The organism is Methanothrix sp., assembly GCF_016706325.1.
Classification (GTDB): Archaea; Halobacteriota; Methanosarcinia; order Methanotrichales; family Methanotrichaceae; genus Methanothrix.
Genome location: NZ_JADJJX010000001.1, coordinates 1667271 through 1724941, shown reverse-complemented (window position 1 = coordinate 1724941; position 57671 = coordinate 1667271). Strand labels below are relative to the sequence as shown.

49 protein-coding genes, 1 tRNA gene and 2 pseudogenes (2 of these 52 cut by a window edge) are annotated in these 57671 nt (G+C 50.9%); 20 read left to right on the top strand and 32 right to left on the bottom strand.

What is annotated here, in order from left to right:
- Nucleotides 1-294, bottom strand: the beginning of a protein-coding gene (locus IPI63_RS08870; protein WP_292478005.1) for a proteasome-activating nucleotidase. The gene continues 942 nt to the left of window position 1, outside the view; the window shows 294 of its 1236 coding nt (coding positions 1-294); it begins with the start codon at nt 292-294; its stop codon lies beyond the left edge, outside the window.
- A 91-nt stretch (nt 295-385) separates the two neighbouring features.
- Here IPI63_RS08870 and IPI63_RS08865 point away from each other — a divergent pair, with 91 nt between their 5' ends.
- Nucleotides 386-1489, top strand: a complete 1104-nt coding sequence (locus IPI63_RS08865; protein WP_292478004.1) for a methionine adenosyltransferase — start codon at nt 386-388, stop codon at nt 1487-1489.
- 11 nt (nt 1490-1500) lie between these two features.
- Here IPI63_RS08865 and IPI63_RS08860 read toward each other — a convergent pair whose 3' ends face one another.
- The 7 genes from IPI63_RS08860 to IPI63_RS12945 all read right to left on the bottom strand — a co-directional run bounded on the left by IPI63_RS08860 (nt 1501) and on the right by IPI63_RS12945 (nt 15269).
- Nucleotides 1501-1812 carry a DUF5611 family protein gene (locus IPI63_RS08860; protein ID WP_292478003.1) on the bottom strand — a complete coding sequence of 104 codons (312 nt, stop codon included), beginning with the start codon at nt 1810-1812 and terminating at the stop codon, nt 1501-1503.
- Between the two features lie 99 nt (nt 1813-1911).
- On the bottom strand, nt 1912-3162 hold the full coding sequence (gene eno / locus IPI63_RS08855; protein WP_366850910.1) for a phosphopyruvate hydratase: 1251 nt from the start codon (nt 3160-3162) through the stop codon (nt 1912-1914).
- 157 nt (nt 3163-3319) lie between these two features.
- Nucleotides 3320-12229: a hypothetical protein gene (locus tag IPI63_RS08850; RefSeq protein ID WP_292478001.1), complete on the bottom strand. Its 8910-nt coding sequence runs from the start codon at nt 12227-12229 to the stop codon at nt 3320-3322.
- A 361-nt stretch (nt 12230-12590) separates the two neighbouring features.
- Complete coding sequence (locus IPI63_RS08845) at nt 12591-13049, bottom strand: hypothetical protein (RefSeq protein ID WP_292478000.1); 459 nt, start codon at nt 13047-13049, stop codon at nt 12591-12593.
- Between the two features lie 296 nt (nt 13050-13345).
- Nucleotides 13346-14530: an FtsX-like permease family protein gene (locus IPI63_RS08840; RefSeq protein ID WP_292477999.1), complete on the bottom strand. Its 1185-nt coding sequence runs from the start codon at nt 14528-14530 to the stop codon at nt 13346-13348.
- A 230-nt stretch (nt 14531-14760) separates the two neighbouring features.
- Nucleotides 14761-15021 carry a transporter suffix domain-containing protein gene (locus tag IPI63_RS08835; protein ID WP_214066084.1) on the bottom strand — a complete coding sequence of 87 codons (261 nt, stop codon included), beginning with the start codon at nt 15019-15021 and terminating at the stop codon, nt 14761-14763.
- Nucleotides 15018-15269, bottom strand: coding sequence for a sigma factor-like helix-turn-helix DNA-binding protein (locus IPI63_RS12945; RefSeq protein ID WP_366850908.1), 252 nt, complete (start codon nt 15267-15269; stop codon nt 15018-15020). Before IPI63_RS12945 ends, IPI63_RS08835 begins: the two co-directional genes overlap by 4 nt.
- Between IPI63_RS12945 and IPI63_RS08830 the strand changes: the two genes are divergently transcribed.
- The 3 genes from IPI63_RS08830 to IPI63_RS08820 all read left to right on the top strand — a co-directional run bounded on the left by IPI63_RS08830 (nt 15228) and on the right by IPI63_RS08820 (nt 17022).
- Nucleotides 15228-15362, top strand: coding sequence for a hypothetical protein (locus tag IPI63_RS08830; protein WP_292477998.1), 135 nt, complete (start codon nt 15228-15230; stop codon nt 15360-15362). The two genes, IPI63_RS12945 and IPI63_RS08830, sit on opposite strands and share 42 nt — an antisense overlap.
- 15 nt (nt 15363-15377) lie before the next feature.
- Nucleotides 15378-15587: a hypothetical protein gene (locus IPI63_RS08825; RefSeq protein WP_214066082.1), complete on the top strand. Its 210-nt coding sequence runs from the start codon at nt 15378-15380 to the stop codon at nt 15585-15587.
- A gap of 334 nt (nt 15588-15921) precedes the next feature.
- A complete protein-coding gene (locus IPI63_RS08820; RefSeq protein ID WP_214066081.1) occupies nt 15922-17022 on the top strand; it encodes a hypothetical protein in 1101 nt (366 codons plus the stop codon).
- 181 nt (nt 17023-17203) lie between these two features.
- Here the strand turns inward: IPI63_RS08820 and IPI63_RS08815 are convergent, their stop codons facing one another.
- Nucleotides 17204-18754: a tetratricopeptide repeat protein gene (locus IPI63_RS08815; protein ID WP_292477997.1), complete on the bottom strand. Its 1551-nt coding sequence runs from the start codon at nt 18752-18754 to the stop codon at nt 17204-17206.
- Between the two features lie 52 nt (nt 18755-18806).
- Here IPI63_RS08815 and IPI63_RS12940 point away from each other — a divergent pair, with 52 nt between their 5' ends.
- Complete coding sequence (locus IPI63_RS12940) at nt 18807-19142, top strand: tetratricopeptide repeat protein (protein ID WP_366850786.1); 336 nt, start codon at nt 18807-18809, stop codon at nt 19140-19142.
- A 252-nt stretch (nt 19143-19394) separates the two neighbouring features.
- The gene (locus IPI63_RS08810) at nt 19395-19730 is read left to right on the top strand and encodes a hypothetical protein (protein ID WP_214066078.1); all 336 of its coding nucleotides are present in this window, start codon (nt 19395-19397) and stop codon (nt 19728-19730) included.
- Between the two features lie 55 nt (nt 19731-19785).
- On the opposite strand, the gene IPI63_RS08805 is transcribed toward IPI63_RS08810, so the two are convergent.
- The 4 genes and pseudogenes from IPI63_RS08805 to IPI63_RS08790 all read right to left on the bottom strand — a co-directional run bounded on the left by IPI63_RS08805 (nt 19786) and on the right by IPI63_RS08790 (nt 23214).
- On the bottom strand, nt 19786-20571 hold the full coding sequence (locus tag IPI63_RS08805; protein WP_292477996.1) for a DUF6602 domain-containing protein: 786 nt from the start codon (nt 20569-20571) through the stop codon (nt 19786-19788).
- Nucleotides 20572-20613: 42 nt separating this feature from the next.
- Nucleotides 20614-20829 (bottom strand): hypothetical protein, encoded by a 216-nt coding sequence (locus IPI63_RS08800; protein ID WP_292477995.1) that lies wholly within the window; start codon nt 20827-20829, stop codon nt 20614-20616.
- Nucleotides 20830-21021: 192 nt separating this feature from the next.
- Nucleotides 21022-21660 carry a hypothetical protein gene (locus tag IPI63_RS08795; protein ID WP_292477994.1) on the bottom strand — a complete coding sequence of 213 codons (639 nt, stop codon included), beginning with the start codon at nt 21658-21660 and terminating at the stop codon, nt 21022-21024.
- Between the two features lie 319 nt (nt 21661-21979).
- A pseudogene (locus IPI63_RS08790) lies at nt 21980-23214 on the bottom strand (IS701 family transposase).
- A 233-nt stretch (nt 23215-23447) separates the two neighbouring features.
- Between IPI63_RS08790 and glpQ the strand changes: the two are divergent.
- On the top strand, nt 23448-24398 hold the full coding sequence (gene glpQ / locus IPI63_RS08785) for a glycerophosphodiester phosphodiesterase (RefSeq protein WP_292477993.1): 951 nt from the start codon (nt 23448-23450) through the stop codon (nt 24396-24398).
- A 468-nt stretch (nt 24399-24866) separates the two neighbouring features.
- Here the strand turns inward: glpQ and IPI63_RS08780 are convergent.
- Both IPI63_RS08780 and IPI63_RS08775 read right to left on the bottom strand, forming a co-directional pair.
- Nucleotides 24867-24951, bottom strand: a tRNA-Leu gene (locus IPI63_RS08780).
- Between the two features lie 146 nt (nt 24952-25097).
- Entirely contained in the window at nt 25098-25253 is a 156-nt protein-coding gene (locus IPI63_RS08775; protein WP_292477992.1) for a hypothetical protein, read from the bottom strand.
- Nucleotides 25254-25395: 142 nt separating this feature from the next.
- Between IPI63_RS08775 and IPI63_RS08770 the strand changes: the two genes are divergently transcribed.
- On the top strand, nt 25396-27294 hold the full coding sequence (locus tag IPI63_RS08770; protein WP_292477991.1) for a bifunctional acetyl-CoA hydrolase/transferase family protein/GNAT family N-acetyltransferase: 1899 nt from the start codon (nt 25396-25398) through the stop codon (nt 27292-27294).
- Here the strand turns inward: IPI63_RS08770 and IPI63_RS08765 are convergent.
- A complete protein-coding gene (locus IPI63_RS08765) occupies nt 27276-28400 on the bottom strand; it encodes an acetoin utilization protein AcuC (RefSeq protein ID WP_292477990.1) in 1125 nt (374 codons plus the stop codon). The genes IPI63_RS08770 and IPI63_RS08765 overlap by 19 nt on opposite strands.
- A 222-nt stretch (nt 28401-28622) precedes the next feature.
- Here IPI63_RS08765 and fdhF point away from each other — a divergent pair, with 222 nt between their 5' ends.
- Together fdhF and IPI63_RS08755 are read left to right on the top strand one after the other, a co-directional pair.
- Entirely contained in the window at nt 28623-31376 is a 2754-nt protein-coding gene (gene fdhF, locus IPI63_RS08760) for a formate dehydrogenase subunit alpha (RefSeq protein ID WP_292477989.1), read from the top strand.
- Between the two features lie 143 nt (nt 31377-31519).
- On the top strand, nt 31520-31975 hold the full coding sequence (locus tag IPI63_RS08755) for a restriction endonuclease (protein WP_366850906.1): 456 nt from the start codon (nt 31520-31522) through the stop codon (nt 31973-31975).
- A gap of 105 nt (nt 31976-32080) precedes the next feature.
- On the opposite strand, the gene IPI63_RS08750 is transcribed toward IPI63_RS08755, so the two are convergent.
- The 6 genes from IPI63_RS08750 to IPI63_RS08725 all read right to left on the bottom strand — a co-directional run bounded on the left by IPI63_RS08750 (nt 32081) and on the right by IPI63_RS08725 (nt 41075).
- Complete coding sequence (locus tag IPI63_RS08750; protein WP_292477988.1) at nt 32081-34714, bottom strand: PAS domain-containing hybrid sensor histidine kinase/response regulator; 2634 nt, start codon at nt 34712-34714, stop codon at nt 32081-32083.
- A gap of 260 nt (nt 34715-34974) precedes the next feature.
- The gene (locus IPI63_RS08745; protein WP_366850782.1) at nt 34975-35541 is read right to left on the bottom strand and encodes a flavin reductase family protein; all 567 of its coding nucleotides are present in this window, start codon (nt 35539-35541) and stop codon (nt 34975-34977) included.
- A gap of 7 nt (nt 35542-35548) precedes the next feature.
- Nucleotides 35549-36298, bottom strand: coding sequence for an AAA family ATPase (locus IPI63_RS08740; protein ID WP_214066321.1), 750 nt, complete (start codon nt 36296-36298; stop codon nt 35549-35551).
- 29 nt (nt 36299-36327) lie between these two features.
- Nucleotides 36328-37875, bottom strand: coding sequence for an ABC transporter substrate-binding protein (locus IPI63_RS08735; RefSeq protein ID WP_292477986.1), 1548 nt, complete (start codon nt 37873-37875; stop codon nt 36328-36330).
- Between the two features lie 381 nt (nt 37876-38256).
- The gene (locus tag IPI63_RS08730; RefSeq protein ID WP_292477984.1) at nt 38257-39978 is read right to left on the bottom strand and encodes a response regulator; all 1722 of its coding nucleotides are present in this window, start codon (nt 39976-39978) and stop codon (nt 38257-38259) included.
- Nucleotides 39975-41075, bottom strand: a complete 1101-nt coding sequence (locus IPI63_RS08725) for a hypothetical protein (protein ID WP_292477983.1) — start codon at nt 41073-41075, stop codon at nt 39975-39977. The genes IPI63_RS08730 and IPI63_RS08725 overlap by 4 nt, the downstream gene beginning before the upstream one ends.
- Nucleotides 41076-41334: 259 nt before the next feature.
- Here IPI63_RS08725 and IPI63_RS08720 point away from each other — a divergent pair, with 259 nt between their 5' ends.
- Nucleotides 41335-41895, top strand: a complete 561-nt coding sequence (locus tag IPI63_RS08720; RefSeq protein WP_292477982.1) for a hypothetical protein — start codon at nt 41335-41337, stop codon at nt 41893-41895.
- Nucleotides 41896-41969: 74 nt separating this feature from the next.
- On the opposite strand, the gene IPI63_RS08715 is transcribed toward IPI63_RS08720, so the two are convergent.
- Nucleotides 41970-42887: a ribonuclease Z gene (locus IPI63_RS08715; RefSeq protein WP_214066324.1), complete on the bottom strand. Its 918-nt coding sequence runs from the start codon at nt 42885-42887 to the stop codon at nt 41970-41972.
- 92 nt (nt 42888-42979) lie between these two features.
- On the opposite strand from IPI63_RS08715, the gene IPI63_RS08710 reads away from it, so the two are divergent.
- Nucleotides 42980-43135, top strand: coding sequence for a hypothetical protein (locus IPI63_RS08710; RefSeq protein WP_214066317.1), 156 nt, complete (start codon nt 42980-42982; stop codon nt 43133-43135).
- 69 nt (nt 43136-43204) lie between these two features.
- Here IPI63_RS08710 and IPI63_RS08705 read toward each other — a convergent pair whose 3' ends face one another.
- Nucleotides 43205-44143, bottom strand: a complete 939-nt coding sequence (locus IPI63_RS08705) for an EamA family transporter (protein WP_214080370.1) — start codon at nt 44141-44143, stop codon at nt 43205-43207.
- A 661-nt stretch (nt 44144-44804) separates the two neighbouring features.
- On the opposite strand from IPI63_RS08705, the pseudogene IPI63_RS08700 reads away from it, so the two are divergent.
- Nucleotides 44805-45896: pseudogene (locus IPI63_RS08700) on the top strand (IS1 family transposase).
- 699 nt (nt 45897-46595) lie between these two features.
- Here the strand turns inward: IPI63_RS08700 and IPI63_RS08695 are convergent.
- The gene (locus IPI63_RS08695; RefSeq protein ID WP_292477979.1) at nt 46596-46946 is read right to left on the bottom strand and encodes a hypothetical protein; all 351 of its coding nucleotides are present in this window, start codon (nt 46944-46946) and stop codon (nt 46596-46598) included.
- Entirely contained in the window at nt 46943-47251 is a 309-nt protein-coding gene (locus IPI63_RS08690) for a winged helix-turn-helix domain-containing protein (RefSeq protein WP_214064545.1), read from the bottom strand. Before IPI63_RS08690 ends, IPI63_RS08695 begins: the two co-directional genes overlap by 4 nt.
- A 623-nt stretch (nt 47252-47874) precedes the next feature.
- Between IPI63_RS08690 and IPI63_RS08685 the strand changes: the two genes are divergently transcribed.
- Together IPI63_RS08685 and IPI63_RS08680 are read left to right on the top strand one after the other, a co-directional pair.
- Nucleotides 47875-48156: a winged helix-turn-helix domain-containing protein gene (locus IPI63_RS08685; RefSeq protein ID WP_214064544.1), complete on the top strand. Its 282-nt coding sequence runs from the start codon at nt 47875-47877 to the stop codon at nt 48154-48156.
- Between the two features lie 330 nt (nt 48157-48486).
- Nucleotides 48487-48948, top strand: coding sequence for a hypothetical protein (locus IPI63_RS08680; RefSeq protein WP_214080190.1), 462 nt, complete (start codon nt 48487-48489; stop codon nt 48946-48948).
- An 88-nt stretch (nt 48949-49036) separates the two neighbouring features.
- Here the strand turns inward: IPI63_RS08680 and pstA are convergent, their stop codons facing one another.
- The 5 genes from pstA to IPI63_RS08655 form a co-directional block, all read right to left on the bottom strand.
- Nucleotides 49037-50284 (bottom strand): phosphate ABC transporter permease PstA, encoded by a 1248-nt coding sequence (gene pstA / locus IPI63_RS08675; RefSeq protein WP_292477977.1) that lies wholly within the window; start codon nt 50282-50284, stop codon nt 49037-49039.
- Between the two features lies 1 nt (nt 50285).
- A complete protein-coding gene (gene pstC / locus IPI63_RS08670; protein WP_292477976.1) occupies nt 50286-51194 on the bottom strand; it encodes a phosphate ABC transporter permease subunit PstC in 909 nt (302 codons plus the stop codon).
- Nucleotides 51195-51296: 102 nt separating this feature from the next.
- Nucleotides 51297-52397 carry an ORC1-type DNA replication protein gene (locus IPI63_RS08665; protein ID WP_366850904.1) on the bottom strand — a complete coding sequence of 367 codons (1101 nt, stop codon included), beginning with the start codon at nt 52395-52397 and terminating at the stop codon, nt 51297-51299.
- A 26-nt stretch (nt 52398-52423) separates the two neighbouring features.
- On the bottom strand, nt 52424-54328 hold the full coding sequence (gene gatE, locus IPI63_RS08660) for a Glu-tRNA(Gln) amidotransferase subunit GatE (protein ID WP_292477974.1): 1905 nt from the start codon (nt 54326-54328) through the stop codon (nt 52424-52426).
- A 3-nt stretch (nt 54329-54331) separates the two neighbouring features.
- On the bottom strand, nt 54332-54562 hold the full coding sequence (locus tag IPI63_RS08655) for a histone family protein (protein WP_214064623.1): 231 nt from the start codon (nt 54560-54562) through the stop codon (nt 54332-54334).
- A gap of 274 nt (nt 54563-54836) precedes the next feature.
- On the opposite strand from IPI63_RS08655, the gene IPI63_RS08650 reads away from it, so the two are divergent.
- Nucleotides 54837-55172 (top strand): hypothetical protein, encoded by a 336-nt coding sequence (locus tag IPI63_RS08650; protein ID WP_292477973.1) that lies wholly within the window; start codon nt 54837-54839, stop codon nt 55170-55172.
- A 71-nt stretch (nt 55173-55243) separates the two neighbouring features.
- Nucleotides 55244-55492, top strand: a complete 249-nt coding sequence (locus tag IPI63_RS08645; RefSeq protein WP_292477972.1) for a glutaredoxin domain-containing protein — start codon at nt 55244-55246, stop codon at nt 55490-55492.
- On the opposite strand, the gene IPI63_RS08640 is transcribed toward IPI63_RS08645, so the two are convergent.
- Complete coding sequence (locus IPI63_RS08640; RefSeq protein ID WP_292477971.1) at nt 55489-56154, bottom strand: DUF5612 domain-containing protein; 666 nt, start codon at nt 56152-56154, stop codon at nt 55489-55491. The two genes, IPI63_RS08645 and IPI63_RS08640, sit on opposite strands and share 4 nt — an antisense overlap.
- A gap of 82 nt (nt 56155-56236) precedes the next feature.
- Between IPI63_RS08640 and IPI63_RS08635 the strand changes: the two genes are divergently transcribed.
- The 3 genes in view from IPI63_RS08635 to IPI63_RS08625 are tightly spaced (at most 51 nt apart) and all read left to right on the top strand, a layout consistent with a single transcriptional unit that may run on beyond the window.
- Nucleotides 56237-56545, top strand: a complete 309-nt coding sequence (locus tag IPI63_RS08635; RefSeq protein ID WP_214064619.1) for a transcription factor S — start codon at nt 56237-56239, stop codon at nt 56543-56545.
- A gap of 51 nt (nt 56546-56596) precedes the next feature.
- A complete protein-coding gene (gene pcn / locus IPI63_RS08630; RefSeq protein ID WP_214064618.1) occupies nt 56597-57331 on the top strand; it encodes a proliferating cell nuclear antigen (pcna) in 735 nt (244 codons plus the stop codon).
- Nucleotides 57328-57671, top strand: partial view of a DNA primase regulatory subunit PriL gene (locus tag IPI63_RS08625; RefSeq protein ID WP_292477970.1) — the 5' portion only. 526 nt of this gene lie beyond the right edge of the window; the window shows 344 of its 870 coding nt (coding positions 1-344); the start codon lies at nt 57328-57330; its stop codon lies off the right edge, out of view. Before pcn ends, IPI63_RS08625 begins: the two co-directional genes overlap by 4 nt.

Below are 57671 nucleotides of genomic sequence, written 5' to 3'. Positions count from 1 at the left end.
GTTTCCATGCTGCCTCAGCAGGACATAGTCCGGCCCCATCTCGACAACCGTAGCCAGGAACAGCGGCATCCTCTTTAAGAGAATGTTCTCCTTCTTCAGCCGCTCGACCTCACGCAGATACTTCTTATTGGCGATGAGGGATTCGAAGAGCTTTGCCCTCACCTCCTCCTTCTCCAACCTGGTGGTCTCCAGCTCCTCCGCCAGGATTTTGGTGTCGGATTCCAGTGCTGCGATCCTCTTCAGGAATGTCTCCTGTATGGTGTCTTGACCAGAGAATGCTGTTGATTCACTCATATAATCAGAAAATGAGTCTTCAAGGCTTATAAATTCATCTCTGCCTCGAAAGATATTAATCATAATATAGTTAATTATAATCTGTGGTTATATGATAAGCCTTCATAAATATGCACCACCCCAGTTCGAGGTGGTAGAGAGAAAAGGAATCGGCCATCCGGATACCCTGGCAGATGGGATATCAGAAGCCATTTCTCGCTCCCTGTCGGGGTATTACCTGGAGGAGTTCGGCCAGATTCTGCACCATAATGTGGACAAGGTCTTGATCATCGCCGGCCAGAGCCAACCCCGATTTGGCGGCGGCTCGATATCCAAACCGCCATCGGTGGTTGTAGGGGGGAGAGCTACAAAGACTCATGCAAGGCCGCTGGATGAGATAATTGAGGAGGCGACAGCCACGCTCTTCCGCAATACAGTAAAAAATCTGGAGACATTTTTAGTGGAACCGAGAGTGGAAGAGGGGGCCCCGGAGCTGAGAAGCCTCATCGGCAAAGGGGCCAATGATACCTCCATCGGGGTGGGATATGCCCCCTTGAGCTCCACTGAGAGGCTGGTCTTGGAGCTGGAAGAGGAGGTGAGGGGGATCAGGGGAGTGGGAGAGGACACCAAGATCATGGCAGTGCGGATAGACGACCGCCTGAACCTGGTGGTTGCTGCTGCCATGGTCGACCGGTTCATAGGTTCGCGAGAGGAGTATGAGGATGCCAGGGCACAGGTTTATGAGGTGGTGAAGAGGAGAGCCGGCCAGGGGTCAGAGGTGGGGGTCAACTGCGCAGATAGCGGCGATAACATCTATCTTACTGTCACTGGAACCTCGATTGAGATGGGAGATGATGGTGCCACCGGGCGAGGAAACCGGGGAAACGGGCTGATCACCCCTATGCGCCCCATGACCATGGAGGCCATCGCAGGAAAGAACCCGGTGAGCCATGTGGGGAAGATCTACAATGTCCTCGCCCAGCGCTGCGCCAGGGAGATCGCAGAGCTGGAGGGGGCAAGAGAAGCATATGTCACCCTGGTGAGCAGGATCGGCTCGCCCATAAGCCAGCCGCTGCTGAGGGCAGTTCGTATATCAGGGGATATGCAGCTTACAGCCGCAAGGGAAGCGGAGATCAACCACATCCTGGACTACTGGCTGGAGAGGAGCGGCGACCTGGTGGAGGAGTTTGTAAAAGGGAGGCTGATGCTGTACTGATTTTTCTAGATTCACTCTCCCTTTGAAACCTCTTTTTTGGCCATCTGCAGCCTCTGCTTCGCAGTGTATCCGGTGGCCTTTTCCAGGAAATTCCGGAAACGCTTGTTGGTGTCAAGGGTCAGCTCGTCGCTTACGCCCAGGTCAGATTCCGTGATCACATTGAGCTTTTTGCCATTGATCGAGACCCGTACGCTCTTCAGAGCGCCAAAGGAGAGAGAGAGCCTGCCATCCTCCTCCCGTATCTCCGTTGGGAACTCCTCTTCCAGCACCCCTCTGATTCTCTCCATATCCGGCTTGAATCCACGCTTGAATGGGTAATCCATAAGAGGCCTCATGGTCTCTTATCGAGTATAGATGTTTCGAGCCGAGAAGAGATCAATGCCGTTCAAAAAATAGGATGGAATAGTATTCATCCTCCTGATTCAGATACTGGCATATCTTGCCGCATCCTCCAACTCCTCCTGGATTCTGAGGAGCTGGTTGTACTTGGCCGTCCTCTCGGAGCGAGCAGGGGCGCCGGTCTTCAGCAGCTCACAGCCCAAAGCAACTGCAACATCAGCCAGGGCCGCGTCCTCGGTCTCTGCAGAGCGGTGCGAGGCCATAACCCTCCATCCTGCCCGGAAGGACATACGGGCAGCATCGAAGGCCTCGGATACTGTTCCAATCTGGTTGAGCTTGAGAAGAAGGGCATTGCTGGCGCACATCTCGATCCCCTTCTCCAGGCGTTTGATATTGGTGACGTAAAGGTCATCCCCCACGATGATGGTTCCTGGAAGCTTTGCTGTGAGGCGGGCGAAGTCGTCATAGGCCTCCTCCTCAAAGGGATCCTCCAGGGATATGATGGGATAGGTGTTCACCAGATCGACATAATAGTCGATGAGCTCTCCCGGAGAGAGGCGGTTCCCATCCACAGAGTAGCCCCCATCCAGATAGAAGCTGGAGGCAGCAGCATCAAGGCCGATCTTGATCTCCTCTCCATAGCCGCTGATATCAAAGGCGCTCATGATGGCATCCAGGGCATCGCGGGTCTTGACCAGTGGAGGAGCATAGCCACCCTCATATCCAACGTTGGTGGCTCCCACGCCATATTTCCCCTGCAGGATCTTCCCTAAGGCATGGTAGGTCTCAGCAGCCATGCGCAGACCCTCGCTGTAGCTCTTGGCACCAGTGGGCAGGATCATGAACTCCTGGATGGATAGCTCATTGCCTGCATGCTGCCCGCCATTGAGGACATTGAAGGAGGGAATGGGAAGGGTGACTGTATTCACCCCTCCAAGGTACCTATAAAGAGGCACCCCAGAGGACATCGCAGCCGCTTTTGCCACTGCTATGGAGACACCCAGAATGGCATTGGCTCCCAGATTGGCCTTGGTCGCCGACCCGTCCATCCTTATCATCAGATTATCGATCTCCCTTTGAGAGGAAGCATCCAGACCCAACACCTCGGGAGCAATCACCTCATTCACATTCTTGACTGCCTTCAGTACGCCCTTGCCATTATACCTCTCGCCCCCATCCCTCAGCTCCAGGGCCTCATGAGTGCCTGTTGATGCGCCCGAGGGCACTGCCGCCCGACCGAAGCCGCAGCAGGTGTAAACATCAACCTCGACGGTCGGGTTTCCTCGTGAGTCAAGGATCTCACGAGCGTGAATCTTCTCGATCTCGAATGACATCATGTACCACGATCTGCAGTTTGCAGACCTATCTATTAAAGTTAGCGTGCCCTCCCTTTCAGGAGCCTCCTGCAGGAGCTGGCCGCCCTGAGAGGTCCCCATCGATAGTGGAGAGGGAAAAAAGAGAAAAAGCAGCCTTGAAGCTGCCTCTCACAGGCTAAATGCCCTCTCCCTCCGAGGTGTCTATATCCCAATCAGGCGGCTGCCATTCATCATATAGGGTGGTTCTTGCTCTTCTCCCGGTATGGCCAAGGTCCAGGTAGGATGTCGCAATGCTGCTATAGCTTCCAGATCCGTCTATTGAACTGGCATCCAGATGCACATTATTGATGTAATTGCCGTTTCCGGATGCCTTCACAGTATACTCCACCCTCATGACCTGATCCGGCCCGATATCCGCAATCACCCAATGGATACGCTCGCCATCGTAGCTTGCGGGGACTGGATCGGCCTTGATCAGGCTCATGCCGCCCGGCAGGTCATCGTCCAGCCGGGCAGCCATGGATCCATTGGCATTATTCTTCAGGATGATGGCATAATGGACCAGGAATGGATCGATTGGATCCACCCGGACCTCCTTTTCCAGGGCCATCATTGGCTGGCAGCAGCCTATCCAATCATGCTCTATAGAGCTATAGGCAGATGCTGTCACATGCTGCCCTCCTGCCATACTGCTGACCTCTGCCCGGTTGAGCAGATTGCCCGGTGCAGACTCAGTCACATTTAACTTCAGGGTTATGCTCAGAGTGTCTCCTATTCCCAGATGAAGCACCGTCCAGTTGACGGCATCCTCCCCGATCGCTACCGGCTGCAGAGATGAGCCTATGTACTCAGTTCCTGGTGGGAGGAGGTCCTGAACATATAATGGAGCAAGAGCACAGTTGCCATCATTGGTTATGCTGATGTTGTACTCGGCTACAGTGAGATTCTTCCTGTCAACCCACTCCGGCCTGATCCGCCCCACCTTTCTTATAGATATATGCGGCTGATCATAGTTGGACACGCCGCTCAGGGCGATGCTTCTTGCAGTGGTGAACTCTCCGATATATCGGTCCTCGCTGTCGATCAGATCTGTGCCGTTGCTGCTGGTAGCCTTTGCCCTGTAGTCCGCAACTCCCTTGAATGTGGCATTGGACCTCATCTCTGAGAGGCCAAGGGAGACGGCATCCTTCTTCAGATAATCCAGTGAGCTGTAGCTCTCACTGATTATGCTCGCCGGGGAGGTTCCATTCGCCGGGGCACAGCCATCCTCAACCCTGCTGCCGGACTGATCTCTCTTTGCGACGATGACTCCGCCCTGCTGGGACCCGCTCTTAGACCACATTCCTTCCCTCCATTTCAGCTCTTGAGGTGCAGCAGATGGGCGGCTCAGGTTCACTGCCTTATGGGCCAGGCTGACGTCTTTGGCCATATAGTTGGAGAAGGTGTCGATCTTCTCTTCAATGCTGTAGCTGCCGGTGCCTGACTCATAGCTCCTCTGAGATTGGCCTGTTCTCCTGTCCGATGAGACATAGCCCTCTCCGGATGCTGCCCTCTCCGATGCAGCACTTGAGCCGTATTCCTGGAAGGATTCATTCAATTGGAACTGGCCGCTATACTCCTCCTGTGCCTCGAAGATGGGCTTTGTCCCTGCCCCCTCCTGCACTGACCGCTTGGAAAAACCAATGCTTGCTGTTCCATTGAAGCGGGAGTCCAACCTCATCTGCGAGCCGTTCTCGTCCATCCGGATGTATGTCTCCCGATCTATGTCGGTTGCATGGCGGTAGGCCTCATGCATACTGGCGCCGGTTACATAGTTCTTGCCCTGGGTCTTCTCCGCCCATTGAGATGAATAATTGAGCTTCCGGTCGTTGGGAAGCTGGAAGGCCTCAGGCGCATAGAGAGCAGAGGTGCTCTGCCGGGAGATGATGGACCGGTTCGAAGAGAGCAATCTGGTGCTCTCATCGCTTCGATACAGTCCGCTTCCATGCTCTCTCACCTGCAGATCGGTGCCAATCTCCCTGATCTCCACACTGGCACAGCTCTGCCTGGACCAGGTCTGGCTTCCCACCCTTGCAGTGGCATAGACGCAATTTGTGACTGCCATCGAGGCCATGCCTGTGGTAAGGTCGCTATGTACATTGACAAAGCCCCTGCCGGATACATTCTGACTCTTATCAAAGGTTATATTCGACTGGGGATAGACCGCCACCACAGTTATAGTCTCACAGCTCTTGTTCAGGATCTGAGCGAAGTGCCACTGACCATCACTGCCGGGCTCAGGATAGCTGGCGACGACTCTAACCTTACTGTTATCAAATACATCCTTTACCACCACGTCCTTCAGAGGGAAGTAATCAAGTGGATTGCAGATGGTGATGGTATAGGTCATCTCCTCCCCCGGCCGGTAAACGAGCTTATCCGCAGTCTTGGTGATGGTGAATGGAGATGGCACTGCAGTCACATTCGCCCGCGCCTCGCACTTCACCCGCTCATTGCTCCCCACAGGGGTCCCTTCCGCCAGGAATCTGTTCTCCAGTTCACCGAAAGCAGTTCCTGTGATGGAGGCGATCATCTCGATCTGGACCTTCTCCCCCGGTTTCAGGCATCCCAGATCCTCCCAGATCACCCTGCCTTCTTCATTCAACTCTCCTTGATGCTCATCGCTCATATACTGCAGACCCTCAGGAAGCAGATCCTCTGCAGTGATATTGCAGATCTCTGTGGCTCCGACATTGGCTACGACCAGGGTGAAGTTGACAGTGCTTCCGGGCAGGCCATCCGTCTCGCCAGCTGTCTTGATGGCGCCTATGCCCGAGCTGTATCCCTCCACCACTGCCATGGAGCTGGCTGATATATCCTCGCCGTGCTCCGGTCTGCCCACTACGTCAACCCGATTTACTAAAGATCCGTAGACTGTTCCATCCATTCTGACCTTTATCCAGAGGTCCTCCGTCTCCCCCGGTTGCAGCGGCCCGATATCCGTCCAATTGATGTAGCGACCGCTGCTGACTCCTCCCTGTGATGAGGCCAGATATTCCAGCCCCTCTGGCAGCAGATCGCTGACAAAGACGGGGCTGAGGAGGGCTTCACCGTTATTTGTTACATTGAGCTTGAATGTCAGAATGCTCCCAATGGTGCCAAATGCTGGATCAGCGCTCTTGATGACTGAGATCTTCGCCTCTCTTGCCAGAACATCAGCACTGGCACTGGAGCTGACATTCTCCCCGTGTTCCGGCTGACCGGCGGCCTCAACCAGGTTGGTTAAGGTCTGGCTGCCCGATATCGGGCCGTCGATACGAGCCACAATCTCCAGCTTCCTGCTCTCGCCCGGGGCCATGGGTCCAATGTTCGGCCAGAGGACATTCTGGCCCTGGTTTGATCCTGCCGGGCTGGAGGAGAGATAGCTCATCCCCGCCGGCAGCTGATCGCTTGCCGCTACATTAAGCAGTGGAGCAGCTCCACTGTTTGTGACATCTATTGTGAATGTCACTGTGGCGCCGGGAGATCCAGAGGCTGGATCTGCCCTTTTATTGACTGCGATCCTGGCCTCACTGGCTAAGACCTCAGCAGAATCGGAGGCAGTGACATTCTGGCCGTGCTCGGGCTGGCCCATCACCTCAATCTGGTTGGTGAATGTCTGGCTGCCCGATAGCGGGCCTGTGATTCTGGCAGTGATCTTCAGCTGCCTGCTCTCACCTGGTGCCATGGGCCCGATATCAGGCCAGAAGACCTTCTGGCCCTGGTTCGTTCCTTCCGGGCTGGAGGAGAGATAGCTCATCCCTCCGGGCAGCAGGTCGCTCGCCGATACATGAGGCAGTGCCGCCGCTCCAGTGTTTGTCACATCCATTGTGAAGAGCACCTCAGCCCCCGGAGAGCCGAATGATGGATTGGCGCTCTTGACGACGGAAATACTGGCCTCTTTTGCCAGGACATCGGCAGAAGCACTGGCAGTGACCTCCTTTCCGTGCTCGGGCTTTCCGGTTACATTCACCTGGTTGGTAAGGGTCTGGCTGCCCGATAGCGGGCCATCGATCAGGGCAATGATCTGCAGTTGCCTGTTCTCACCCGGCGCCATGGGCCCGATATCAGACCAGAAGACCTTCTGGCCCTGGTTTGCTGCCGCTGGTGTGGAGGAGATATAGCTCATCCCTCCGGGCAGCAGGTCGCTCACCGACACATGGGGCAGTGCCGCCGAACCAGTATTTGTCACCTCAAGAGAGAATCCGACTGCTGTGCCCGGCGAGCCTGATGATGGCTCTGCGCTCTTAACTACGGAGATCCCCGCTTCGCTCGCCTGGACTGTGGCCGAGGCACTGGCAGTTACATTCTCACCATACTCCGGCTTTCCAGCCACAGTAACCTGATTGGTGAGGTTCTGAATGCCTGATAACGGGCCGTCGATATGAGCCACGATCTCGAGCCTCTTGCTGCTGCCAGGTGCCATCGGCCCGATATCCGGCCAGGAGACGATCTGGCCATCATTGGATCCTGCCGGGCTGGATGATACATAGCTCAGGCCAGAAGGCAGCAGGTCGCTCACGAATACATGAGGCAAGAGGGCTTGCCCCTCGTTTTTCACCTCCAGGCTGAAGGTCACAATTGTGCCTGGAGAGCCGAATGATGGGTCGGCCTTCTTCTCAACAGCGATCTTCGCCTCCTGTCCCCTGACAACTGCAGTATCGCTGGCAGTGACATTATCCCCATGTTCCGGCTTGCCGGCCACATCCACCAGGTTGGTGAAGTTCTCGCTGCCCGATATCGGTCCATCTATATTGGCCAGGATCTGGAGCCTTTTGATCTCGCCCGAATCCATTGGCCCGATATCAGGCCATATCACCTGCTGGCCCTGGTTGGACCCGGCAGGATCTGAGGAGATATAGCTCATTCCCGCAGGCAGATGATCGCGAACGAGGACGTGCGGCAGACGAGCAACACCGGTATTTTCGACCTCCAGATCGAAGGCCACGCTCGCCCCGGGCGAGCCGTATGCCGGCTGGGCGGATTTGATGACCGATATTCTGGCCTCACTGGTCAGAAGACTGGCTGATGCGCTGGCAGTAACATTATCGCCGTGCTCAGGCTTAGCAGATATGTCCACCTGATTGATGAGATCGATGCTGCCTGTTATCGGAGCATCGATCCGGGCCACGATCTCAAGCTGGCGGCTCGCTCCCGGCTCCATCGGGCCGATATCAGGCCAAAGCACATTCTGGCCCTGGTTTGATCCCGCAGGGGATGATGATATGTAGCTCATGCCTGCTGGAAGAAGGTCCCTCGCCAATACATTGGGAAGAAGGGCAGAGCCGTCGTTTGTCACATTTATGCTGAAGGTCACATCTGTCCCCGGAGAGCCAAAATCGGGATCGGCGATCTTGGTCACACCGACCTTCGCCTCCCGGGCCTGGACGGCTGCCGTGGCATTGGCAGTTACATTCCCTCCATGCTCCGGCTGCCCTACGGCCTGGACCTGGTTGATCAGATCCTTGATGCCGGATAGCGGGCCGTCGATTCTGGCTATGATCTGCAGCCTCCGGCTCTCACCCGGTGCCATGAGTCCGATATCAGGCCACATCACCTGCTGGCCCTGGTTGGACCCGGCAGGATCTGAGGAGACATAGCTCATTCCCGCAGGCAGCAGATCGCTGACCGACACCCTCATCAATGGAGCAGCACCGCTATTGGCGACGTCCATAGTGAAGGTTACATCGGTCCCAGGGGAGCCGAATACCGGATTAGCCACCTTGCTGATGGCGATCTTCGCTTCACTCGCCCTGACCTCTGCTGAAGCACTGGCGGTCACATTCTGGCCGTGCTCCGGCTGTGCTGAGACCTGAACCTGGTTGGTGAGAGTCACGTTCCCTGACACAGGAGCATCGATATGAGCCTTCAAGAGCAGCCTCTTGCTGCTGCCTGGCGCCATCGGTCCTATGTCAGACCAGTAGACATTCTGACCCTGGCCTGATCCCTCCGGGTGGGAGGAGAGATAGCTCAGACCCGCCGGCAAGAGATCGCTCACAAACACATGCGGCAGGAGAGCAGATCCGTTATTGGTCACGTCCACTGTGAAGACGACTGTTGTGCCCGGAGATCCGAATGAGGGATCTGCTGCCTTGCTGATAGCGACCTTCGCCTCGCTGGCCAGAACATCCGCGCTATCACGGGCAGTTACATTCTGGCCGTGCTGCGGCATTCCTGTTACCTCGACCTGGTTGGTGAGGGTGAGATTTCCGGATACCGGGCCGTCCAAACGAGCCACTATCTCCAGCTTCTTGCTGCTCCCCGGGCTCATCGGACCGATATTCGGCCAGATGACCCTCTGACCCTGGCTTGATCCCCCAGGATACGAGGAGAGATAGCTCATCCCTTCAGGCAGCAGATCTCTTACAGATACCACAGGCAAAGAGGCTGCGCCAGTATTGGTCACATTCAGGGTGAAGGTCACAATAGTGCCAGCAGAGCCGAACGCCGGCTCGGCTGCCTTGGCCACATCGATTTTGGCCTCGCTGGCCAGAACATCAACGCTACTGTTGGCTGTCACATTCTGACCGTGCTCTGGCCGGGCTGAGACCTGAACCAGGTTGGTGAGGGTTATATTGCCCTCTATCGGGCCGTCTATTCTGGCCACGATCTCCAGCCTCCGTCTCTCTCCCGAATCCAATGGGCCGATATCAGCCCAGAGCACCTTCCGGCCATGGCTTGCCGCCGCTGGTGTGGAGGAGATATAGCTCATCCCCTCAGGGAGGGTATCGCCGACGAATACATGGGGCAGGCGTGCTGCACCGCTATTGGTCACATCAATACTGAAGGTGACCAGGCTGCCAGGGGCGCCGAACGCAGGACAGGCTCCCTTGAGCACATCGATCCTCGCCTCTCTTGCAAGGACCTGGGCCGAGGCATTGGCAGTTACATTGTCTCCATGCTCCGGCATGGCCGATACAATCACCTCGTTGGTGAGAGTCTTGCTTCCAGTGATAGGAGCGTCGATATGGGCCACAATCTCCAGCCTCTTGCTCTCTCCCGCTGCCAGGGGCCCGATGTCAGGCCAGGATAGATTCTGGCCCTGTCTGACCCCTGCGGGGGTCGACGATACATAGCTCATCCCTTCTGGGAGCTGATCGATGACAGATACATGAGGCAGGAGAACAGCACCGCTATTGGTGACATCCAGGCTGAATGTCACATTTGTGCTCGGCGAGCCGAATGAGGGATCGGCTTGTTTGATCACATCGACCTTGGCCTCGCCCGACTGAACTGTTGCCAGGGCACTGGCAGATACATTGCCTCCATGCTCCGGGCTGCCCGAGACCTCGACCCAGTTGGTCAGGGTCTTGATGCCTGATACAGGGCCATCGATCTTGGCTGCGACCCGGATCTGCTTGCTCTCCCCTGATCCCAGGGGACCTATGTCCGCCCAGGATACATTCCGGCCCAGGGCTGTCCCCGGGGGAGAGGAGGAGAGATAGCTCATTCCCGCGGGCAAGAGATCGCTCACTGTGACGTGAGGCAGAGGAGCTATGCCGTTGTTGGTCACATTCAGGGCGAATGTCACAATTGTTCCCGGGGAGCCAAAGGCTGGATCAGCTCCCTTTGTTATTGTTATATTTGCCTCCAGGGCCTCCACATCTGCCGAGGTGCTGTTGCTGATGTTGTAGCCGAACTGGGGTTTGCCCTCTACATAGACATGATTGGTCAGAGTCCTTCTCTGAGATACAGGGCCGTTGATGCGGGCCTGCACCCAGAGCTGCTTAGTAGAGCCTATTGCCAGGGGGCCGATGTCAGACCAGTTGACATGAGAGCCGAGATTGCTCCCTCCGCCAGAGGAGGATACATAGCTCATTCCTTCGGGCAGAGTGTCGCTCACAAAGACATTATTCAGGCTGATGTTTCCGGTATTTTGCACTTGCAGGGTATAGTTGACCACTGCATCCGGAGCACCCATAGATATATCTGGCTTCTTGATCACGGCGATGTTCTGCTTCATTGCATAAACATCAGCAGAAGATGTAGAGATCTTACGTTCATTTCTCAGATTGTACACTGCACTGCTCACACGGTTGGTAAGTTTGCCGTATTTGCTTCCAGTGAATTCGGAAGTGACCTTGACCTCAAAGCTCTCTCCAGGATGCAGGATGGTGCCGAACGACTGGCTGAGGTTCCCCCAGTAGAGGGTGGTGCTTCCATTGGAGTTGATGGTGGAGGATGTGATGGGTGGGACAGAAGAGATGAACATCAAGCCATCGGGCAGCAGGTCTGTTAGCTCCGATCTATTTATGAGAGTATCTCCGGTGTTCTGCACAGTGATGTTGAAGGTGGCCCTGTCGCCCTTGGCGCCTTCGCGAAGGCTGGCGGCCTTGCTCAGAGATTGGTCAGTATTATAAAGGATGGCATTATTTCTGGTGGCGACATTGCTGACCTTATGTGCGTAGGGATCGTCCGGATCCGACCAGGGCGGAAATGCGACGACATTAGCTAGATCTGTGACCATCGCCGGAGAGAGGCCCGGGACATCGCGGGGCGGTCCAATGATATCATACTGGGTCACAGTGTATTTGAGCGTCCCCACTGCTGACTCTCCAGGAAGCAGAAAGGTCTTATTGAGAGGGACGTCAAACCCGATACCGACGGGATGGTATATCAGGTCCTGAACACTTATATTCTTCAATGCAAAGCCATTGGGGTTCTTTATTGAAATGGTATAATTTATGCTGTCGCCTATCCTTACGTTGACCACATCTGACTTCTTGGAGACGACCAGGTTTCCCTCAAAGCCCAATGCGATCTCCCAGGAGGCGTTATTGGAGCGAACCGAAGTCCCATTGGATGATTTGCCGGTGGCCCAAGCTTTATTATTTAATGGTCCTGGGTAGTCCTCCTCAATAATGCTATGGCTGATGGTATGGGACTTCTTCTCACCAATGCCGAGATCCCCCAGGGAGATCTCTCCCAATCTATCATCGTGAATAAGGACATCATGCAGCTCGAAGCTATTGTTATTGGTGACCTCGTAGGTATAGACGACAATATCTCCAAAAGCCGCCTGATTGGAGCTCCCTTTCTTCGTTATTTGAAGAGCAGAAGCATCCATACAAAAGATCGAAAGAGATAGGATAATAAACATTATATACAGTCTTGCTACAACCATTGATCTCGCTTTTTTATGAGCCTTGCCTGTAGCATCCAAACCCAGACTGTTTTCTAACTGTGCATTCATCATGACCATCCACCACCTGTCTAATAATTAAAAATAGTACTCCAGCATAGATTATAAACTTAGTGCTTAAGATTAGAAATAAAACAGATGAAATTTACATCCGTCAATGGGATGAAATAGTATAATTTTTCAGATCGGATGTCAAGATATAATACAACTAATTACTATAATTTTGTTGTATTTAGTTGAATAATATCAGGGTATGCTCGCCAAGCAAAAATTAAATATTTTTTATTTAAATATGGAATGATTCGGGAATGCTGTATCCGTACTTGCTCAGATTCTCATATCCGACAATTCCCAGGCTGACAGCGAAGCTGGCATTATTGGAGACCACCTCCCCGCCCTTCCACTCTGCCCGGGCCCTCGCAACATTGACCAGTGGGCCGGGAAGATCGGATTGCATAACCTTATAGGATATGAGAACCACACAGCTCTCACCGATATCAAGCGTGCTCTTATTGACTGGAATCTCTCCCAGGTGATCGTCTATTATCATCGGATTGGTGATCTTCTCTGTGCCATTGTTCTTGAGATCAAATGAGTAGACTATGACCTCATCAACATTGGCAGATATTGTACTGCAGTTCTTGGTCAAATTCAATCCAGGAAATCCCATCGCGGAAGGGATTAAGAGAGCAGCGATGGCGGCAAATGCCCACCATCCCTTCAGTTCCAAGGCCATCTTTCTCACTGATTTCACACTCCTGCTCTGATGATTTATGGCATCAATGGCTAAAAATCTTATGGACGAGCAGATGAGAAAACGACGGTGGCTCACCTCGCTGCAAGCAGGCGAAGCATGCAAGGCATGCAAGGCATGAAAGACATGCAAGACATGCGAGGCGCCGCCACATAAAGATAGTACTACTTGGATCCAGGATCCAATTCAATTCCTAAGCTGAGCATAAATATCCTCTATCCCCAATACAAGCAATGGGGTTCTTTTTCCTTTTTTCCTTTTTCTTTTCCTTTTTCTTTTCCTTTTTTTTATGCATTTATGGCCAGGGCGGGATCAAGCCGCGATGCTTTATAAGCAGGATAGGAGCCGGCGATGATGCTCAATGCTATTGCTGCTATTATTATCACCAGGAAGCTCTTCGGGCTGATCAATACCGGCAAGGTGACTGTCTGCCCGCCTGGGGCCTCCATGGAGAACTCCAGGCCCTTGAGGTAAAGGGAGAGGGCCAGTCCAAGAACAGCGCCCGCCGCACCGCCCATCAGCCCCAGCAGGCCGCTCTCGATCAGAAATATGTTCATTATGCTCTGCCCTCTCGCTCCCATGGCCATCAGCATACCGATCTCGCTGGTCTTCTCATTGACCAGCAGGTACATGACGCTCCCCACTCCGAATGAGGCGATGATCAGAATCAGCAGCATTATCAGATTGTTCTCGAAGCTCTCTATGGCCAGGGTCTCCAGGATCTCGGGGTAGAGCTTCTGCCAGCTATCTGCCTTATATCCGTGGTCCCTCAGGGATCTGGCGATGGCATCCCCCTGGTAGACATCCTTCAGCTTTATGTCCACAGAGGATACCACGTCCCCTTGATTCAGAAAGGTCCTGGCGGTGCCCAGGGAGACCAGGGCCAGGTCCTCAGGCCAGCCCATGGGCGGATCGAAGATCCCCGAGACCACCAGGCTGGTCTCCCTGGCGTCAGGGAAGCTGGCATAAAGGGTCTGGTCCATCTTGACCTTCAGCCGCTCAGCCAGCTTCCTGCCCAGGATCACCTTTTTGCCGCTCTGTATGGATATGAGCTCTCCCTGGATCATATACTCCCCGATATGGTAGATCCTTTCAAAGTCCTCTGGATTGACCCCGGACATGGCCACATTCTCCACATTCTCCTTATATGTGAAGGTGGCACTGGTCCCCAGGCTGGCGGAGACTGCCACCACCCCCGGCATATCCCATATGCGGTCGGTGAGGCTGTGATGGAGGTAGATGTACTCCTCGCCCTCTTTGGGGCTGACAACGACATGAGGCAGGTCTTCAATTATTATATCAAAGAGCATATTCCGAAAGCCGTCCATCATGAAGATGGAGACAAGAGAGATGGATACTGCTAAGGCTATGGCTGCGACTGAGAGGATGGTTCCTCTCTTTCGGTAGATGATATGCCTCAAGGCAACAGTCAGCTCAAAGACGGGAACGATGTTATGAGCCAGGTTGGGCACCTCTGGCCCCCTCTATGATCTCTTCTTTTATCAAGTTGCTGTATTGGGCCTGTCTGAATTGAATCCAATTGAATTGAAGCTGCCTGATGATGCCGTTCTCACACTACCCTGCTTGAAGAGCGGGGTCAATGCCCAAAGGAGCTGATCCGGCAAGAGATGGCCGGTGGGAGAAGAGAGATGCTGAGAAGATCCCTGCCTGATCTGCAGAGGCGGATTTGGGATGGATGGGTTTAATTTCTTTTCAGCAGTCCGGAAAGACGAGATCGCCAATTTACCCTTCGATACTTCTCTATGGCCTCGCGGCCGAGAAGGATGACTGAGAGCCAGAATGAGCCCTCTCCCAGGAGCACCATGGCGGCGGAGAATGCTACCTTGGATTCTGTGGAGATGGTGATGAACGGCACGAGGAGCAGCAATCCATAGAAAACAAAGGAGAGGATGAATAGGGCTATTCCCAACCGGCGCTTAAGGCTATGAGCATCAACTTTCATGGGTCTCTCCTTTTAGGGGCCCTGCGAGAACTTGAACTCTTGCATCGAGGGCGCAGATCGATCTCGTCAGCGGGCCACCGGCGGGCGCAGTACGGGGAATTGGAAAAGGGGCACAATCCTTCTTGCACATCTTTGACCTGATGAAGATGCTTTTTCACAGTGTACCGGGATATGTTCAGTTCGCGGGCTACTTTTTTGTAGGACTTATGGAGTTCGTACAGGTCTACGATTCTACGTACATCTGCCATCGTTTTCACCTTACCGCCCACCTCTCAGAGTACTTGGAGAGGGAAGGCTTTCCTCTTTGGGGAGGGGTCAAAAACGAACTGGCGTTTCCTTAAATTGGAGGGTCAAAAATGAGTCGTCGAATACACCAGAGGCATAAGAAGGTCACCCTATTTAAGCTAGGCAAGCTGTGGGTATTCAAGCACTTCTTTGATGATAAGGAGACATTCAAGACCCTGGCGGAGAACTACAACTATGACAAATTTCAGATTCGAGTTCGAGACCTTAGGAGAGAGGAACAAGGCCTAAAAAGGAGATGGCTGTTGGAATGCTATTTGTAACTATTCAGCCACCCAGCCGAACCTCTTTTTTCCTTCCGATACTTCATGAATCATAACGTACGATAATCGGCCCAAAATTTAAATATTAATTGCAATCATATAACCGTAATAATGGAGGGGCGCAATTCTCATCAAATCCTAAAGAAGGGTATCGATCCAGATAATTCCCTCTCTTCATCAGAGTTAAGCATATCCACTTCGTTGAGTCGCGAAGATATTCTGGCAATTTATGAGGAAGGTCCTGAAGCAGTCATTTTCCATTTTCGGTATTTCATTGTAGCAACTAAGACATTTACTAGAGGGATTTATAAATATTGACTGAAGAGGACAATCTATGGAATTTGATAAGTTTTCGATCAATCGAAGATTATTTGTTGATCCCGGTGCCAAATGCCAATGCATCCCTATGGAGTTAGGCTATATATTTTTGATAAATGATAAAATAATTATTCAGTCTGATTATAGATCGCTTAAGAGATATGAAGGTAACTGGATGGATCTTGAAGTGCATATGGATAAAGCTTATGCTCCTATCGTTATTGATTCGCATCATCTTGGAGTCGATGGGTTGCCTAATTTTGTCTTAAACTTAGATTGGTATGAAAAAGATATTAATGTGCAGATGATTTTAGACTCTTGGCAAGAATATAGGGAAAAATTGAATCTCAGTAAATTAATGGCATCTCTTATATATAGAGATGCTAAAATTATGAAACAATGTTTAGATTTGGATCGCAAATATCCATTAGTAACACCTAGCTGGGATGTTTGTATATTGCTGCCGTATTATCTAAAGCTATGTGAAAATATTCCTGGACATAAAATCAAACTAGATAGGGCTGGAGAAGTTGTTAAACAAATAGCTAGTTTGGTTACTGGCTTTTATAAAAAATTAGAGGCGGAACAAACAGACATTCCCCTTGATAATCTTGATGACCTTTTAAGGAAGGCTCATAGCCAATCTGATGAACTTGCTGTCGCATATAAACTGAAAGAAATGGGGTTCGATATAGAATTTGGGAATCCAAAAACAGAACCAGACTATATTATAAATGGTTTTTATGTTGAGCATAAATCGAGATTTCCTGATAGAAATTTATCCGATGATACAATAAAGTTTAAGAAATTTAAGGACCTTGAGGAAGCAAAGATATTTAAGAGTTTGGCAAATCAAATGACATCGCCCGATGAAGGATTAGAAAAGGCAGATCTATTCATCAATAATGTAACACGAATACCTGTTGCAAAAGATTTATATGGCCTATCACTAAAAAGATTTAAATTAAATCCAAATATTAATTCCTTCTATAAGGTCATGTGTGATGCGATGAATTTAGTTGAGAAAAAAAAGATCATTATACCATATATATATCCAATTTGTTCAAACCCTAGAATAATATCTTTTCCAGGGGATATTGATCATTATACTTCTTGACCATCTTGAAATTGTAAATCGTCTAAAAATTTGTTTAAGATCGCGCAGGCTTTGACTATGAACTGGTGGAGGATCTGCGGCCATTCTTGGTCAAGATAAAGAACAAAGTGCTCCGAGTATAATCAGGGCGAGGACAAAGGGGCAGGGTGAAAGTAATGAAAAGGTACGTATTATTTAGAGATTAAAAATCTTCGAATCCAAGCTCTTTAGCTTTATTTATGGCGTTTTGAGCTTCTTTATGCCTGCCCAATTCATGGAGAGCAATACCTTTATTGTACCAAGCTAACGCAAAATTTGGGTCGAGTCCATTTGCCAAGTTATAGCATTTAAGGGCATCTACGAGCCTCCCTAAAATTGCTAAAGCATTGCCTTTATTAAACCATATATTCGCATTTTTTTGATCGAACTCAATAGCCTTATCATAAGCCGCTAGAGCATCAATATATTTACCTCGGCTAAAAAATGCATTTCCTTTGCTGTTCCAGCTTTGGACATCATTTTTATCTAATCTGATTGCAGCTTCATAGCAGTAGATGGCCTCTTCATATCTTCCTAATTCTTCAAGTGCTGAGCCTTTGTTTCTCCAGGCCAATGCATAGTTTTGATCTATTTTGATTGCTTTATCAAAATATTCGATGGCAAGAGTGTGCTTGTTCCAAAGGCAGAGTGCCCAACCTTTATTAGTCCAAACCATTGCGTCTTGGGGATTAATTTCGAGGGCTTTATTATAAGCGTTAATAGCTTTTATATATTTGCCATTTTCGCGAAATACATTGCCCTTATTATTCCATGCAGCTAAATTTTGTGGATCGAACTCAATGGCCTTATCGTAGGCATGAAGGGCTTGTTCGTATCTTTTTTGGATTTCAAGTGCATGGCCTTTAGCGAACCACCATTGTGTATTCTTGGGATCTAGCTCGATAGCTTTTTCATAAGCTTGAATTGCTTCATCATACTTTCCTTGATCAAAGAGTGCCTTGCCTTTATTGTTCCAAGTCAATGCGTATCTTGGATCTAGCTCGATAGCTTTTTCATAATCCCTAATGGCTTCATTGTAGTGGCCTTGATGATGCAAGGCGTCTCCCTTGTTATTCAAAACAAGAACTAATTTAGGATCTAATTTGATAGCTTCTTTATAAGCTTGAATGGCCTCATTGTACTTGCTTTTATCTCGAAGTACAGTGCCTTTGTTGTTCCAGGCTTTTGCATTTTTAGGATCTATATCGAGAGCCTCGTCGTAGAATTCAATTGCCTTTGAATATGCCAAATCAGCCTTATCATGCGCTTGGATAGCTTCGTAGTGCTTGCCTTGATCAGAAAATGCATTGCCTTTATTGATCCTGGATTTCACATTTTCAGGATCTAATGCGATAACTTTATCGAAAGCCTGAATGGCCTCTTCATAAGCCTCAACGGCTTCATCACATTTGCCTTGATTACGGAATGTCTTGCTTTTATTTTTGGCGTCTATCCCTCTTACATTCCAATAATCTGCTTGGACGCCATTAAGTTGTTTCGTAGTATCGATTAAACTAAATATTGCAATATCTATACTTAATAATCCAATAAATATGCTAAAAAATCCCAGTTTATCGCCAATGGTTGTAGAAAACAAATATAAATAAACAATAGAAAATATAAAATAAAAGATTGTAATGACCGATAAAATGAGAATACTAAAGGACCCTCTTACAATGGTTTTATGTTTTTCCCATACAGTCCAATTATTCATGCTTCTATGCTATCTTATTGGCTTAAAAAGCTGCTGAATTAAAATCGTAGACATGTTGAAGACCTGCCAGGATAACGATTTTAATAATTGCCGCTCATCTACGCCTGCAATGTCCGACTACCCTCTCCCGCGCCACCAGCACCTCGCCTCCGGCCTGCTCGACGAGGCCCGCACCTACCTAGAGGAGCTCCTCCGTCAGGATCCAGACGATTCCGATCTCCCCTACAATCTTGGTCTCTGCAACGTGGACCTCGGCCAGCTCGACTGGGGCATTGAGCTGCTACACCGCAGCCTTCAGCTCGCGCCCCGTACCGCGTACCCCTGGCGCTCGCCTACCAGCGGGCGTGCGACCTGCCGCGCGCCAGGGAGTGCGCCACGCGAGCCCTAGCCGCGGATCCCAGGAATCCCGTAGCTCTCAAGAACCGGGGCGCCATCTTCGGCCAGGGCGGCGGCAGCCTGCGGGCTCTCGACTACCTGCGCCGTTCCAACGAGTGCGATCCCCAGGACCTGCAGACCGTGTACAGCCTAGCCTTCTCCGCTTGACCGGCGACATGGTGCCGTCCCAAAAGCATTTCCAGAAGGTGCTGGAGATGGAGGCACCCGAGGACCTGCGCGGCCTGCATGGAATGGGCTGCGCGAGATGGCGGCCCGCGAACTCAAGGCCAGGAGGTCGAGGAAGGACGGCAGTCTTCTATCCGGCTGGACACGACGGCTCTTTCGCGGGAGGTTGCTGGAGGAGCTCCAGGAGATCACCTCCGAGATCGGAATGCTGGGGCATTACGGGCTGGACATCAACGACCCCAGGGAGACGCACGTTCTGCGGGCACTGCCGGGGAGGACGTTCTCGGCGCTGGAGCTGCTGTGCATCATGTACGCCAGGCTTGCAGAGGATCGAGTCGGGGATGGATATAGGGAAGGATCTGGGCGAGGAGTGGGGTATGGCGGAGAAGTTGAGGGAGAGATGGAGCGACTCTGAATCACAGTCTTTCGCCATTTATTTGCCAATAGGGTCTTCTGTTAGCATATATTACTCAGAAATCAAATCTCGTTGGTTGAGTGTCGTTTAGCCCGACATAATATCGGCGATAATTTTCCTTTCCACCTTCGATGGGGAACCAAGCATACTGCATATTAAGGTCGAGATGGGAACAAGTGTCCCAAACGATGTTGCTTAGAAAGTACGCATGTGCCAAATAATCATCCAAGGTGTAGCTATGCCATACGGGTCCATGGACATTGCTTTGTACATCCTCTCCTTTACACCAGTACCGAACGAAAATATTTGGCCCTGCAGCAATCCAGTTTATCACCCGACTTTCATTTCCATTGGCGACCTCTCGAACGCGACGAAGAATGCGTTCTGGCCCATCATTCGTGCTGTAAGGCTCATAAATGAAAAGGCCTGCCATACATTGCTGGTTCCCGTTGGTGCGGATCATTTCCACATCGTCGGCAAGTTTGTGTAGCACATCCTTCAAGTCACCTTGAATCTGGGTTTTAACTTCAACAATTCCAATCGCCATGTCGGGGGTCACAAATCGTAGTTCTCCGTCTCCGAATAAAATCGGCTTATTACGTGAACTGATGAGAATGTCGATCTGATGAGATGTCGCATCTGGACCGCACACAAAACCAGTTCCAACGTGAAATGTCTCAGCAATATGACCTCTGAGCACTTTTCTCAGGATCGCTTCTTTGCTTATTCCAACCGTATGCCAATGACGGTCACCTATCAGATTTTGAACGCGGTCCTTGGTAACCTGCAGTTCAGCGGCAATTGATCTATGATATTCTAAAAAATCACGTTGTCTCGGCATGATCTTTACTCCTTACCTTTCGGGTTCATTTCCCTTGGCAACCTAAACTCCGCCCTTTTTAATAACCATGCTTGCCTCAACAGGCACGCTAATTTCCATCTTTTCCAAAATTGTTCTTTGTTTTTTTGAGACCTCTGTGAGTCTCCACTTCCCTCCGATTTTAACTGCTCGCAACTTTGACAATTCCATCAGAATCTCCTCGATGGAACTCTTATTGAGCAGCTTAGCCTCCCTGGCCCTCCGGAGCAAAATCGTCACGCTACCCTCTTTTGTGCCGTACTGTATCGATCACCCGCGTTATTCATAGTTGCTTTTTCTGATAAAGCTGATACTGATAATAGTAAAATTATTGAAACGAGAATTTGAATTACTCTCATTATCGGACCTTCTTAATTCTATGTGATGTGCTTTTAGTTGTTAATAGCGTCTTTATTGAGGTATTCCATAAAATCAAGGTTTCCATCCATCTCGCCTACCTGCAATATGTATTCTTATTAAATAGAGCGTATAAAGTGCTAAATAGTAGTCCATGGCAAAAAATACCATATTCCATTGGAATGGCAAATTAGATCTAAGTGGTAGTTCATTATAAGTATTATATAGCAAATAAATTATTATATTATATAAGTTAAATAGAATAGGTGGAATAGATGATAGAACGACAAATAGCATTTTTAAAGATATTTCATAAAAATACGGCAATCTATCTTTGTTTAAATAATAAGATGTCTGCCATCCCAACCATAGATTTGAGAATTTGTGATCAATCTCATCACTTCTTGCGGGATTAATTTTGCCTAATAATAACGGAATCTTTTGCTGTTCTATTTCGTATTTAATATAACGACTTATTTCAGAGATAATAAATTGATCCCAAATAATCCTATCTAAAAGTCCAAGAGAAATCCAGGGGATTATTACTATAAAATCATAAGCCTTATTCGCAACAACATATCCGTAAAAAATTCCTAAAAAGGAAATATATGCAGCAAAAACAGTTACATGTAGCCTAGATTTATCTACTATTTCGTTCCTCAAGGTTTCATATTCCTTCAAGACAGCCGTTAGTCTATCCGTATTCCTTCCCATCTCCTTACATACCTCAAATGTGATTGGTTATGATATATATAAAATTTTCAGTTTTTTTATTTTTTTTAATTTGAAACAAATCCAGGTCATCCTGTCAAAATAATAAGCATCAAAGAATCCCATATTTTGCTAATCACTTTTAAAGAGATAAATACTTAACGTCAAAGCCCATATATGATTACTATAAATTTAAGCATATTGTAATAATAGATTTTTGTATTATAGTTTAAGATAAAAATATATTAATAAAAGCGGAACACGGCTATACTGTACTTTCCAAGTTTCTCCTAATTTTTTATTATTCGAATTATTCGCTTCTTTAAATTTTCAATCCTAGACCTTTAAGTACATGAAGTAGTCCACCTTTCGGCACAGGTAAATTAAAATATATCATGATGTATTCAAATGTTTCTCCAAGTGCCTGCATTTTTACTTGATCGATCATCTCGCCCATTGTTCTTGGATTTGAGCCGTCTTTTGCTGATGGATTGTCTATTTCCCAGAAGAGAATTGCAGCCCATACTGAAAAGACAAGTTGGATAAATCTCTCAATGGAGTTTTTATCCCTTAATTGATAATCTTTGAACCCCAATTTTTGATTTGTTTCTCGGTGGGCTGTTTCGATATCCCATCTATCCTCGTAAATAGATATGACTTCTTTCGAAGAAAGGGATTTGTCGGTGCTTATGATATACTTTGTTCCTCCGTCTCTCTTTCTTTTAGAGATAACAAGTTTGACCTCTCCGATGCGATAAATTATAACATTTTTTTCAAATGTGTAATAGGTCTTTTTCTTTCCCCGGACATTGATAATTGTCTTGGTGAAATGCTTTTCATCAATTTGGTTTGCCATTTCCTTAACTTGGAATTTCATGATGTTATTTATCCCAACTTTTCTATCGGATTTAATTTGGCACACTACGCTGTGCCCTAAATTTATGCATTTATTAATTAAGTCTTCGGATGACCACCAGCTATCGAAAACTATACAGAGGTTCATCCCTTTTGGGACCTTCAATGGTTCAATTATCTCATCAAAGGCAATTTCCAGCTTTGTCCTGAAATTCACACATTCATCGCTATTTTTGAAGTACATCTTAGCCTTATGTGGAATGAATAATCCTTTTGACTGGATTACAGAGGTAACAAAATTGTTACCCCAAATGTAGGATTCTTTACTATGATCGTAAAATCTACCAACACCATCCGTTTGGATTCCATTCTTTTCGTTATATGTATCATCAATTATTAGCAATATTTTATCATCATCTTTTAAACATAATTTATCGATGAAAAGATCCACTTTACGCTGCGCAACCTCATTCTCATCCCAGTTAGCATCGCTTAAAAACCAATTATATGAAGAACGTGCCTTTTTACCTTTACTGCAATCCGCCATAGTATCACATAGGTTGGCGACAGTCTTGGATTTATCACATACGCTCAGAGCCCCGCATAGGTCTCGAAATGAGCAATAGCTCGGTTTGGTAAAGAGATCCTCAAATTTTTCAAGAACGGCTCTAATTGTAATGGTACCTTTACTATTTTGATCATTCTACCCCCATACGAGTAAAATCAATCCAAGTATAAAAACTTTAAATTTTAAAATCGCGTTTGAGATTTAAATTAATCAAAATATATTATAAATAAAGCTAAAAGTTGGAAAGTACAGCACGGCTATATATAATAAATATATTTTGAGCTAATGGAATGCTATTTATAAGATAGCATCATATTGCGATTAGATAAACAAACATATGAAATAGGACTATGTTAATTATGTCCTTATGTTGGCGACAAACATGATTTCATTAAAACCTAATAACCATGTGAAACGCAAAAAAGTAATTTCTCATAGAGGCGCATGCGGTTATTTGCCAGAGCATACACTCGAAGCTTATGCAATGGCTTATGGCATGGGAACTGACTTTGTAGAGCCAGACCTTGTGCTTTCTAAGGATGCAGTTTTTATTTGTAGCCATAATATATATCTAGAACTTACTACTAATGTAAGCGATATATTTCCAGATAAATGCAGGGAAGATGGCCATTGGTATGCAATTGATCTCAAACTTTCTGAGATTAAGGAACTTCATGTACACGAGAGAATAAATAAGAATGGCACAGCTGTTTTCCCTGGAAGATTCCCGTTAGATAAGGCGCTATTTAAGGTGCCCACGTTTAATGAATTGATAGAACTTATCCAAGGTCTAAATAAAGCTTCTAAACAGGATGTGGGCCTCTTTCCTGAAATTAAGAATCCTAGTTGGCATACTGCTGAAGGACTACCTATGGAAAATCTCTTGATTAGTACATTGACACAATATGGGTATACTGACGAAAACGCTTTGCTATATATCCAATGCATTGAGCCTAAAACTCTTAAGAATTTGAGATTTAATATGAAAACAAAGCTGCCACTAATACAGATTATCGGTTTAGATGAATGTTTTAATGAAATGATCTCAGAAAATGGATTGAGAAATATTGCTACTTATGCTAATGGTATTGCTCCCCATAAGCAGCATATTGAAGATAATCCAGTTCTAGTCAAAAGGGCACATGAAATGGGCCTAAAGGTTTATCCCTGGGTATTTCGAGCTGATCAGCTCTCTGTCAGATATAAAAGCTTTAAGGATGAATTAAATCAATTTTACTCATCCTTTGACATTGATGGGCTTTTTACCGATTTTCCAGATCAGGCCGTTGAGCTTATTGAGTCAACTAAAGGATACTAGCGTAATAGTGACGTTTTATATACACACATCTACCTTTTTCTCATGAACATCCATTCCGGTACAACTTATTACAACTGGCTCCATGATAATGCTCCTGAGACAGGCAAAGGGAGCATTTTCATCCTCGTGGGTGCCCAATCGGGCGTGAGAGTTTCATGCACATAACCACCACCAGAGAGAAGAGAAAGGCCCTCTTGTGAGAGGCCAGGGATTCAAAAGCAGCAAGGAAGGCGACAAAGATCTTGCCCGAGGCCGGCAACAAGGCCCGCGGGCTTGAAGGCACTAAAGAGAGCTGCCCGATTAGAAGATCTGCATATCTGGCAAATAGAGAAAAATCACGACCATGAAGAAGGGTAACCGGTCCTATGGGTACTGGATGGGCTACATCCCTCATTCCACACTTCGCATAAAATAATCATTTTTTTTAAGTAAAAAGCGAACCCACCCCAAGAAAATGATTATTTGGAGTGCGGGGAAAGGGATTCGAACCCTTGAACTCCTGCGAGAATAGATCTTGAGTCTATCACCGTTGGCCTGGCTTGGTTATCCCCGCATCCAGCCTGCTCAGATTCTGCCGATCCCGAGCAGATCGAGGATAATGCAATCACCTGCTGGTTTATGAATCTTGCCATCCACATCCACACCCCCTCCGCCTGGCCGGCTAATTGGCGGGAGGATGGCCGCCCCCCAAGGGAGACCTCAGGCATCGGCGTGGCTCACACAGATCCAGTGATAGTAGCCGAAAATCCCTGTGCCTGTGACCTCGTCGAACTCCTCCAGCTCGCAGCCGCAGATCTGACAGACCTCGCCGTCCGGGACCTCGATCTCAGCATCATTGCACAGCACAATTACCATAATCAAGCTCCATATCTGTCTGCCCGGGCCATGAAGCTTTCGGAAGAGGCTTCTTTCAGATAAAGGCTTATTACACCCATCACCAATTATCATTACAGAACAGTGGAGAACAGCTCACTCTGCTATGCCCTGCTGATGAGATATGAGATTGGATGCTGGCACCGGCTGGAATCTCTGGACGGAGACCTTCCCTGAGAAGTTCGCCCCACCAGAGGAGGTATTCAAGCTGCTGAATCCAGGGGACCGGATATTCATAGGCACCGCCTGTGCCCGGCCCCAGGCCCTGGCCGGATCGCTGCTGGACTATATCAAAAATCACTCCCAGGAGCTCTTGGATCTTGAGCTGGTTCAGCACTGCGATCAGGGATCTATAAGCACAGGGGAGCCTGCCTACTGCGCACCGGCCTCCTTCTCCTCCCTTCCCGATCTGATAAGAAGAGAGCTTCTGCCTATAGATATGGCTCTCATCCAGACCTCTCCTCCGGACGGAGAGGGAGATATGAGCCTGGGAATAGGGGTCGATGCCGCCCTGGCCGCCGCCAGGAGATCATCCCTCCTTCTCGCCCAGCCAAACTCCCATATGCCCTATGTCTTTGGCGATGGCATCATCAACATCCAGGATATCGACTTCATAATTCCCAGGGACGAGCCCCTTTTAGAGTGGAAAAGCAGAATGGACGTGCCCCATAACATCATTGAACGGATCGGCAGGAACGTCGCCCGGATAGTCCAGGATGATGCCACTTTGCAGGTGGGATGCGGACCCCTCGTCGATGCCCTGCTGGCATATCTTGAAGACAAAAGGCACCTTGGGCTGCATAGCGAGATCTTCACCGATGGAGCAGCCAGGCTGATGAGAGAGGGGGTGATCGATAACAGCAATAAAAGCATAGATCCCGGACTCTCAGTGGCCTCGCTCTGCCTGGGCGGTGAGGAGACCTACAGCTTCCTTCATAAGAACCCGGATGTGATCTTCAAAGGAATCGATTACACCAATAATCCGGCAATCATCAGTCGGCAGAGAAATATGACTGCGATCAACTCTGCCCTTAAAATCGACCTGACCGGCCAGGCCAGCAGCGGACTGATGAACAATGGGCCGCTGAGCAACGGGCCGGTGAGCAATGGAACAGTGAGCGGGGGGCTCTGCTCTGGTGGAATTGGAGGGGGCCAGACTGATTTCATGCGCTCTGCGCCCCTGGCGCCGGGAGGAGAGAGCATACTCGCTCTGCCCTCAACATCAAGCGATGGCATATCCAGCTGCATCCTCCCCCGGCTCGAAGCGGGCATCTGCGGCACAATCGATCGGAGGGATGTGCGTTATGTGGCAACTGAATACGGCATAGCCTACCTTTATGGCAAGAGCATCCAGGAGAGGGCTATGGATCTGATTGCCATCTCCCACCCTCGATTTCGCCCCTGGCTGATGGAGGAGGCGCGCAGGCTATTCTCCTTCCCCCCCAGCCGGGCCAGCACCCCTGCGGAGTACCAGGAGAACCTTGAGACCTGGAGGAGGACCAAGAAGGGCCTTCTCATATTCCTGCGCCCGGTGATGATGAGCGACGAGCCCCTGCTACAGGATTTCTTCTCCTCGCTATCTGACAGAAGCTCATACAAGAGGTTCGCCTCCGCCAAGAGGCATATGCCCCGATCCCGGCTCTGGGAGTTCCTGCCCCTGGATCCATCAAGGGGGCTGGTGATCCTGGCACTGCTGGTTCAGGAGCATGGAGAGGAGATCATCGGCCTGGGGCAGTTCTGCACCAATGATAGTGATCTTTTCGCTGAGCTGGCGCTGGTGGTGCATGACGACTTCCAGGGTCAGGGAATAGGAGGCATTCTGCACCGATATATGACATATCTTGGCCGGAGGAAGGGATTAAAGGGGTTTACCGCCGAGGTGCTGGAGGACAACCTGCCCGCACTGGGCCTGATCACCAGGATGGGATTCAGGGTGGCGGGAGAGGACGGCGGGACCTTGCAGATGAGGATGCTCTTCGATGAGGATGCCCTTCAACAGCAGGATCACAGTTTGCCCGGATGAATCTCGTTTTGAATCCTCTTCAGGCTCTCCAGCGTCCTTGCCAGCTCTACTGCTATCCTCTCTTGCGTCTTCTCACCCGGCCTCATCTCTGCATCCGGATAGGAGAGGGGCACATAGCCCACCTCGTTTAGGAATAGCTCCACGAAGTATGGCGGGAGGAACTCCGCTGGCGGCTCATCTCTCATCAGATGCAGGGCACAGGACCAGGCGGCGGGAACAACTGCCAGGTTATACCCTCCCCCTCCTAAAGCGAGCAGCCTGCCCTGAGAGTATCGACCAGCAAGCTCGATTATCCGGCGGACCATATGGATGTACCCTTCCAAGGTGACATTCAGGCTGGTCAGGGGATCGGAGTAATGGGTGTCCGCGCCTATCTGCGCCACCACCACCTCCGGCCGGAACCAATCAAATAGCCTGGGCACCACCTCCTCGAAGGCGGAGACGAATTCCCTGTCCCCGGAGTACATCGGCATGGGGATGTTCACTGAGTATCCCAGGCCCTGCCCCGCCCCCGCCTCCTCCACAAATCCGGTACCGGGAAAGAGGTACAGCCCTGACTCGTGCATGGAGAATGTGAGAACATCCCTGTCCTGATAGAAGATCTGCTGCACGCCATCGCCATGATGAGCATCTATGTCCAGGTAAAGAATGCGGGAGAACCTCCTCCTGAGAATGCAGATGGCTAAAGCGATATCATTGAAGACGCAAAAGCCCGCTGCCTGAGTGGGAAAGGCATGATGAAGGCCGCCGGCCAGGTTGAATGCAGTGCAGTCCTCTTCTGCAATCCTTTTGGCGGCATCGATGCTCCCTCCAGCCATGAAGCTTGAAGCGGCAAAGATCCCGGGAAATACGGGTGTATCATCGCTTCCCAGGCCGAAGGCCAGGTCAGGCTCCTCCAGTCTCACTGCCTCGATATACTCCGGGGTGTGAACCAGTGCCAGCTCCTCCTCCCGGGCGGGGGAGGGGCAGACCAGCTCAGTCTTGCCATCCAGCAGACCCTCCTCCTCGATCAGCTTGCAGGAGAGGCTGAGCCTGATTGGATTGAGAGGATGCTCCGGCCCGAAGTTATAGCTCAGGAAGCAGTCGCTGTAGTAGAGATAGATCAATTTTTTTCAACCCCCAATCGCCTATGTCGGAGTACAATTATCATACTGCATTGCATTATGTCGCTCTCTTGTGTTGATGGTATTTATCAATCATATCAATCATTAATGTTTCCCTGCCCGGTTAATGCCGGCCGGCACTCTCTATCCGGCCTGAGAAGCTGCCTGTTCAGAGTAATCTACTAATACGATCAATCCCTATCCCAGTCCGGCGCGGTTGGGAACATGTCAGAAATAAAGCTATTTATCGATGATCGAGAGGTCAGCGTCCCCGAAGGGTCAACCATTCTCGATGCGGCTCGTATTGCGGGCTCGTATGTGCCGTCTTTATGCCATCATCCGGACTTGAAGCCCATTGGCTCTTGCAAGCTGTGCATCGTCTCAGTGGAGGGGATGGACCAATATCCCACAGCCTGCAACACCCCAGCGGCTGAGGGTATGGTGGTCCACACCTGCACTGAGGAGCTGCAGGAGATGAGACGGAATACCCTGGAGATGCTCCTCGCCCTCACCAACCACCCCACCTCCTGCTTATTCTGCGAGAGAAAGGATCAATGCACTGACCTGCGGGAGTGCATGCGCAAATTCCCAGTAACAGTAGGCTGCAAATACTGCCCCAATGATGGCCAGTGCGAGCTGCAGGAGGTCGTACAGTTCGTTGGCCTGGAGAGGATCAGATACCAGACATCATTCCGTGGTCTGCCTGTCTTGAGGGAGCCGTTCTTCGACCGCGACTATAACCTCTGCATAATGTGCAGCCGGTGCGTGAGGATGTGCGATGAGGTGCGCGGCCAGAGCATCCTGTTCAACAACCCCAACTTTCACCGCAACCACTGGATAGGCCCTGAATCTCTGCAGGAGGCGGACTGCAAGTTCTGCGCCGCTTGTGTTGATGTCTGCCCCACCGGAGCCCTCTTCGTCCGCTCTGAGAAATGGATCCGGCCTGACAGCACTGTGGTCACCATCTGCCCCTACTGCGGCGTAGGCTGCAGCCTGACGCTCAAGATCTTCGAGAACAAAATATTATCTGTAACGCCCAGCCGGGAGGGAGTGGTAAACAGAGGCCAGGCCTGCGTCAAAGGCCACTTCGGCTTGGAGGAGATCGTCCACCATCCCGACCGCATAACCACCCCCCTGATAAAGCGGAACGGCCAATTTGAGCCTGCATCCTGGGATGAGGCCCTGGAGCTGGTCGTCCAGAGGCTCACCCAGATCAAAGAGAAGTACGGCCCCGATGCCCTGGGAGCTCTCTCCTCCTCCCGCTGCACCAATGAGGAGAACTACTTGATGCAAAAGCTCGCCCGGGCGGCCTTCGGCACCAATAATGTGGACAACTGCGCCCGAGTCTGTCATGCTCCATCGGTGACCGGCCTGGCCGCCTGTTTCGGCAGCGGAGCGGCCACCAACTCCTTCGACCAGATCGAGGACGCCGATGTCCTCTTCATCATCGGCTCCAATGCCACTGAGGCCCATCCCGTGGTCAGCCTGAAGATAATCAAGGCGGCCAGAAAGGGGGCGAAGATAATCGTCGCCGATCCCCGCAAGATCGAGCTGGTCGATTGGGCCTCAGTCTGGCTCGACCAGAAACCAGGAACCAGCATCGCCCTGCTCAATGGAATGATGAATGTGATCCTCAGAGAGGGCCTGGAGGACAGGGAGTTCATGGAGCGGAGAACGATTGGCTTCGAGGAGCTGCAAAAAACAGTGGAGGAGTACCCGCCGGAGAGGGCATCTCAGATCACTGGAGTGGCAGCAGAGGCTATAATCGAGGCCGCCCGGATCTATGCCCGTGCTGATAAGGCGATGATCATCTACGGCCTGGGCATGACCGAGCATACAACTGGAACCGCCAATGTTATGTCCCTTGGCAATCTGGCGATGCTCACCGGCAATGTCGGTCGCCGCTCAACAGGCATAATGCCCCTGCGCGGTCAGAACAACGTCCAGGGGGCCTGCGATATGGGGGCTCTTCCCAATGTCTATGTCGGCTACCAGCCGGTCACCGACCCCGCCATAAGGTCCAAGTTCGAGGAGGCCTGGGGAGCTGTTCTGCCCACAGATCCGGGCCAGACCTCCACCGAGATGATGGAGCGCAATCCGGGAAAGGAGATCCGCGGGCTTTACATCCTGGGGGAGGATCCCGCCCATACCGAACCCGATATCAACCGGGTGCGATCGACTCTTCAGTCCCTGGATTTCCTGGTGGTGCAGGAGCTCTTCCCCACTGAGACCACCCGCTATGCAGATGTGATCCTGCCCGCGGCCAGCTTTGCTGAGTGCGACGGGACATTCACCAATGGCGAGAGGCGTATTCAAAGGGTGCGCAAGGCAATACCTGCCCTCTGTGGCCAGGAGAACTGGCAGACCATCTGCAGGATCTCTCAGATGATGGGCTATCCCATGAGCTACAGCCATCCCTCAGAGATCATGGATGAGATCGCCTCTCTGGCTCCCATGTTTGCTGGAGTGAGGTTCGACCGTCTGGATGACGGCGGGCTGCAGTGGCCCATACCGTCCATCGACCATCCGGGGACTGAGACTATGCATGCAGATAACTTCAGTTGCGGCCTGGGAAGGTTCAATTCTGTGGAGCACAGGCCCCCTGCAGAGGGCACAGATGCAGAATATCCTCTGATCCTGACCACCGGCAGGAGGCGGGAGCACTACAACTCCGGTTCCATGACCAGGAGGTCCAAGGGCATCATGTGGGTGTGGCCAGAGGAGACTGTGGAGATCAGCCCTGCCGATGCCAGGGAGCTGGGGATCGAGGATGGAGAGATGGTCTCAGTCCGCTCCAGAAGGGGGGAGGTCAAGACCAGGGCCAGGGTTACAGACAAATCCTCCCGGGGAGTGGTCTTCATGTCCTTCCACTATCAGGATGTCCTGACCAACCTCTTGACCAATGCAGCCCTCGATCCCCAGGCCAAGACTCCGGAGTACAAGGCATGTGCAGTCAGGGTGGAGAAGATAAAGGGTTAGGAGGGGCTGTGAGGAGGCGGCCAATCAGCTCTTTTGGTTCTTTGCTGCTCTCTGCGGGGGGATCGGGAGATGCTCTATCCCGCCTTTGTGCCTTCGCCCCTCAGCGGTGAGCAAAGAGCCTTTTTTTATAGGGGGCGGGTGGGCTGAGGGCACAAATCAAGGAGATCTGCGACTTCTCCCAGATCAAGTCCCTGAGCGATCTGGAGAGGGCCTCCACTGAGGCCATCTGGCAGAATTTTGAGAGATTGGTCGGTCATATATTCGAACAAAACGATTTTTCTGTGGAAATAAATATAGTGAGGACTCTGCAAAGGGAGCGCAGGCAGTATGACGTCATCGCCTGCAGGGCTGGCAGGACAGTTCTGGTGGAGTGCAAGAGGTGGAGCGGCCACCGCCCCCGGCTATCGGCATTGAAGAGAGCCATCAAGCAGCATAAAGAGAGATGTGCATTCTACAAGACGCTGACTGGAAGAGAGGCTGTAGCTGTGGTGGTGACCCTCATCGAGGAGGAGATCAAGACCTATGAGGGTGTGCCGGTGGTTCCCGTACTGAAGCTCAACTCGTTTATAGCTGAGATGGAAAATGGCACTTATGGATGAACTCCATCAGATCTGGCTTGTGCTGGAAGATGAATGGGCAGAAGCAACCGGCCATCGACGGGCCTCAGGCGGTCTTCTGGCACATCAATGAGTATGCCAGCGCCCTCATCTATTGCTGCGGCAAGGGCGGGGCCGGATGTTGCTCAATTTCTCTGATAGATCCTCTATCCGAATGGGCTTGCTGATGTATCCATCCATGCCCGCATCAAGGCACTTCTCCCGGTCTCCCTCCAGAGCATAAGCAGTAACTGCAATTATCGAGGGGCCGCTATCAGGCCAGCGCTGGCGGATGATATTTGCAGCCTCCAGGCCGTTCATCTCCGGCATTCTCACATCCATCAGCACCAGATCATAGGGCTGGCGTTCCAGCGCCTGCAGTACCTCAATTCCATTTGCCGCCACATCTGCCCGGTAGCCCAGCCGTTTGAGCATCCGCAAAGCCACCTTCTGGCTGGATGCATTATCCTCTGCCAGGAGTATCTTGAGGTGATCTGGCTGCTCTTCTGCCTCTTCACTCCTCCGTGAAGGTTTTGGCTGCTCTTGGCCCTCACGGATGACGAAGATGCCAGTCAGGATCTTATGCAACTGGGAGGGCTTTATGGGCTTTATCAGATAAGCATCGAAGATGCCTGGGCTTATCTGCTCGGCTGTGGAGGCCAGCATGATCAGGGGAATGGATCGATCATACTTCCTGATCTCTTCTGCCACCGCCACTCCATCCATCTGGGGCACATTGATGTCCAGAACGATGACATCAAATCTGTCTCCCCTTTGAATCCAGTTTAATGCATCCTGAGCCGATGCGGCAATCAGGGGGGACATCCCCCAGGAGTAGGCATATCCGCCCAGGATATGACGGCAAGGCCGGCAGTCCTCTACTATCAGTATGCTCTTTCCTGCCAGATGGGGCTGGACACCGATCAATGATCTGCCCTCTCCCCGGGCTCTATCTGCCTTGATGGTGAAGGAGAAGGTCGAACCCCTATTGATCTCGCTCTCCACCCATATTCTTCCTTCCATCATCTCCACCAATCTCTTGCTGATGGCCAGGCCCAGGCCCGTTCCTCCATTCTCCCGCGTCAATGTGGCATCCACCTGAGAGAAGGGCTGAAAGAGCAGGCTTAATTGGTCCTGACGGATGCCTATTCCTGTATCCTGAACTGAGAAACAGATCTCATATGAATCGAGGGCAGGGCTGAAGTCCTGGGCCTTTTCCGCCCGCACAGATAGCTTCACCTCACCCTTTGCAGTGAACTTAATGGCATTATGTAAGAGGTTTACCAGGATCTGACGGAGGCGGTTGGGATCGGCGATGATATAATCAGGCACATTCTCATCTATCATATAGCTCAGCTTCAACCCTTTATCCCTGGCACCGGCTGAGACGAGGTCGAAGGCCTCCTCCAGGTTGTCGCGCAGCTCGAAGGCCTGCTCTTCCAGGACTGTCTTCTCGCTCTCCATCTTGGAGAAGTCCAGGATATCATTGATGATGATCATCAGGGCATCCCCATTTATCCTGATGGTCTCTATGAAATCCCTCTGCTCAAAGCTGAGCTTCTCATCATCCATCAGAATGGAGGTCATACCGATGATTGCATTCATGGGGGTTCTTATCTCATGGCTCATATTGGCCATGAAGTCGGACTTGGCCTGGGCAGCAGCTTCAGCTACCTCTTTCGCTTTGATGAGGGCCTTTTCTGTCTCCTTATGCTTCTCTATCTCCCGGAGTAGCTCCTCATTTATCCTTTCCAGCTCCTCTTTGGCCCGAGATAGATCCGCTGTTCTCTCCTGCACCCTCAATTCCAGCTCGTCCCTTGCCTTGCGCAGCTCATCTTCCATCTCCTTTTGCTCAGTGATATCAAAGAGGGTGATCACACAGCCGATGATCTCCTCTCTGTGATCCCTCGGTGGTCCAGCGCTGACAAGGAGATGGAAGAGCTTGCCGTTACAGCAACGCAGCCTGGCCTCGGACCGGAGCATGATTCTTCCATCCAGCGCCGCCTGAACGGGATATAAGATCTCTCCATCCGATTGACGCAGGTCAAACGACTCCTCGAAGGACAAATAAGTTGGATCCTGCCCACAGATGAGGGCGGCGATATCGCTGGCCCTGACAATCCTCCCGACATCATCGCAGACCACTATGACCTCTGTGGCCTGCTCAATGATAGAACGAGCCAGCCTCTCTGCCGCCTCCAGGCTCTCTCTTCTTTTTATATCGCTCTGATCCCTGAAGATGGCTATTGCGGCTGCATTGGATCTCTCTTTTATGAGGGGGCCATCCTCGCCCTGCGCCAGGGGATGAAATGAGGCCAGGGCGGGAAGAGTGCTCCGGTCAAGGGCCTGAAGGGAGATCCTGTGGACGCCAGGGTTTTCTTCTTTCAGTTGTCTTTCAATCTCGCCTGGGCCAAGAGGAGAAATGAATCTGTGGATGGGGCTGCCGCTCAATCCCCGCAATGATGATTTCACCATTCTGGCAAAGCTGCTGTTGGCATAAAGGATATTCCCCTCCTCAGATAGTATGACTGCTCCCTCATTCATGAAATGGATGATGGCAAGATGGGCGTCCTCCAGTCCCCTCACTGCTGCCGGCCCTTTTATATGATCGGCATCTTCAGAGGGGGCGGGCTGGGTTTCTGCCTTGTGGCTCAATACAGCAGCAGAATGCATTCTCCCGGTGTGGAACCTCTGGAGCCCCTCCTCGCGAGCAATGCGATCCATATGGGATGCCGTCCTCATCACCTCTCCTGGTCGTCCGCATAATCTTGAAGCTGCCTCTTTTGGGCTATCAGCTTGCAAAAGAGGACAGATCTATTCCCCGATCCGGTCTATTTCATATCAATCTTGCAGATGCGAATCAGAATTACTAATCTTTGAATGGCTGAAATATCAAAAAGCTTTCGATTGAGCCGCTCGATGGGCAAAACAATTTTTCGAATGAAAAAAAATCAAAGCCGGGCTGAGGATGTACTCCAGGCCGGAATCCCAGGATAAAGGCACTATTCCCTGGAAGATCCCCCTTTATATCCTGTATCTGCAGGAGAGGCAAAATGCATTCCCCTCTCTGAGCCCATTATACATAGCGGCTTGGCCTTCTCAAAGTCCATTCCGTTCTCGAGGGAAAAGAACCTCTCGTCTGCCTCCAGATGTGCCACCCGGCCGATGACGAGCACGTACCTCTCCCGGGCGATCTCCTCCACTACAGTACACTCGGCCCAGGCCAGACAGCCCTCGATTCCTGGGGCACTGACCTTGACCGATGGCCTGGCCACAAGCCCCGCCTCCTCGAACTCATCGACCTCTGGGGAGAAGCTCTTAGCACAGGCCATGACTGCCTCCTCCATTCCAGCCCGGGGCACATTGATCACAAACTCCCCCGTCTGGCGGATGTTCTCCAGGGTATCCCTCTTCAGCCAGGAGGCAATCAGCACCTCCTCCAGTGGCCGAAGGATGGGGATCACACAGGACCAGGGTGCAGCATTTCGCACCCCGTCTGAGGAGATAGTGGATAAGAGCACTACCGGAAGAGGCATGATCTGCGATCTTTGATTCGGATTCAGGATCATATCGGCATCATTCGGCTAGAAGTCTATCCACGATCTCCTTCATCTCCGCCAGTTGGGGCACCTGGCTGCCCTTCAGGCAGGCCTGGAAGACACCGCGATCAAAAGGCACGCTGCCTATGACCTTCTCCCTATCAACTAAAGAGAGGAGCTCTGCAGCATCCTCATTCATCCGGTTGAGGATGAAGTAGACTGGCTTGTTGATCTTCGCCCCCATCTCAGAGATCTTCTCTGATAGCTGCACCGACTCAAAGCTGGGGTCTATGACCACTACGATCCTGTCGCTGCCCGCCTCCACCCCCCGGCCGAAGTGCTCAATTCCCGCATCGGTATCCACAATCACATGCATTCCATCTGCCTTGAGCTTCTCGATGAACTCCCGGGCCAAAGCGCCCATGGGGCAGGCACAGCCCTCGCCGTAGTCATGGATCTTGCCGATGGCAACCAGCTTTATGCCGTTCTCACCCACAATAAGATCTGCTGGTATATCCTCTACTGTGAAATCCTGAAGGATGGAGAGCTTCTCCTTTCCCTCAGAGCTCATGAATTTCCTCATCCGCTCTCCCAGGCCTTTCTTGCCGCCCAGCGAGTCCATGAAGTCCTTGGGCTGGGGGAGTCCCAGCTGCTTGTACAGACCGAAGTTGGACTCATCGGTGTCCACCACAAGCACCTTTTCCCCTCTTGATGCCATCTCTCGGGCGATAAGAGCGGAGACGGTGCTCTTTCCGCTTCCGCCTTTGCCACAGACCACAAATTTCATTCTGTACTATCCTCCATTTAGATTACAATTTAGCTTACAAAGATCTGTTTATTCAATGCTATAGGAACGCCATTTGCAATTCCCTGTTTGGTGTAATACATATTCACTGTGCCATCATGCGCCCAGTAGGTATCAGCATAGTAGAGGGGAAGAACTGGCAGCTCCTGGGCATGGATCACCTGAATCTGGTCGATCAGAGCCTTCCGTTTCTGCTCGTCGTTCTCGGCCACCTCCTGCTCCAGCAGCTCATTGAGCTCTGGGTTCTCTGTGTACCGGGCGCTGTTGAATGTATACCCCTCGCCAGTCATCCTCTTCAGGATCTCAGGGTCTGCTCCCATGCCCCCATGGCTGTTTAAAGCCAGATCGAACTTCCATTCAGTGACCAGGCTATCAAGGGTCTTGGAGTCCACAGTGCGCAAGCTTACGATGAATCCAGCCTCTTCGAGCTGCTGGCGTATCAGCTCTCCTGTCCGCTCATTGGTTGAGGTGACGAGCATCTCCAGTTTGACTGGGCTGCCCTCTTTGGAGAAGTGGCCGTCCACCTTGGTGTAGCCCAGCCCTTCCATCAGCTCCTCTGTCTTCGCCGGCTCGTAGTCGTACTGCTCTACATGGGGGTTGTACCAGCTATTGTCCACAGAGAAGAGGCCGGGGCTGGCCAGCACCCCATAGCCGCGGGCGGCGTTGTCCACCAGCGCCTGGCGATCGATGGCATAATAGAGAGCCTGCCTGAAGGCGGGATTGGAGAGAGGCTCCTTCTTATGATTGACCATTATCTTGGTGATAGAGTCATGGGAAGAGAGCAGCACTGTGAAGCCCTCCTCCTTAAGACCCCCTGCCACCTCTGGGGGCACATTTGCTGCATTAACATCCCCCTTCTCCAGGGCGGCAGCTGACAGTTCCGGGTTCACCTTGATGAACTTGAGCTGTTTCACCCTCGGGCTGCCCAGATAGTAATCGTCATAGGCCTGATAGAGATAGCTTCCCTGGGACTGGTCATAATCCACAAGCTGGAAGGGGCCGGTGCCCACCAGAGCAGCATCATCCTTGAACTCTGCTGGATTGTCTATGCCCTTGTATATGTGCTCGGGGAGAATGGGGAGGGTTCCAGCAACCAGCTCCAGGAAGGGAGCATAAGGCTGCTTCAGGTTGATCCTGACTGTATACTCGTCTGCCGCCTCTGCCGCCTCTATGATATCGGAGGAGACCCACATATAAGGATGCTCTTTGATATAATCGATGGTGAAGAGAACATCATTGGCGGTGAACCTCTCGCCATCATGCCAGAGAACATCCTCTCTCAGTTTGAATGTATAGGCATCATCTCCCTCCATCTCCCAGCTCTCTGCCAGAGCGGGGATGATGCCCTTCTCATCCTTCCAGGTCAATGTATCGAAGATCAGGCTCATTCTCACATATCCCGGTCCGCGGGAGTAATGGCCGTAGGGCGAGGGATAGCCCCAGTCACCTGTGGAGTCAGCAACGGTCAGCATCTCGACGCTGCCATCATCACCGCCATCATCCGCCTGGGCAGTACATAGGAATAAAAGCAGCAATCCAGCTGCGACAAAGCCAATCATGGGAAGGCACCTTGAGAGGACGCGTCCTCTGGCTAACGATCCAGTAAGCATGCAAATCTCACCATGATAACAGAAGACCGCAGGCAGTTTTAAAAACCTTTCCATTAATAGCATGGAATATAATTTCTCAAGAGGGTTAGGTTGATTTGCCATAAATAGAATTCTGGCTTCTTGCCGAACTGTGTGGCTGTATTGCTGCGGAGAAGCTCTTTTATGCTCCGGCCCCTTTGTTATTGGGGCTGAGCATCCCATTGCAAAGGGAACAGAGACACAAGAGAATAGAGGCACAAGGGGATAGAGGCACAAAGAAATAAAAAATAGCATCCCGGGGGTTCATCCACAAAAACGCGAAAACCGAGACAATTTATCAGGATCGATGATCTAACTCGCCGCCGCACATCTCTGGTCGAATGTCTCCAGAACCCGTGCCAGCTCCTCCATCTTTATCGGTTTGCTGATGTACTCATCCATCCCCGCCTTCAGGCACTCGTCCCTATCTCCATCCAGGGCATGAGCGGTCATGGCAATGATGTGAGTGGTCAGCCCTGAATCGCGAATACGCCGGGTCGCCTCCAGGCCATCCATCTGGGGCATCTGCACATCCATGAGGACAACATCATAGGACCTCTCCCGTAATGCCTGTAAGACCTCCAATCCATTCTCCGCCACATCTGCTTTGTAACCCAGCCGCTTGAGCATGCTCAGCGCTACCTTCCTGTTGATGACATTATCCTCTGCCATCAGAATGCGAAGAGTCCGAGCTTCATTCTTTGCGTCATCCAATAAAGCGCTGTCCTTGACAGGTGCCTTCTCATTCAGTGAGTTCGATATGAGGCCCTCGAGAAGATGGCGGAGCTGAAGCGCTCTCACTGGCTTGCTCAGACGCCCATCGGCTGCGACCTTGAAGCTGCTGCCCTTTCCCACCGGGACGAGAAGAACCAGCTTGAGATCCCCATATCTGCCGCTCTTGATCTCTCTGGCTATACCCCGCCCTCCCCCTTCATCCATCATGGCATCCAGAAGCACAAGATCATATCCACCCCTTCTCAAGAGGGTCATGCCCTCCTGCAGGCTCTGGGCTCCAGTGGAGATCATCCCCAGGGAACGAGTGGCACGAAGAAGCATATCAATGGCAAATCTATTGTCATCAATGATCAGGACTCTCCTGTTTGCCAATATCGATGATCTGCGATTGCTCTTCAGATGACCGGCACTGCCATCCAGACTGCTAGCAAGACCGCTAGCAAGACTGCGATCTGCTCCCGGGAATGCCAGAGCATCCCTTCCCTCTGTAGCAGCCTTCGCAGTTAGCTTGACGTGGAATACGCTTCCCTTTCCCATCTCGCTCTCCACCCAGATATGGCCGCCCATCCGCTCCACAATTCCCCGGCTGATGGCCAGCCCCAGTCCAGTCCCTCCATAATTTCTGGTTTTGGAGGAATCAACCTGAGAGAAGGGCTGAAAGAGCTTGCACTGGTTCTCCGGCGATATGCCAATGCCCGTATCTTTTACTGTGAAGTGAAGCTCAACTCTGCCTTCATCCTCCGCCAGGACCCTGGAGCTGACCTCCAGTACCACCTCTCCTTTATCTGTGAACTTCACTGCATTTCCCAAAAGATTGATCAGGACCTGTTTTAAGCGGTTGGAATCTCCCACTATCCTCTCAGGAATGTCATCATCCAGCAGACTGACCAGCTCCAGCCCCTTCTCTGAGGCTTTTACCGCCACTATGTCCAGCGAATCCTCAATGCATCCTTGAAGGTCAAAGGGCCTCATCCTCACCTCCATCTTATCCCCATCGATCTTGGAATAGTCCAGGATGTCATCGATGATGGAGAGCAGAGAATTGCCGCTCTTCTGAATGATCTCCAGGAATTCCCGCTGTTCCGGCTTCATATCCGTCTCATATAGTAGGCCGGTCATTCCTATCACAGCATTCATGGGCGTTCTTATCTCATGGCTCATGTTGGCCAAAAAAGCCGATTTCGCCCTTGTTGCTGCCTCTGCTCTATCCTTTGCCTCTAAAAGATCCTTATTGGCAGCCACAAGCTCTGCTGTGCGGAGCCTCACCCTCTCCTCCAGATCTATGTTAAGCCTTCTCACCTCCTCCTCTGCCTTTTTCTCTCAGCTATCTCCTTTTCAGCCGCCTTATATAGCAGGGTATTTTCATTCAATACCAGGAGCTGCCGGAGGAAGACCAGTCCTATTATGATCCCCACACTGATGGCGATGTTTTGAAAGGAGATGCCAAAATCATGGTTGCGGCTCCAGACGAGCATCAAGAAGGCTCCGGCTGCACTGAGATAAGGGAGATAGAGCGGCCATCCAGTCCGATCATAGCGTATCTCAGCATATTCAATGGAATTAAAAACGCCCGCCTTCACCGCCTCTGCCTGGGCGATTCCCGCAAGGCCCATCAATAAATAGCCCGCAATCCAACCGCTATCCAGAATTCCGCCTGGCCGATAGGTTCCAATTAGAGCCTGGCTCATCCAGATGGTATCCGCACAGATCCACACTATTGCCCCGGAAGCGAGGAGCTTGATGGCCTCATTTCCCGGGAAGCTCAGCTTGCGAAAGAGCATCTCTGCCACCAAGAAGACCAGGATCAAATCCATAATTGGATAGGCCATAACCAGTGCCAAGGTCGGAAGATCCAGCTGTATGTTTTGATAAATGGTGGGCTCCAGGATAAACGACCAGAAAAAGAGGCTGGAGGTCACTATCACAATGGCGATATCCAGCATCATCTTGGTCCTCTCTCGCAGTGTTATCGCCATGGAAGGCAATAGAAATATGCCTGCTGTGAAGAAGACGTAGGTCATCAGCCAGAGGATATCTGCAATCGAAGGAAAGGGAGAGATCTGCATAGCTGTCTCAAACCAGGCCCATAATCCATCTGCAATGGCAAAGCTGAGCTGGCCGAGGGCCATCATCAGCCAGGCAAAAAAGATCTTTCGATCCACCTTAATGGACTGCCAAGCGGCATAGAGAAGGCACAGGCTCATGGCCCCGTTGATGATGAAGGCCGCCCAATCGCTGAAAAAGGTAGTTGCGCCGGCATCATCTCTCAGATTGTAGCTGATTATCATATAAATGATATAAATGGCAGCTGCTACAATTGCGAATTTTCTGATCCTTAAATCCCCTTTCTGGGCGAGAACTGATCGATTGTTCTGGAAATAAGGCAAGGCAGCCATCTTCACTCTTCCCTTTAATTCACAAGGCTCTTTTTGGATTCTTAGTAGGAGTTATCTTATTGTTACAACTATATATCTTTTTGTAGTTCCAAACCGCCTGAAAAATCCCTCTAATGCAGATATCATAAGGACCCATACCCTCCGATTTCGCCGATTGAACGAGGGGCGTCTTATATTGTTTTTTTTGATCACGCACCAAGAGTGTTGTCGATGCCGACAAAAGCCTTATTTGGCGGCGGATCGATTCCACTTGGGAGACATGAGCTTGAGAGAGGAATTTGAGAGGATGACCTTTGAGCAGAAGGTCTACTATCTGATGGAAAGTGAAAACCGCAGTGCTCTGCCGAATGACCTGATAGAAGAGAGCATATCTGTTCTGGTGCAGGCAGGGGAAATAGAATATGCTGCCGCCCTGGCCAGAGATAGGGGAATGATCGATGAGGCCATAAGGATCCTGGTGGACGCCGGCGACTATCTCTGGGCCGCCCTCATAGCCAAGAACGCAGGGAGAACGAGCCAATCCCGGATGCTCTATCAGGATGGAATACAGTATTACATCGACATGGAGATGTTTGGCAGGGCGGTCTCTGCTGCAACTGCCCTCGGCCTGCCAGCCGATCGGATAGATGACCTCTTCCGGCAGGGCATTGTATCTGAGAGCAGAGGCATGGACCTGGAATGCAGCCGGGGCATGATAGAATCCGCCTTGGAATCCCTGAACATCTCCCTGATCGGCAGGGAGGATGAGATCTCCTTGGAGATCATGAAGTCTTTGAGGGAAGAGCAGGAGAAGAGAATGAAAGAGGATATGGGAGATTAGATGGCCTGGATGGATTAGAAGGATTGATTTGAAGATCATTGCCGGTTTGAAGATCACGACTGGTATTCAGATCCTCACTCATCCCTGAGCCCTATCTCCAGCGACATCAGGTCCTCTGCCACATCCGTCCTATGAAATACAGACCGGGCCTCATTCAATAGCGGCGAGGAGTCCTTAGAGTAACGGGAGCTTATGTGAGTCAGGACCAGATGCCTGACGCCAGCGCGCCTGGCCAGCTCTGCCGCCTCTTTTGCCGTGCTGTGCTTCGTCTCCAGGGCCCAATCAGCCATATCGCTGGCAAGAGTTGAGTCATGGATGAGAAGATCTGCTGCGCGGCTGGCCAGCTCCACCGACCGGCAGGGCCTGGTATCTCCAGTATAAACGAGCTTTCTTCCCGGCCTCTCCGGGCCCATGACCTGCTGAGGTTGAATCGTCCTTCCCTCAACCACCACCTCCTGGCCGCGCTGCAGCCTTCCGAATAAAGGCCCTGGAGGCACGCCCAGGGAGATGGCAGCATTGCGATCGAACCTTCCGGGCCGCCGATCCTCCTCCAGAATATAGCCCAGGCTGGGAACACTGTGATGGGTCTCTATGGTCCTAACCTGATATCCCTTCATCTTCAACACATCCCCCGGTTGCAGCTCCAGGGCAGTAACCTCGAAGTTTCTGGAGAAGTAGCATACTGACTTGAAGCACTCCACCATTCGCCTGGTATGTATCGGCCCGGCGATGGTTATGGGCTCCACTCTGCCCTGAAAGGCCAGCGTCTCCAGGATACCGGGGATGCCCAGGATATGATCGGCATGAAGATGAGTCAAAAAGATATAATTCAAGCGCATCATACCCGTTCTGGCGCGCATCATCTGCCTTTGCGTTCCTTCTCCGCAGTCAAAGAGAATCAGATCCCCTTCGCGGTTGATCAGTATGGCGGAAGGGTTCCTCTCTGGTGTGGGGAGCGATCCGGCAGTCCCAAGGAAGGTCACAACTAGCATCATAGGCCTCTGAAGAGTCTATCCCGGAGAGATTATCTCACCCCATATCATCCTTTGCATCCAAAACCTTTATCAGATAAAAGAGAAGGCACTTGAATGGTGTAGGTATGGATGTAATTGCTATTGTAGAGTGGCTTCAAGCTCTGTTGATACTGGCCATATTCCTGTGGATACTTGCAGTAAGCTTCAAGATCTGGCGCTGGAACTATGTGATCCCTCCCAGACAGGGAAGGAGCAGATCAGGATAGATCCAGTAACTTTTTTGCCTCCTTGCCTCCAGCACATTTCGGCGGGATGACTCGGCCAATGCTGGCAGGTCAGCTCACGAAGTATATTCCGATCAGAACGACCAGGAAAGCAACCCCCTTTTGAGCGAGTGATTCTCTGTCCGTCTTCTCATCCAACCTCCTGGCCAGCTTTGGAGCCATGGCTCCTAAGATCATGATCAGTATCACCGTCAGAACGGGCTGAAGAGCTCCTACGCTGGATACCAGTGTGACCGATCCAATGGCATAGGCGAAGAGGGAGAAGATATGCCCCAGGAATTGGAGGGCTTCCTCGGATATCAATGCGCCTACAGCAAGGCCTCCCCGGCCAAAGATATTCTTTACCCCAGTGCGAATGCTCTGCCTGCTCATGAGAGGCATTATCACTATTAGGGTGCCAATCGATGACCAGACATGAAAGTTCCACTCACTCATGGAGTTCAGAAGATATTTCAGAGCTAGGTAGTATATGGCGGTCAGAATCCAGTATGCTATGAACAGCTTGATTGTAGGGGATGGGGATGTGATGCCCTTCAGCATCTTTGCATATCTGTTATTGGTGTCATGGTGGTTGCCCCCTCTCTTGTAGGAGAGAATGAAGGTGCCTAGTATGAGCATGGCTCCGCCAGCACAGCACTCCAGGTCCAGAATCTCACCGAAGAGAATGATGGAACCTATGAAGATGAATACTGGATAGACACACTCCAATGCGGATACCTTTGAGACCTCTTCTGTCTGCAGGGCCTTCATATAAAAGAAGGTGGGAAATATCTGCATGCAGCCGAAGAGGAGAGCGATCAGAGATCCAGGGTACGTGAACTCTATTTCTGCAAATAGCAGCACAGGTATAATGAAGAGCTGCTGGATTAATGTCTGGCAGACTATGTAGGCTGTGAAATCGTTTGTGCAGTTGCTTAGCAGTAACTTATCCAGTACACCCGCTCCTGAAAAAAAGATTGTTCCCAGGAATGCAAGTATCAGCCAATCCATTTCTACCCTCCCCATACAGCTCATCCAAGTCGAGAAGCTTCTGCAGATCTCTTTTTGGTTCCGGCCATACTGTTTATTTTAAACAATAAAGTAATATTTATGGTACTAGTTATACTTATCTGAAATACTAACCATATAGTTTATCAGATTAAAATTATGCTTGTATAATCTATAAAACAATTTTGGTGAATAACATCTAATTGTGCTATTTTACTATGATGATAAATGCAATTGAGAATATCTCAATTTGCATCTCATTCTGTAGTTTATTTGAAATGTAACAAATCAATAGACTGCGACCTTATGATTTTTCAATCAAGGTTAATTGATATTTTATACTAAATTTTCTAGAAAATAGTTTCTACTATTTATTAAAATAAACAAGCACATTTCCGACATCTGTATTGATTAATCAACACATTAAGATATTCATGAAGCTGTGAAAAATAATTTGATATGTTGGAAAATATAAGATTGAACTGAATATCCCAATTCAAGCAGAAATAAAATATAACTCCATAATAATTTTTAAATTTAATTCGTGCAAAGCAGGATCGAGCTAAATTGCTATATTATGTTCATTCTCATATTACGGTCGTGAATCTACAATCGGCTGTTATTTATATAACCTATTCCTATATGCTACATGGGGTGTAGCAAAATGGGCAAAAGAGGTCCAAAGCCTCGATTCTTGGATGTAGCATGCCCGAATGAGCAGTGCAATCTATTTGGAATTGCTGGGAAAGGAAACGTCACTGTGTACGGAACTTACAAGATAAGCTCCGGCAAGGTCAGGAAATATATTTGCCACACATGTGGTACCAGATTCTGTGATAGAACTAACACTGCATTCTATGACACAAGAACAAACGAAGAAAAGATCAAGCTGGCTCTAAAAATGGCCATGCGTGGAATGAGTGTCTTAGGAATAGCTGAGATCCTTGAGTCAAAACCATCTACTGTAAGCACTTGGATCTCGAAAGCAGCAAAGCATAGTGAAAAAGTCAATGAAGTTGTCTTGAAGGATGTAGAGACCCCAAAGGTAGAGATGGACGAGGCATGGACTTTTGTGGGGAAAAACACTACCCAGAGAAGGTGAATACGAAGATAAAGGAACTTGGATCTGGATAAGCATGGCTGCAAATTGCAGGTTGGTGCTTTCACATGTTATCGGTGAGCGATCTCAGGAAAATGCAGATCAGCTCGTTTCAAATACTGCCAAAAGACTCAGATCAATGCCGCTCTTTGTGACAGATGGATTAAGACTATATGCAGCAGCTCTTCGAAAGCAATATGGAAAACTACAGCCGTTCGCACCAACAGGCAAGCGAGGGCGACCTCGAAGTCCTAAATTAATCGTAGATGAACTATTACAATATGCTCAAGTCATTAAAATGAGGGTCAACGGTAGACTAAAAAAGTGGTCAAGAGAATCATATTTGGCAAAGATATAGACCACAAAATGATATCTACCAGCTACATTGAACGGCAAAACCTGACATGCAGACAAGATAATAACCGCATATCAAGGAAAACCATAGGTTTCTCTAAGGAGACTGCAGAATTGAATAACCAAATGACCCTATATTTCGCGCACTTCAACTACTGCCGAAAGCATCGTGCTCTAAAATATAGAAATGAGATGGGCATAACGAAGTTCAATAGTCCCGCGAAGCAAGCTGGCTTAATCGATCATGTCTGGAGCTTGCAGGAACTCTTGACTTTTCCATATTACAAAACTCAAACCCATTAGAGGCTCACGACCGGCTGCTTCTATTCGATGAGATTCAGAATCTTGATGCTGATTGCGATCAGGCATCTCCTGAATCGATCATGATCCTCTCACTGATTTAAAATCCTCGCTCTGTATTGGAGGAATTATTTAAACTCTTCCGTACCTTTCACAGGTGACAATTAAGGCGTGTTGTTACTCCATAAAACATATAAATGATAGCCGTCTTTATAGGAGACTAAGGTAGATCTGATAAGAAAGCATTTGCCTCCATAAGTTGCCTCCTTATGGGTCTATCTTCCCCAATGCTTTTTTTTATATTTTATACTATTTAGCCTTGTAAGTCCTCTAAAAAACTATAATGATAGTAATAACTTGTTTATATGAATTAAAATAAAGCTGACAATATCAGGTTGCGCGCTGCCCTCCGCCCCAAAGGATGGGGTATGCTTCAGGTCGCATGCTCAGTTTAGCTGGATTTCAGAATCTGGAATCTGTGAAGGGTACATAATACGAATAGAGGCAGAAATCTCAGTGCTGGATCATTGATTATGGCTCTTCGCTAAACCATATGGGTATGGTACTAATGGGAATCTCTCTTTATGCCTTGGTCTCTTTGCGGAGGGGCCAAGCACCCCGATTTCGCCACAGAGGAGTAAAGGCATAAATGGGGGGAGTAGCATCCCCAAGCTCGCCCACAGAAAAAAGATGGCGGTGATCTTAATTATCGATGTTGTGCCTCAGAACCTCATTATATATGGTCTCCTCCAGCTCACCAATGGGCCCAAGGTTCTGGTTCAGCCTCTTCAGGACAAGAAACCTCCTGCCCGCCTGGAGGGCAAGGATTACCGATATAGCAGATATTACCACAATCAACAGGATAATGGCTGCATCCATGTCTCCTTTTCGATTCAAAAAGGCCATTAAAGCAAATGCATCTATTGAGATGCCAAGCAGTGATGATATTGATACTGCAATGATCGTAAGAGTGAGCCGTTTCTTCTTCTGCTCCGCGCGCTCTACCAGATCATATATCGCATCTATCGAGGCTTTATTATCCATCATTCTCACTCACTTGCCAATTCATCTGACACAAAGAGCTCATCATTGATAGTTTTGAACCATTCATGCCTTGATTTGCCTAGGGGGGTTAGTTCGTACACAATTACCTCCCTCGCCCCCCATGCCACTCTCTTCTCCTCCACATACCCGGCATCTTTTAGCATGTTGATATACTTCTCTGCCGAAGTCGTCTTCAGATTGGCGCACTGGATTATATGGGTCTTCAGAGCACGCCCCTTTGACTGGCTCTTTGCAATGCAGTCAAGAAGCTTGAGGACGATCTTGATTGCAGGCCTGTATTTCGCAACGCCCATATAAAACTTCCACCCCAAAGCGCTTAAAAGGCTTCCATACCTTTAGTACATCACACACATATCAGAGTCTGTCCGCTCAGGTATATCAATCTTTATCGCTGATTATGGGCTGGGCCTGGGCTGATGGACACAGCGGGAGGAGATATTCAAAACCGCAACGGCAATATCGATGTTCTCTCTGCTCATCCTCCGATTCGGATTCAGAGCCTCCACTATTCCCCAGACTGTTCAAATATCAACTGAATACTTATTAATTATTTACATAATTTTTAATTTTATTTTATTAATTTATGATAATTTCCCTGTGTATGGGTTGTATTAGAATCGCGAATACGTATCAACATTCATATCAGATGTAACACTCCGTCCTCATATATATTTATATTGGACAATATTGGTTTTAGATTAATGCGTTGTATATGTAAAAAATTAAATCTTTATAGGTTTTGTAAATATCTAGAGGAAGCGCGCCGGGCAGATCGCATGATATCAAGCAATCTTCAGAGCAGTGCGATAGATTTATATGTAACTGTGATGCCAAGTCAATACTGCTCGTTTAGAGAAAAGCCTTCCTGAGCGTATAAGATTCGGGATGCAATAGAATCATGCAGTGGGGGACGTAGATGAAGAGAAGCAAAGATGCCATAATATCCCAAATATTAGATGTCTGCATTGAGGGCGCGAGCAAGACAAAAATCGTCTACCAATCAAACCTCAACTTTAGGACTGTAATTCCTTATATCGATCTGCTTACAAAAAATGGGCTTTTAGATGTCTCGACAACCAACAAGTCATCGGTCATCTTTACAACCACCCCCAAGGGACTAAAACTGCTCGAGGATTTCAGGAGCATACAGAGCGTCATTCCCGAGATTTATAATCTGACTGAGAAGGAGAAGGCCTAGGACTGAGTGCAGCAGCAGGCTATTTTATTCCCTCCTCTTTTGCCCTCCCGTCTTCCTGCAGCCGGGCAGAGATGCTCTGGTGACTCAAACGATTCTATATATCTTAAATCATTCTATATACCTTAAATAGCTCTATATAGTTTAATGAGACAAGAGATATATTGGGTGGCGGCAATCTCCAGTTGGTGCAAACGATTTGACAGCGAGCTCAGAGCGTATCATCTGCTCCGTTCCCTCGAAGGGAAGAGTGCTGAATCGCTATTTCGCAGAGATTTCCACCGATCTTCATCGAGATGTTCCAATTCAATTTTGAGCTTATAGGTGAGTTATATGATCAATTCATTTGAATATGGTGATATACGTTATGTTGATGGCCTCACAGGCATTCTCAAGTATTATGAAGCACTCATCCAAAGAGGAGGCCTGACGGCAAGAGGGGGCGAGGTGAGATCGCTTAAGCTCGGCCTGATATTGGATTTATTGAAGGCTATGGGGATTCCTGAGGGTCATAAGTCTGGTCTCACCTCTGCCGTCCTGCGGGGCTGGAATATGAACTGCAGGAATAAGAGCACCGGCCAGGTAGAAGAGGAGCTTCGGACGATCTCAATCAGCATCAGTGCCCTTCAGCGTGAGCTGGTGAGGGCAAAGAGCCAGTGGGGGCCCAAGGCCAGGCAGAGGCTGGATAGAGCAGTCTTGGTCGCCCTTCCCCTGATGCCATCCGACCTGAAGGGCGAAGAGGCGGGCAAGGTGCAGGAGCTTCTCCGCCGGACAATGAGCTGCCTTATGGCATAAATGGATGTATAATATTTTTTGAGCATCCTTTGGCCGTCACTCCTCTATTTCACTTCCTTCGCCCGGCTCGTGCCAGGCATCGGGACATTCACCAGGAGATCCTCTTCCGGTAGTGATTTCGCACCACAATAGCCAGTAGATTGGTGCTCAAGACCAGCGATATCAAAACCAGAGCTGTACCCCAGGCCCTCGCCTCGACATCCCATGCTCCCAGAAAATAGATCAGGTTCAGCAGATGATAGTTCAGATTGTTCACCGGCTGAAAGAGATCGGGGATTATTCCATAGATCATCTGCACAGGGGTGGCGGTGAAGGTGACAGCAGTCCACATGATGGGCGCGGTCTCCCCAGAGGCCTTGGCCACCCCCATGATCACCCCAGTGAGGATGCCGGGCATGGCAGAGGGCAAGACCACCTTCCTTATGGTCTGCCATTTCGTAGCTCCCAGGGCCATGCTTCCCTCTCGCAGGGAGTTGGGAACGCTCTTTAAAGCCTCCTGGCTGGTCAGAATTATGGTGGGGATGTTTATCAGGCCTAAGATGATGGAGCCGGAGAGGAGGGAGACTCCAAAAAGGGTGACTAGGAATGCCAGTCCAAAGAGGCCGTAGACCACAGAGGGGACGCCATTCAGGCAGCTTACAGCAATGGTGATCAGCCGGTTGAGCCTCTCATTGTTGGAGTACTCATGCAGGTAGATTGCCGCCCCGATTCCCAGAGGGGAGGAGATGAGCATGGCTCCCAGAACCATCCACAATGATCCCAGTATGGCAGTGCTGATCCCTCCCGCCTGTCCCAGCCTCCGGTGGGGTTGGGTCAGAAACTCCCAGTTTATCACCCAGACGCCCTTATAGATGATGACGAACAGGATTCCACCCAAAAGGATGATGGAGAGCATCGCCGAAATCCTTATGCCCAAAAAGACCAGCGCCTCTCTTCCCCGCGCAGTGAAGCCATAGAATATATTCACTATGTCCTTGATGCACAGCAGGCTGGCGACCAGGACCAGCAGAGGAAAGAGGAATGAATACTCGAATGAGGCTCCGATGCCAAGCGGCCTTTTGATGATGAAATCCGGATTGAGAGCACCCTCATAGGAGAGGTAGAATACCATCCCACAGAAGAGAACATCCAGCATCAGGAAAGGCGCTGTTCTCAGTGAAGGGGCCTTTCCTCTCAGATATGATCCCAGAATCAATAGGGAGCAGAGGATGAGGCTGGCCTCCCAGAATGGTTTCAGCCTTTCCAGCTCCGGCTGCCAGATGAGGCAGGCTAGGGAAGAGAGGAATAGGAATGCTGCTATGGCAAATGATGCCACCAGAGCAGGCCTGATCCTCAACTCAATATCCTCCGAACTTCTTTTTGATCCGCATCCGGGCGTAATCCGCAATCAAGCTCAGGATGGATACCAGAATCAGTAGAACCAGTCCCGCGGCAAAGAGGGCGTGATAGTGGGTTGATCCTCTGGCCACCTCCCCCATCTCTCCGGCGATGACGGAGGTGAATGTCGCCCCCTGGTCGAAGATATTGTAATAGGGTTGTGCGATCCTGGCCACATTGCCCACCACCAAGAGCACTGCCATGGTCTCGCCAATTATGCTTCCTATATTCAAAAGCACAGCAGCAGTGATTCCAGACGATGCTGCTGGTATGGTGACATTTCTTATGGTCTGCCAGTGGTTCGCCCCCAGGGCAAAGGAGCCCTCTTTGAACTCTCTTGGCACTGCTCTCAGAGCATCCTCGCAGATAGTGGTAAGGTAGGGGATGAACATCACTCCCAGTAGTATCGATCCGGCCAGAATCGACCTCCCGGTGAGCATATCAAAGCTATTCTGCAGATAGGATACAAGGATTATCACCCCTAAAAAGCCATATACAATAGAGGGGACCCCTGCCAGGAGCTCTATGGCCGGCTTTAAGATAGCCTTGTTCCTGGGGCTTGCCAGCTCGGCCAGATAGATGGCCAGGGGAAAGCCGATGGCGATGTTGATGAAAAGGGCGAGGATGGTGATGGTGAGGGATGCGGTGATAAGGGGCAAGAATCCATAGATGTTGCCAGAAGGATGCCATTTCATGCCGGTTAAAAGGGGGATGACGCCAAGCTCCCAGAATGCAGGGATGCTCTCGTGAATGAGAAAATAGAATATCAAGAGCATGACCAGAATGGATGTGATTGCTGATATGGACAGGAGCATCTCCACGAAAAGCTCGCTGTACCTGCGGGGCATCATCATTCTCTGCCGGTCCATTGGAGTTCAATTGCATCTGCTGGTTAAAGCCCTTATCTATTGAATCTATATAGATACATTACTCCAGAGAGATCATATGGGGGCAACTTCCTTTAATAATTATTAACCCAGCCGGCTGAGGATCTCCTCTGGCTCATAGCGCACCTTAATTATGCGGCTTCGTCCCCGCTCCCCCTGTCCAGTAAAATCGGCATTGATGAGCCGGATCGCATCCAGCTTATTCAGGATCTCATGGAATCGGGTGTAACCTGAGCCCGTCTTCTCATGGAAGAGGCGGAACAGCTCCCCGGCGCGCCAGCTCTCCTGCTGAGTCGCCATGCGCAAGACCTCCCTCTCATCCTCTTTCAGGGATTTCAGGGCATAGGTGAGGTGGACCAGGCGGGAGCGATCAAGCGAGCTGGCAACGTCCTGGGTGGATATGCTCCGAGAGGCACGCTTTTCTGCATTCAGGCCCGCCCTCTTCAAGAGATCTATTCCCACCCTCAAATCCCCGGACTTCTCTGTATGGTCGACTACAGCCACCAGGATATCGTCTGCAATCACCCCCGGATAGAAGCCCATCTGCACCCGTCGGCTCAGGATGTCTCCAATCTCTGTGCGGCTGTAGGGGGGAAATATCACCTCTTCCGCCTGAAATACCGAGACCACCCTGGGGTCGAGGACGTAGTTCAAGGCCAGCTCGCTCATGATGCCTATCACCCCCATCCTGGCCCCAGGGCAGGTCTCGTGTGCCCGGAGAAGGGAGTAGAGGACCTGGTCTACCTCCTTCTCCGGGAAGAGGTAATTGATATCGTCCAGGGCCACTATCAGCACCTTATCCTCATCTACCAGATGCTGAGCCACCCTCTCGAAGACCCTCTTGAAGGAGATGCCGCTGGAGGGGGGGGCATGATCGAAGATCTTTTTGTAGAGCTGGTAGAAGACTGCATACCTGGTGGAGTCCATCTGACAGTTGACATGCACCGGAACGATGCGAGAGGAATGGGCCTCGATCTCCTCGAAGAGCTTGAGGATGGCCGTCGTCTTTCCTGTTCCCGGCGGCCCGAGGCAGAGGGCATTTACCGGTCTGCCCCCCTGCAGGGCTGGCCGGACGCAGAATTTGAGGCTATCCAGCTGCTTCTCTCTATGCAGGAACTGATCGGGCAGATGGTCTAGCTCGAAGATCTCCCTATCTTTGAAGAGGGTCTCCTCCCAGAGGAGCATATCCGGTCTTTTGGGTCTATCTGGGCTCACTTGATCAGTATATTTTGTATTTCCTTCTTCAATATAGCGCTCACCAGGGCACCATCCGCCTTGCCCCTCAGCTCCTTCATCACCAGGCCCATGAGCGGAGCCACTGCCCTCTCCCCTTTGCTGTGGACCAGCTCCTGTCTGTCCGCCACAATGGCTTTGATGATCCTTGCCACCTCCGCCTCATCCACCCCGGCCAGGCCGGAAGCAGAAACGGCATCATCTACCGATCTCTCCGGATCTTTGGCCAGGGCGCAGAACAGCTCGGCCAGCCCTTCCTTGGCGATCCGGCCCTCCGCCACCAGCTTCAGGGCCTCCTTGAAATGATCATCAGAGAGCACAGACAGATCCACTCCCTCGCGGGCCAGCTCGATGGGAATCGTCTCCAGGGCCCGGACCACAATGGAGGGCGAGAGCAGGATCTGGGATGATATCTCCTCGAAGAGCTGATAGTTGGGGGAGGCGGCCATCACCCGCGCCAGCTCAGGGTTCAGGCCATAATCGCGGGCAAAGCGCTCCGACCGGGCAATGAAGAGCTCGGGGAGCTCAAGCCCGTCCAGCATCTCTGCTGTGATCGCCACCGAGGGTACATCCGTCTCCGGGTACATCCGGGCTGAGCCGGGCAGCGGGCGCATATACTCCGAGCAGCCATTGGGAGTAGCGCGGCGCGTCTCCTCCGGCACCACTGCCATGGCCTCTCTTGCCCGGACTAAGACTGCATCCATGGCCTTTCTCACCCTCTCCTCCGGTCCGGTGACCATGATCACTGCATATTCTTCTCCGGCTTGAAGCTGATCTCTCACCGCCTCGACCTCAGCAGCAGTGATGCCATAGGCGGGCAGCTCATCGCTATGGAAGATCCCTCCCACCCCCGCCCTCTTGGCCCGGTCTGAGATCTCTGAGCCCAGCCTTCTGCCGGGCTGGATCTGCCTTCCCAGCAATCCGGCAAATCCTGCCAGCCTGCAGGCCAGGACCACGCCTCCGTCTTTGATCGACCTGGCCAGAACCTTTGAATCTGTCCCGGAGAAGATCGCTGTGACATCAAATATGCTGTCGTCCACTGCCGCCTGCCTTCTATTCAACTCCTCTCTGATCTGCAGAAGCTCGGCTTGGCGGAGGGCCTCCAGCTCAACGATCTTGTCCACCAGGTTCAGTGCCTGGACCCCCTTGATCTCCACCCGGGCACCCCCTCTTATGGAGACATTCACATCCTGGCGGATGGTGCCCAGGCCTCTTTTCACCTGGCCGGTGGAGCGCAGGATCATGCCCAGGTATGAGGCCACCTCCCGGGCATGAGCAGGAGAGACGATATCGGGAGCCGTCCCGATCTCCACCAGGGGAATGCCCAGGCGGTCGAGGGAGTAGACCAGGCTGTCTCCCCGGTCCTCGATGATCCTTGCTGCTTCCTCCTCCAGACAGAGGATGTCTATGCCCACCGGCCCCTGGTCCGTCTGGATGCACCCGTTAGAGCCGATGAAGGCCGTGCGCTGAAAACCGGAGGTGTTGGAGCCGTCTATCACCATCTTCCTCATGGTGCAGACCTCATCCACGATCAGCATGTTCAGCAGGCGGGCGATGACCAGGGATATCTTCAGGGCCTGAGGATCGATCTCAGATGGCGGCTCCTCATCCGCTTCCACCAGGCAGGTGGTATCATAGCACTTGTAATGGAACTTGCGCGAGACCAATACCTCCTCCAGGGCGGCGCGATCGATCTGCCCAAGCTCCCCTCTCGATGGGCGGAGATAGCGGAAGAACTCAAAATTGGAATCCTCCACCTCTCGATGAACTGTGGGGCAGCCGCAGAAGAGCTTGCAGGCGGTATCCAGCTGCTGGTGAATCTCAATTCCACATACAAGGCCCAATTGGCGGTAGTCTAATCCAGGAGGGTTATCTGTTGCCATCGATCACCTTTCTAAAACTGCAGGGGGTTTAACTCTTTTGACTGCCTCTTTTATGTCTTCCGCTTTGACTGTCTTCCTCTTGGCATGGTTCGCCCAGCCTGCTGCCTCCCGAGCCACCTCCAGGCCATAGCTCTCCAGAACCTCTGCCAGCGCGTCCCTCGCGCCCTCGCTCACTCTTTTAGCCCCCGCCTCGCGTATCAGTCTGCTCACCGGGGCAACAGGAAGTATTGGCATATCTCATTCACCTCATAAATCCGGATAATGAATCCAGCAGAGCATGATTTGAGCTCAGCCGGACTTAGAAGCCAGAATACCATCTTTGGTCAGCTTTAATTCCTTATATAATTTTTGTTTTGCCAAAGAAAGGCTTGTTTGCCATTTTCCTCATGGATATTCCCGATATCATTACGCTGTTTTGGATATAACGCCAGAATAACGGAAATGTCTGCAAATCGGACGGGAAATGTTATTTAGCTTGCCGGGCAATAGGGAACAAGAGGAGTGGAAGATGAGCGAGCATTCATGCAAAGCGATCATCTATGATGACTGTGAGGATGTGTATGGCCCCTGCGGTTGCGGCATCACCCTGGCCACGTTGCCGGTCCTTCTTCCCCGGGACTGGGTGGTGCTGGAGCGGCCCCAGGAAGCAGAATACGATGAATTCTGCAAGGGCATAGATTACAGGAGGATCCTGGGAATGAGCTGCAACAACGTCTTTGAGCATGAGATGGAGGGCATGGAGTACCTGGCCAACTTCTCCTGCTGCCGGGAGTGTGCAGAGAGGGCAGTGGCTCAGGGGTATGCAGTCTGGTCCAAGAAACCCTATCCCATGACATTGCGCTGAACCTTCTCTCCAGAACTTAAAACCACAACTCTAATATTTTACAGCATCCAAAGGAGGGGCGAGGAATTTAATTGGTATACAGAGTCTATTCCACCAAATCCTGTCCCAAATGCGAGCAGCTCAAGGCGGCCTTGAGCAAAGCGGGCATCGCTTTTGATAACATCGATATGAGCACCCCTGAGGCGCTCACCGAGCTGCGCATAAATGGAGTGTTCACCCTCTCCGCCCCGGTGCTCCAGGCGGATGAGGACTTCTATACTGTTGAGCAGCTCTTCTCAGGCGACAGTCTGCGCGAGCTGGCAGGGATTCTCAAGGGCTAAAACTCCCTCCCTCTCACCCGGGCGATATCGAAGACGGCAGTGCTGGCCACATGCATGACGGCAAATGTGCCCGCTTGGATGGGGTCTGTGACCACCATATCCGCCTGGGAGGGAACTGAGCCTGCCATCTTCAGAGCGATAACCGGTATTCCTTCCTCCTGAAGCCTGGCCACCTCCTCTGTGATCCGCCCGCCCATGAGCGCTCCTGCCAGCACCAGAATGCTCGCCCTGGGCAGACGGCTCACTGCGCTTACGGCATCGGCTATAGCCTCCTCTCCAATCAGGGGTATGGTGTCCACGCTGATCCTCTCCCCGCGTAGATTGTGCCTGTCGGCCTCGTTCACCGCTCCCACTGCCACCTGGGCTACCTGGGCCCCGCCCCCTATGATTATCACCCGTGAGCCGTAGATCTTCTCAAAGGGATCATGAACTGAGACCTCAATTATGGAGTCAGAGCCTTCCAGTTCCTCTATCATCCTGTTGACATCCTCTGGAGGGCAGTCGATCTCCATGTAGACTGAGGCTTTGCCGCTGTTGATACCCCTCTCCACCACAAACTGCTGGGTGTAGACTATGTTGCCTCCCATCATGGCCACCACGCCGGCAATATCGCGCAACATTCCCGGGCGGTCCAGGCAGATCACGTTTATTGCTATGCTCATCTATTGCCTCTGTGCCTTTGCTCTATTCGCCATTTGCGCACCTGACAAACTTTAATATGACGAGTGCCAACCAAAAAACTCGATGGAATTCTGTCCCCAATGCAAGAGCATGATGATACCCAAAGATGGAATGATGGTCTGCCGCAAGTGCGGCCATAAGCTGCCCAAAGCTGCCAGCGAGTCCCTGGTCAGCAGAACTGAGCAGCTTTCTCGCGTGGTTCCAGTGCTGGAGCAGGAGTCAGCCGGCCTTCCCACCACCACAGCCCGCTGCCCGGAGTGCGGCAACAATGTCGCATACTGGTGGCTGCGCCAGTTGCGCAGTGCTGATGAGAGCGAGGTTCGGTTCTTCCGCTGCACCAAATGTAATAATACCTGGCGAGAGTATGACTAAGCATCAACTATATTAAATATTAAATTATCTTTCTCCAGGAGGCTCAAAGGAATGTTCAAGGCAGTAATCAATGCAGAAACTCTGCGCGATGCAATCGACTCGGTCTCATCTCTCGTGGATGAGGTTAAGTTCTCCATATCTGAAGGCGGTCTGGAGCTGAAGGCAGTAGATCCTGCGAACGTGGCCATGGTATCTCTCAAGATAGGCAGCGAAGCCTTCGAGTATTTGAAGGCCGATCCGGGTGAGATCGGCGTGGACCTGGTTCGCTTAAGCGATGTCTTGAGCATGGCCGATAGAGGGCAGAATGTGCAGTTGGAGTTGGATGAGGAGAACCATAAGCTGAAGATCGGCGTGGGCTCACTCTCCTACACCCTGAGCCTTATCGATCCCACGGCCATAAGAAAGGAACCGCGCATCCCCGATCTGGACCTGCCAGCCCATGTGACGCTCCCCGGCCAGGAGCTGAGAAGGGCAGTCAAGGCGGCGGAAAAGGTGAGCGACCATGTGATCCTGGGCGTCTCTGATGAGGGCTTTTATATGGAGGCCAAAGGGGATATCGACTCCCTCAGGCTCAAGATCCCCAGCACTGAGCTGCTGGGCATGAAGCCGGGCGAGGCGAGGAGCCTCTTCTCCCTGGACTACCTGGAGGATATGTCAAAGTCCATAAACAAAGCAGGGGAGGTCACACTGGAGATGGGCATAGATTATCCCCTGAGGTTGGTCTTCAAGCTCGGCCAGTCAGTGGACATCAACTATCTCCTCGCTCCCCGCATTGAGACGGAATGAGGATATCGGACTATCCTTTCACTCAAGAGGCAGCAGAGGCGGTTCGCGGCAAGAACATCTCCCTGGATAGCCTTCTCTACAGATCCCTCTTCCAGGCAGTGCGCTCCAGAGCAGCAGAACGCCTGCGAGGGGCAATAGGCGAGGCCATTCCCGAGGGGGGGGCGAAGAGCGAGTCAGAGCAGCTCTTTGAACTGCTCAGCTATCCACTGGCCAGGGTAATGGTCTCCTGCCTGAATGATCCCCTCCTCCTGCGCCGTTATGCCCTGGCAGAGGCCAAGCTGGCCTTCAAGAGGATGCAGCAGGAGAAGGAGGGGCTGGTTGTTCTGGCCAACGATCTGGG

Bases quoted from the DNA above. Each gene is read 5' to 3' on its own strand.
- eno (WP_366850910.1), bottom strand. From the start codon at position 3,162: ATGTCATTCGAGATCGAGAAGATTCACGCTCGTGAGATCCTTGACTCA.
- IPI63_RS08865 (WP_292478004.1), top strand. From the start codon at position 386: ATGATAAGCCTTCATAAATATGCACCACCCCAGTTCGAGGTGGTAGAG.
- IPI63_RS12945 (WP_366850908.1), bottom strand. From the start codon at position 15,269: ATGGCAGATGTACGTAGAATCGTAGACCTGTACGAACTCCATAAGTCC.
- IPI63_RS08680 (WP_214080190.1), top strand. From the start codon at position 48,487: ATGATCAATTCATTTGAATATGGTGATATACGTTATGTTGATGGCCTC.
- IPI63_RS08810 (WP_214066078.1), top strand. From the start codon at position 19,395: ATGGCGGCCCGCGAACTCAAGGCCAGGAGGTCGAGGAAGGACGGCAGT.
- IPI63_RS08725 (WP_292477983.1), bottom strand. From the start codon at position 41,075: ATGGCTGCCTTGCCTTATTTCCAGAACAATCGATCAGTTCTCGCCCAG.
- IPI63_RS08745 (WP_366850782.1), bottom strand. From the start codon at position 35,541: ATGATCCTGAATCCGAATCAAAGATCGCAGATCATGCCTCTTCCGGTA.
- IPI63_RS08650 (WP_292477973.1), top strand. From the start codon at position 54,837: ATGAGCGAGCATTCATGCAAAGCGATCATCTATGATGACTGTGAGGAT.
- IPI63_RS08740 (WP_214066321.1), bottom strand. From the start codon at position 36,298: ATGAAATTTGTGGTCTGTGGCAAAGGCGGAAGCGGAAAGAGCACCGTC.
- IPI63_RS08705 (WP_214080370.1), bottom strand. From the start codon at position 44,143: ATGGATTGGCTGATACTTGCATTCCTGGGAACAATCTTTTTTTCAGGA.
- IPI63_RS08735 (WP_292477986.1), bottom strand. From the start codon at position 37,875: ATGATTGGCTTTGTCGCAGCTGGATTGCTGCTTTTATTCCTATGTACT.
- IPI63_RS08770 (WP_292477991.1), top strand. From the start codon at position 25,396: ATGAGATTGGATGCTGGCACCGGCTGGAATCTCTGGACGGAGACCTTC.
- glpQ (WP_292477993.1), top strand. From the start codon at position 23,448: ATGTTGGCGACAAACATGATTTCATTAAAACCTAATAACCATGTGAAA.
- IPI63_RS08860 (WP_292478003.1), bottom strand. From the start codon at position 1,812: ATGGATTACCCATTCAAGCGTGGATTCAAGCCGGATATGGAGAGAATC.
- IPI63_RS08665 (WP_366850904.1), bottom strand. From the start codon at position 52,397: ATGCTCCTCTGGGAGGAGACCCTCTTCAAAGATAGGGAGATCTTCGAG.
- IPI63_RS08720 (WP_292477982.1), top strand. From the start codon at position 41,335: ATGAGCTTGAGAGAGGAATTTGAGAGGATGACCTTTGAGCAGAAGGTC.
- IPI63_RS08795 (WP_292477994.1), bottom strand. From the start codon at position 21,660: ATGGGAAGGAATACGGATAGACTAACGGCTGTCTTGAAGGAATATGAA.
- IPI63_RS08640 (WP_292477971.1), bottom strand. From the start codon at position 56,154: ATGAGCATAGCAATAAACGTGATCTGCCTGGACCGCCCGGGAATGTTG.
- IPI63_RS08825 (WP_214066082.1), top strand. From the start codon at position 15,378: ATGAGTCGTCGAATACACCAGAGGCATAAGAAGGTCACCCTATTTAAG.
- IPI63_RS08835 (WP_214066084.1), bottom strand. From the start codon at position 15,021: ATGAAAGTTGATGCTCATAGCCTTAAGCGCCGGTTGGGAATAGCCCTA.
- IPI63_RS08690 (WP_214064545.1), bottom strand. From the start codon at position 47,251: ATGGGCGTTGCGAAATACAGGCCTGCAATCAAGATCGTCCTCAAGCTT.
- fdhF (WP_292477989.1), top strand. From the start codon at position 28,623: ATGTCAGAAATAAAGCTATTTATCGATGATCGAGAGGTCAGCGTCCCC.
- IPI63_RS08685 (WP_214064544.1), top strand. From the start codon at position 47,875: ATGAAGAGAAGCAAAGATGCCATAATATCCCAAATATTAGATGTCTGC.
- IPI63_RS08635 (WP_214064619.1), top strand. From the start codon at position 56,237: ATGGAATTCTGTCCCCAATGCAAGAGCATGATGATACCCAAAGATGGA.
- IPI63_RS08715 (WP_214066324.1), bottom strand. From the start codon at position 42,887: ATGCTAGTTGTGACCTTCCTTGGGACTGCCGGATCGCTCCCCACACCA.
- pcn (WP_214064618.1), top strand. From the start codon at position 56,597: ATGTTCAAGGCAGTAATCAATGCAGAAACTCTGCGCGATGCAATCGAC.
- IPI63_RS08775 (WP_292477992.1), bottom strand. From the start codon at position 25,253: ATGGTAATTGTGCTGTGCAATGATGCTGAGATCGAGGTCCCGGACGGC.
- IPI63_RS08850 (WP_292478001.1), bottom strand. From the start codon at position 12,229: ATGGATGCTTCTGCTCTTCAAATAACGAAGAAAGGGAGCTCCAATCAG.
- IPI63_RS08805 (WP_292477996.1), bottom strand. From the start codon at position 20,571: ATGCCGAGACAACGTGATTTTTTAGAATATCATAGATCAATTGCCGCT.
- IPI63_RS08655 (WP_214064623.1), bottom strand. From the start codon at position 54,562: ATGCCAATACTTCCTGTTGCCCCGGTGAGCAGACTGATACGCGAGGCG.
- pstC (WP_292477976.1), bottom strand. From the start codon at position 51,194: ATGGACCGGCAGAGAATGATGATGCCCCGCAGGTACAGCGAGCTTTTC.
- IPI63_RS08830 (WP_292477998.1), top strand. From the start codon at position 15,228: ATGGAGTTCGTACAGGTCTACGATTCTACGTACATCTGCCATCGTTTT.
- gatE (WP_292477974.1), bottom strand. From the start codon at position 54,328: ATGGCAACAGATAACCCTCCTGGATTAGACTACCGCCAATTGGGCCTT.
- IPI63_RS12940 (WP_366850786.1), top strand. From the start codon at position 18,807: ATGTTGAAGACCTGCCAGGATAACGATTTTAATAATTGCCGCTCATCT.
- IPI63_RS08750 (WP_292477988.1), bottom strand. From the start codon at position 34,714: ATGAGGACGGCATCCCATATGGATCGCATTGCTCGCGAGGAGGGGCTC.
- IPI63_RS08815 (WP_292477997.1), bottom strand. From the start codon at position 18,754: ATGAATAATTGGACTGTATGGGAAAAACATAAAACCATTGTAAGAGGG.
- IPI63_RS08820 (WP_214066081.1), top strand. From the start codon at position 15,922: ATGGAATTTGATAAGTTTTCGATCAATCGAAGATTATTTGTTGATCCC.